The organism is Streptomyces marinisediminis (genome assembly GCF_026262575.1).
Lineage (GTDB): Bacteria > Actinomycetota > Actinomycetes > Streptomycetales > Streptomycetaceae > Streptomyces > Streptomyces marinisediminis.
On sequence record NZ_JAPKFL010000003.1, the window covers coordinates 173,015 to 227,632 of the forward strand.

56 protein-coding genes and 1 tRNA gene (2 of these 57 only partly in view) are annotated in these 54,618 nt (G+C 74.8%); 25 read left to right on the forward strand and 32 right to left on the reverse strand.

Annotation, left to right across the window (positions count from 1 at the left end):
• The 5 genes from OSB71_RS03745 to OSB71_RS03765 all read right to left on the reverse strand — a co-directional run.
• Positions 1–115 carry the beginning of a peptidoglycan D,D-transpeptidase FtsI family protein gene (locus tag OSB71_RS03745; protein ID WP_265944094.1) on the reverse strand. 1,337 nt of this gene lie to the left of the window's left edge, so 115 of the gene's 1,452 nt are visible here — the first part of the coding sequence; its start codon is at positions 113–115; its stop codon lies beyond the left edge, outside the window.
• Positions 112–1,503 carry an FtsW/RodA/SpoVE family cell cycle protein gene (locus OSB71_RS03750; protein WP_265944096.1) on the reverse strand — a complete coding sequence of 464 codons (1,392 nt, stop codon included), beginning with the start codon at positions 1,501–1,503 and terminating at the stop codon, positions 112–114. Before OSB71_RS03750 ends, OSB71_RS03745 begins: the two co-directional genes overlap by 4 nt.
• A gap of 13 nt (positions 1,504–1,516) precedes the next feature.
• The gene (locus OSB71_RS03755; protein WP_265944098.1) at positions 1,517–3,052 is read right to left on the reverse strand and encodes a Stp1/IreP family PP2C-type Ser/Thr phosphatase; all 1,536 of its coding nucleotides are present in this window, start codon (positions 3,050–3,052) and stop codon (positions 1,517–1,519) included.
• A gap of 62 nt (positions 3,053–3,114) precedes the next feature.
• Positions 3,115–3,621, reverse strand: a complete 507-nt coding sequence (locus tag OSB71_RS03760) for an FHA domain-containing protein FhaB/FipA (RefSeq protein ID WP_265944100.1) — start codon at positions 3,619–3,621, stop codon at positions 3,115–3,117.
• A 10-nt stretch (positions 3,622–3,631) separates the two neighbouring features.
• Positions 3,632–4,432, reverse strand: coding sequence for an FHA domain-containing protein (locus OSB71_RS03765; RefSeq protein ID WP_265944102.1), 801 nt, complete (start codon positions 4,430–4,432; stop codon positions 3,632–3,634).
• A 353-nt stretch (positions 4,433–4,785) separates the two neighbouring features.
• On the opposite strand from OSB71_RS03765, the gene OSB71_RS03770 reads away from it, so the two are divergent.
• Positions 4,786–4,869, forward strand: a tRNA-Leu gene (locus OSB71_RS03770).
• 20 nt (positions 4,870–4,889) lie between these two features.
• On the opposite strand, the gene OSB71_RS03775 is transcribed toward OSB71_RS03770, so the two are convergent.
• From OSB71_RS03775 to OSB71_RS03800, 6 genes are all read right to left on the reverse strand, one after another.
• Positions 4,890–5,273: a site-specific integrase gene (locus OSB71_RS03775; RefSeq protein ID WP_265944104.1), complete on the reverse strand. Its 384-nt coding sequence runs from the start codon at positions 5,271–5,273 to the stop codon at positions 4,890–4,892.
• A 400-nt stretch (positions 5,274–5,673) separates the two neighbouring features.
• On the reverse strand, positions 5,674–6,228 hold the full coding sequence (locus tag OSB71_RS03780; RefSeq protein ID WP_265944106.1) for a GNAT family N-acetyltransferase: 555 nt from the start codon (positions 6,226–6,228) through the stop codon (positions 5,674–5,676).
• Positions 6,225–6,917: a lasso peptide biosynthesis B2 protein gene (locus tag OSB71_RS03785; RefSeq protein WP_323055247.1), complete on the reverse strand. Its 693-nt coding sequence runs from the start codon at positions 6,915–6,917 to the stop codon at positions 6,225–6,227. Before OSB71_RS03785 ends, OSB71_RS03780 begins: the two co-directional genes overlap by 4 nt.
• Positions 6,860–8,557: an albusnodin/ikarugamycin family macrolactam cyclase gene (locus OSB71_RS03790; protein WP_265944109.1), complete on the reverse strand. Its 1,698-nt coding sequence runs from the start codon at positions 8,555–8,557 to the stop codon at positions 6,860–6,862. The genes OSB71_RS03785 and OSB71_RS03790 overlap by 58 nt, the downstream gene beginning before the upstream one ends.
• 68 nt (positions 8,558–8,625) lie before the next feature.
• On the reverse strand, positions 8,626–8,754 hold the full coding sequence (locus OSB71_RS03795; RefSeq protein ID WP_265944111.1) for an albusnodin family lasso peptide: 129 nt from the start codon (positions 8,752–8,754) through the stop codon (positions 8,626–8,628).
• Between the two features lie 135 nt (positions 8,755–8,889).
• Entirely contained in the window at positions 8,890–9,123 is a 234-nt protein-coding gene (locus OSB71_RS03800) for a hypothetical protein (RefSeq protein ID WP_265944113.1), read from the reverse strand.
• 153 nt (positions 9,124–9,276) lie between these two features.
• On the opposite strand from OSB71_RS03800, the gene OSB71_RS03805 reads away from it, so the two are divergent.
• The 3 genes from OSB71_RS03805 to OSB71_RS03815 all read left to right on the forward strand — a co-directional run bounded on the left by OSB71_RS03805 (position 9,277) and on the right by OSB71_RS03815 (position 12,257).
• Positions 9,277–10,530: a helix-turn-helix transcriptional regulator gene (locus tag OSB71_RS03805; protein WP_265944114.1), complete on the forward strand. Its 1,254-nt coding sequence runs from the start codon at positions 9,277–9,279 to the stop codon at positions 10,528–10,530.
• Positions 10,531–10,544: 14 nt separating this feature from the next.
• The gene (locus OSB71_RS03810; protein WP_265944116.1) at positions 10,545–10,904 is read left to right on the forward strand and encodes a hypothetical protein; all 360 of its coding nucleotides are present in this window, start codon (positions 10,545–10,547) and stop codon (positions 10,902–10,904) included.
• Positions 10,905–11,516: 612 nt separating this feature from the next.
• A complete protein-coding gene (locus OSB71_RS03815) occupies positions 11,517–12,257 on the forward strand; it encodes a cobalt-precorrin-6A reductase (protein WP_265944118.1) in 741 nt (246 codons plus the stop codon).
• 245 nt (positions 12,258–12,502) lie between these two features.
• On the opposite strand, the gene cobF is transcribed toward OSB71_RS03815, so the two are convergent.
• Complete coding sequence (cobF, locus tag OSB71_RS03820; RefSeq protein ID WP_265944120.1) at positions 12,503–13,288, reverse strand: precorrin-6A synthase (deacetylating); 786 nt, start codon at positions 13,286–13,288, stop codon at positions 12,503–12,505.
• Positions 13,289–13,413: 125 nt separating this feature from the next.
• Here cobF and OSB71_RS03825 point away from each other — a divergent pair, with 125 nt between their 5' ends.
• From OSB71_RS03825 to meaB, 3 genes are read left to right on the forward strand one after another with little or no spacing between them, the layout of a single operon-like run.
• Positions 13,414–15,291 carry a methylmalonyl-CoA mutase subunit beta gene (locus tag OSB71_RS03825; RefSeq protein ID WP_265944122.1) on the forward strand — a complete coding sequence of 626 codons (1,878 nt, stop codon included), beginning with the start codon at positions 13,414–13,416 and terminating at the stop codon, positions 15,289–15,291.
• Positions 15,291–17,498 (forward strand): methylmalonyl-CoA mutase, encoded by a 2,208-nt coding sequence (scpA, locus tag OSB71_RS03830; protein ID WP_265944124.1) that lies wholly within the window; start codon positions 15,291–15,293, stop codon positions 17,496–17,498. The genes OSB71_RS03825 and scpA overlap by 1 nt, the downstream gene beginning before the upstream one ends.
• A gap of 7 nt (positions 17,499–17,505) precedes the next feature.
• A complete protein-coding gene (meaB, locus tag OSB71_RS03835; protein ID WP_265944126.1) occupies positions 17,506–18,492 on the forward strand; it encodes a methylmalonyl Co-A mutase-associated GTPase MeaB in 987 nt (328 codons plus the stop codon).
• A 175-nt stretch (positions 18,493–18,667) separates the two neighbouring features.
• Here the strand turns inward: meaB and OSB71_RS03840 are convergent, their stop codons facing one another.
• Positions 18,668–19,267, reverse strand: coding sequence for an FMN-dependent NADH-azoreductase (locus tag OSB71_RS03840; protein WP_265944128.1), 600 nt, complete (start codon positions 19,265–19,267; stop codon positions 18,668–18,670).
• Positions 19,268–19,397: 130 nt separating this feature from the next.
• Between OSB71_RS03840 and OSB71_RS03845 the strand changes: the two genes are divergently transcribed.
• The 3 genes from OSB71_RS03845 to OSB71_RS03855 all read left to right on the forward strand — a co-directional run bounded on the left by OSB71_RS03845 (position 19,398) and on the right by OSB71_RS03855 (position 21,056).
• Entirely contained in the window at positions 19,398–19,781 is a 384-nt protein-coding gene (locus tag OSB71_RS03845) for a winged helix-turn-helix transcriptional regulator (RefSeq protein WP_265944130.1), read from the forward strand.
• Complete coding sequence (locus OSB71_RS03850; protein WP_416237188.1) at positions 19,721–20,632, forward strand: hypothetical protein; 912 nt, start codon at positions 19,721–19,723, stop codon at positions 20,630–20,632. The genes OSB71_RS03845 and OSB71_RS03850 overlap by 61 nt, the downstream gene beginning before the upstream one ends.
• 85 nt (positions 20,633–20,717) lie before the next feature.
• Complete coding sequence (locus tag OSB71_RS03855) at positions 20,718–21,056, forward strand: rhodanese-like domain-containing protein (protein ID WP_265944134.1); 339 nt, start codon at positions 20,718–20,720, stop codon at positions 21,054–21,056.
• 95 nt (positions 21,057–21,151) lie between these two features.
• On the opposite strand, the gene OSB71_RS03860 is transcribed toward OSB71_RS03855, so the two are convergent.
• From OSB71_RS03860 to paaA, 6 genes are all read right to left on the reverse strand, one after another.
• A complete protein-coding gene (locus tag OSB71_RS03860) occupies positions 21,152–21,508 on the reverse strand; it encodes a DUF8129 domain-containing protein (protein ID WP_265944136.1) in 357 nt (118 codons plus the stop codon).
• A 74-nt stretch (positions 21,509–21,582) separates the two neighbouring features.
• The gene (locus OSB71_RS03865) at positions 21,583–22,665 is read right to left on the reverse strand and encodes a 2Fe-2S iron-sulfur cluster-binding protein (protein WP_265944138.1); all 1,083 of its coding nucleotides are present in this window, start codon (positions 22,663–22,665) and stop codon (positions 21,583–21,585) included.
• The gene (gene paaD, locus OSB71_RS03870) at positions 22,665–23,186 is read right to left on the reverse strand and encodes a 1,2-phenylacetyl-CoA epoxidase subunit PaaD (RefSeq protein WP_265944140.1); all 522 of its coding nucleotides are present in this window, start codon (positions 23,184–23,186) and stop codon (positions 22,665–22,667) included. Before paaD ends, OSB71_RS03865 begins: the two co-directional genes overlap by 1 nt.
• The gene (gene paaC / locus OSB71_RS03875; RefSeq protein WP_265944143.1) at positions 23,183–23,914 is read right to left on the reverse strand and encodes a 1,2-phenylacetyl-CoA epoxidase subunit PaaC; all 732 of its coding nucleotides are present in this window, start codon (positions 23,912–23,914) and stop codon (positions 23,183–23,185) included. Before paaC ends, paaD begins: the two co-directional genes overlap by 4 nt.
• A complete protein-coding gene (gene paaB / locus OSB71_RS03880) occupies positions 23,911–24,204 on the reverse strand; it encodes a 1,2-phenylacetyl-CoA epoxidase subunit PaaB (RefSeq protein ID WP_265944164.1) in 294 nt (97 codons plus the stop codon). The genes paaC and paaB overlap by 4 nt, the downstream gene beginning before the upstream one ends.
• Entirely contained in the window at positions 24,201–25,190 is a 990-nt protein-coding gene (gene paaA / locus OSB71_RS03885) for a 1,2-phenylacetyl-CoA epoxidase subunit PaaA (protein ID WP_265944166.1), read from the reverse strand. Before paaA ends, paaB begins: the two co-directional genes overlap by 4 nt.
• Before the next feature lie 169 nt (positions 25,191–25,359).
• Here paaA and OSB71_RS03890 point away from each other — a divergent pair, with 169 nt between their 5' ends.
• From OSB71_RS03890 to OSB71_RS03905, 4 genes are read left to right on the forward strand one after another with little or no spacing between them, the layout of a single operon-like run.
• The gene (locus OSB71_RS03890; RefSeq protein ID WP_265944169.1) at positions 25,360–26,328 is read left to right on the forward strand and encodes a DUF5819 family protein; all 969 of its coding nucleotides are present in this window, start codon (positions 25,360–25,362) and stop codon (positions 26,326–26,328) included.
• A complete protein-coding gene (locus tag OSB71_RS03895; protein WP_265944171.1) occupies positions 26,325–27,683 on the forward strand; it encodes an HTTM domain-containing protein in 1,359 nt (452 codons plus the stop codon). Before OSB71_RS03890 ends, OSB71_RS03895 begins: the two co-directional genes overlap by 4 nt.
• A 41-nt stretch (positions 27,684–27,724) precedes the next feature.
• Positions 27,725–28,897, forward strand: a complete 1,173-nt coding sequence (locus OSB71_RS03900) for a hypothetical protein (protein WP_265944173.1) — start codon at positions 27,725–27,727, stop codon at positions 28,895–28,897.
• Between the two features lie 27 nt (positions 28,898–28,924).
• Positions 28,925–29,467, forward strand: a complete 543-nt coding sequence (locus OSB71_RS03905; protein ID WP_265944175.1) for a hypothetical protein — start codon at positions 28,925–28,927, stop codon at positions 29,465–29,467.
• On the opposite strand, the gene OSB71_RS03910 is transcribed toward OSB71_RS03905, so the two are convergent.
• From OSB71_RS03910 to OSB71_RS03925, 4 genes are read right to left on the reverse strand one after another with little or no spacing between them, the layout of a single operon-like run.
• Positions 29,425–33,861 carry a tetratricopeptide repeat protein gene (locus tag OSB71_RS03910; protein WP_265944177.1) on the reverse strand — a complete coding sequence of 1,479 codons (4,437 nt, stop codon included), beginning with the start codon at positions 33,859–33,861 and terminating at the stop codon, positions 29,425–29,427. The genes OSB71_RS03905 and OSB71_RS03910 overlap by 43 nt on opposite strands.
• Positions 33,858–34,922: a hypothetical protein gene (locus OSB71_RS03915; RefSeq protein WP_265944179.1), complete on the reverse strand. Its 1,065-nt coding sequence runs from the start codon at positions 34,920–34,922 to the stop codon at positions 33,858–33,860. The genes OSB71_RS03910 and OSB71_RS03915 overlap by 4 nt, the downstream gene beginning before the upstream one ends.
• Before the next feature lie 4 nt (positions 34,923–34,926).
• Positions 34,927–35,958 carry an AAA family ATPase gene (locus tag OSB71_RS03920; protein ID WP_265944181.1) on the reverse strand — a complete coding sequence of 344 codons (1,032 nt, stop codon included), beginning with the start codon at positions 35,956–35,958 and terminating at the stop codon, positions 34,927–34,929.
• Positions 35,955–37,403: a toll/interleukin-1 receptor domain-containing protein gene (locus OSB71_RS03925; RefSeq protein WP_265944183.1), complete on the reverse strand. Its 1,449-nt coding sequence runs from the start codon at positions 37,401–37,403 to the stop codon at positions 35,955–35,957. The genes OSB71_RS03920 and OSB71_RS03925 overlap by 4 nt, the downstream gene beginning before the upstream one ends.
• A gap of 318 nt (positions 37,404–37,721) precedes the next feature.
• On the opposite strand from OSB71_RS03925, the gene OSB71_RS03930 reads away from it, so the two are divergent.
• Positions 37,722–38,558, forward strand: a complete 837-nt coding sequence (locus OSB71_RS03930) for a M23 family metallopeptidase (RefSeq protein WP_265944185.1) — start codon at positions 37,722–37,724, stop codon at positions 38,556–38,558.
• 47 nt (positions 38,559–38,605) lie between these two features.
• Complete coding sequence (locus OSB71_RS03935) at positions 38,606–38,824, forward strand: hypothetical protein (RefSeq protein WP_265944187.1); 219 nt, start codon at positions 38,606–38,608, stop codon at positions 38,822–38,824.
• A gap of 25 nt (positions 38,825–38,849) precedes the next feature.
• On the opposite strand, the gene OSB71_RS03940 is transcribed toward OSB71_RS03935, so the two are convergent.
• On the reverse strand, positions 38,850–39,311 hold the full coding sequence (locus OSB71_RS03940) for an NUDIX domain-containing protein (protein ID WP_265944188.1): 462 nt from the start codon (positions 39,309–39,311) through the stop codon (positions 38,850–38,852).
• 181 nt (positions 39,312–39,492) lie between these two features.
• The gene (locus OSB71_RS03945; RefSeq protein WP_265944190.1) at positions 39,493–39,966 is read right to left on the reverse strand and encodes an RrF2 family transcriptional regulator; all 474 of its coding nucleotides are present in this window, start codon (positions 39,964–39,966) and stop codon (positions 39,493–39,495) included.
• Positions 39,967–40,053: 87 nt separating this feature from the next.
• Here OSB71_RS03945 and OSB71_RS03950 point away from each other — a divergent pair, with 87 nt between their 5' ends.
• Positions 40,054–40,794 carry an SDR family oxidoreductase gene (locus OSB71_RS03950; protein WP_265944192.1) on the forward strand — a complete coding sequence of 247 codons (741 nt, stop codon included), beginning with the start codon at positions 40,054–40,056 and terminating at the stop codon, positions 40,792–40,794.
• Between the two features lie 48 nt (positions 40,795–40,842).
• On the opposite strand, the gene OSB71_RS03955 is transcribed toward OSB71_RS03950, so the two are convergent.
• The 3 genes from OSB71_RS03955 to OSB71_RS03965 form a co-directional block, all read right to left on the reverse strand.
• Complete coding sequence (locus tag OSB71_RS03955; protein ID WP_265944195.1) at positions 40,843–41,121, reverse strand: DUF397 domain-containing protein; 279 nt, start codon at positions 41,119–41,121, stop codon at positions 40,843–40,845.
• Positions 41,122–41,273: 152 nt separating this feature from the next.
• Complete coding sequence (locus tag OSB71_RS03960) at positions 41,274–41,552, reverse strand: DUF397 domain-containing protein (RefSeq protein ID WP_265944197.1); 279 nt, start codon at positions 41,550–41,552, stop codon at positions 41,274–41,276.
• On the reverse strand, positions 41,549–42,376 hold the full coding sequence (locus tag OSB71_RS03965) for a helix-turn-helix domain-containing protein (RefSeq protein ID WP_265944199.1): 828 nt from the start codon (positions 42,374–42,376) through the stop codon (positions 41,549–41,551). The genes OSB71_RS03960 and OSB71_RS03965 overlap by 4 nt, the downstream gene beginning before the upstream one ends.
• A gap of 111 nt (positions 42,377–42,487) precedes the next feature.
• Between OSB71_RS03965 and OSB71_RS03970 the strand changes: the two genes are divergently transcribed.
• Both OSB71_RS03970 and OSB71_RS03975 read left to right on the forward strand, forming a co-directional pair.
• Complete coding sequence (locus OSB71_RS03970) at positions 42,488–42,721, forward strand: hypothetical protein (protein ID WP_265944201.1); 234 nt, start codon at positions 42,488–42,490, stop codon at positions 42,719–42,721.
• A 35-nt stretch (positions 42,722–42,756) separates the two neighbouring features.
• Positions 42,757–42,942 carry a hypothetical protein gene (locus OSB71_RS03975; protein ID WP_265944345.1) on the forward strand — a complete coding sequence of 62 codons (186 nt, stop codon included), beginning with the start codon at positions 42,757–42,759 and terminating at the stop codon, positions 42,940–42,942.
• Positions 42,943–43,226: 284 nt separating this feature from the next.
• Here the strand turns inward: OSB71_RS03975 and OSB71_RS03980 are convergent, their stop codons facing one another.
• The gene (locus tag OSB71_RS03980) at positions 43,227–45,458 is read right to left on the reverse strand and encodes an ATP-binding cassette domain-containing protein (protein ID WP_265944331.1); all 2,232 of its coding nucleotides are present in this window, start codon (positions 45,456–45,458) and stop codon (positions 43,227–43,229) included.
• Between the two features lie 389 nt (positions 45,459–45,847).
• On the opposite strand from OSB71_RS03980, the gene OSB71_RS03985 reads away from it, so the two are divergent.
• The 3 genes from OSB71_RS03985 to OSB71_RS03995 all read left to right on the forward strand — a co-directional run bounded on the left by OSB71_RS03985 (position 45,848) and on the right by OSB71_RS03995 (position 48,603).
• Entirely contained in the window at positions 45,848–47,068 is a 1,221-nt protein-coding gene (locus OSB71_RS03985; protein ID WP_265944204.1) for a cytochrome P450, read from the forward strand.
• 244 nt (positions 47,069–47,312) lie between these two features.
• Positions 47,313–47,747, forward strand: a complete 435-nt coding sequence (locus tag OSB71_RS03990; protein WP_265944206.1) for a hypothetical protein — start codon at positions 47,313–47,315, stop codon at positions 47,745–47,747.
• A gap of 94 nt (positions 47,748–47,841) precedes the next feature.
• Entirely contained in the window at positions 47,842–48,603 is a 762-nt protein-coding gene (locus tag OSB71_RS03995; protein ID WP_265944208.1) for a TrmH family RNA methyltransferase, read from the forward strand.
• A 42-nt stretch (positions 48,604–48,645) separates the two neighbouring features.
• On the opposite strand, the gene paaN is transcribed toward OSB71_RS03995, so the two are convergent.
• Positions 48,646–50,352, reverse strand: a complete 1,707-nt coding sequence (gene paaN, locus OSB71_RS04000) for a phenylacetic acid degradation protein PaaN (protein ID WP_265944209.1) — start codon at positions 50,350–50,352, stop codon at positions 48,646–48,648.
• A gap of 177 nt (positions 50,353–50,529) precedes the next feature.
• Here paaN and OSB71_RS04005 point away from each other — a divergent pair, with 177 nt between their 5' ends.
• Positions 50,530–52,098 carry a 3-hydroxyacyl-CoA dehydrogenase gene (locus OSB71_RS04005; protein WP_265944333.1) on the forward strand — a complete coding sequence of 523 codons (1,569 nt, stop codon included), beginning with the start codon at positions 50,530–50,532 and terminating at the stop codon, positions 52,096–52,098.
• Positions 52,095–52,676, forward strand: a complete 582-nt coding sequence (locus OSB71_RS04010; protein WP_265944210.1) for a TetR/AcrR family transcriptional regulator — start codon at positions 52,095–52,097, stop codon at positions 52,674–52,676. Before OSB71_RS04005 ends, OSB71_RS04010 begins: the two co-directional genes overlap by 4 nt.
• Before the next feature lie 116 nt (positions 52,677–52,792).
• Here OSB71_RS04010 and OSB71_RS04015 read toward each other — a convergent pair whose 3' ends face one another.
• Both OSB71_RS04015 and OSB71_RS04020 read right to left on the reverse strand, forming a co-directional pair.
• Positions 52,793–53,050: a hypothetical protein gene (locus tag OSB71_RS04015; RefSeq protein WP_265944211.1), complete on the reverse strand. Its 258-nt coding sequence runs from the start codon at positions 53,048–53,050 to the stop codon at positions 52,793–52,795.
• 154 nt (positions 53,051–53,204) lie between these two features.
• Positions 53,205–53,696, reverse strand: a complete 492-nt coding sequence (locus tag OSB71_RS04020; protein ID WP_265944212.1) for an Lrp/AsnC family transcriptional regulator — start codon at positions 53,694–53,696, stop codon at positions 53,205–53,207.
• Between the two features lie 186 nt (positions 53,697–53,882).
• Between OSB71_RS04020 and pdhA the strand changes: the two genes are divergently transcribed.
• Positions 53,883–54,618: the 5' portion of a pyruvate dehydrogenase (acetyl-transferring) E1 component subunit alpha gene (pdhA, locus tag OSB71_RS04025; RefSeq protein ID WP_265944213.1), read on the forward strand. 440 nt of this gene lie beyond the right edge of the window; only the first 736 of its 1,176 coding nucleotides appear in the window; it begins with the start codon at positions 53,883–53,885; the stop codon falls past the right edge of the window.

Sequence of the window (54,618 nt, forward strand, 5' to 3'; positions counted from 1 at the left end):
GGTCGTCGCTCTGGAGCTCGTCGGCCTGCACGAACTGCACCCAGTTGACCCGCACCAGCAGGGCCATGATCAGGATGCCGCAGAAGACGGCGATCCTGCGGAGCGGCTTGTTCACGGCCTCACCACCTGGGTCATCTCGACGTCGGGACTGGGCGCGGGGGCCGGCGCCGGGCGGCGCGCGGTGTCGCTGATCCGCAGCAGGATGGCGAACAGCGCCCAGTTGGCGATGACCGAGGAACCGCCCTGCGCGAGGAAGGGCATCGTCATGCCGGTCAGCGGAATGAGTGCGGTGACGCCGCCGGCGACGACGAACACCTGGATCGCGAAGGCGCCGGACAGGCCGACGGCCAGCAGCTTGCCGAACGGGTCCCGGGCGGCCAGCGCCGTGCGGATGCCGCGCTCGATGAGCAGCCCGTACAGCAGCAGGATCGCCATCATGCCGGTCAGGCCCAGCTCCTCGCCGACGGTGGCGAGGATGTAGTCGCTCTTGACGGCGATGCCGCCGATGAAGCGCGAGTAGCCCTCGCCGAGCCCGGAGCCGAACAGGCCGCCGGAGCCGAAGGCGTACATCACCTGCGCGGTCTCGGTCACGTTGCCGTTGACCGTTTCCAGCGGGTTGAGCCAGTTGTGCACGCGGCTGGCGACGTGGCTGTTGAAGGAGGCCACGAACACCGCGCCGGCCGCGGACAGCAGCAGGCCGAACAGGATCCAGCTCGTGCGCTCGGTGGCGACGTAGAGCATCACCACGAACATGCCGAAGAACAGCAGCGAGGTGCCCAGGTCGGTCTCGAAGACCAGGATGAGCAGGCTGAGCGCCCAGATCGCCAGGATCGGGCCCAGGTCGCGTCCGCGCGGCAGGTAGATGCCGAGGAACCGGCGGCTGGCGAGGGCGAGCGCGTCCCGCTTGACCATGAGGTAGCCGGCGAAGAAGACGGTGATGATGATCTTCGCGAACTCGCCGGGCTGGAGCGAGCCGACGCCGGGGATCGTCACCCAGATCTTCGCGCCGTTGACGGCCGGGAAGAACATCGGCAGCGCCAGCAGCACGATGGCCGCGGCCATCGAGATGTAGGTGTAGCGCTGGAGGATGCGGTGGTCCTTGAGGAACACCAGCACCGCCAGGAACAGGGCGACGCCGACGGCCGACCACATGAGCTGGCCGGGTGCCGCGTTCAGCGGTTCCACGCGCGGTTCCTGGTCGAGCCGCCAGATCAGCACCAGGCCGAGCCCGTTGAGCAGGGTGCAGATAGGCAGGATCAGCGGGTCGGCGTAGGGGGCGAACTTGCGCACCAGCAGGTGGGCGACGGCCGCCAGCAGCCCGAGCCCGAGCCCGTACCCGACCATCCCGGCCGGCAGTGAGCCGTTCTTGGCCAGGCCGACGTTTGCGTAGGCGAAGACGGGGATGACGACGGCGAAGGCGAGCAGCGCGAGCTCGGTGTTGCGGCGGGACGGCAGTCCGCCGGCGGAGACCGTGCTCGTGCCTCCGGTGGTGTTGGTGCTCATCGGTTCAGGCCCCTCACGGCGTCCGGCACATCTTGGCGAGCCGCTTCTGCTCGTCGGTCAGCACGGGGCCGGAGTCCGGGTTGCGCGGATCGTTCGGGTCGTCGGCGGGCGGGTCGGCGGGCGTGGCGGCACCGCCGTCCTGGTCCCCCGCGCCCGGCTGGCGCTCGTCGGCCTCCCGGGTGGCCCGGTCGGCTGCCGCCTGCTGGTTCGCGACGATCTCGCACACCTCGGCCTGGTCGCCCAGCTCCTCGATCTTGTCCTGGGCCTGGTCGAGACTGCCCATGGAGATGGTGTCCTTGACCTGGTTGCGCTGGTAGACCGGCAGGTACTTGAGTTCGATCCCGGTGCTCTCCTTGACCTCCCCCAGCTCCAGCGGGCCGAGCTTCTGGTTCAGGCCCTGGTAGAGCGCGACGGTCTCACCCTGCGCACCGACGTAGTACTGCTCCCGCGTCCACTTCCACGTCGCGTACAGCCCCGCGCCGAGCAGGCCGAGCGCCAGGACGACGAGCAGGCCGCGCTTGACCCAGCCGCCGCGCCCGCGGGGCTTGCGGAAGCCCTCGTCCTCCGGCGCGTACGGCTCGCCGGGGCCGGGCCGCCCCGCCTCCGGGGAGCCGGGTCCGCCGGGGGCCGGGCCGCTGCCGGGCGGGCCGAAGCCCTCCGGTCCGCCCGCGCCGGGCTGCTGCTGCGGCACCGAGCGGCTCAGCTCCGCCGCGCGCGAGGCCGGGGTGGTGGGCGCGTCGGCACCGCCGGGCGGGTTCTGCGTCTCGGCGACGGCGCCGACCACGACGGGGGTGTCGTTGAGCTGGCGGGCCAGGGTGTCGTTGCCGTCGACGTGGAGGACGTCCGCGACGATCACCGTGATGTTGTCCGGGCCGCCGCCGCGCAGCGCGAGCTGGATCAGCTCCTCGACCGCCTCGTGCGGGCCCTGGTGGGCGCCGAGCGTCTCCTCCATCGTCTGGTGGCTGACGACGCCGGAGAGGCCGTCGGAGCAGATCAGGTAGCGGTCACCGGAGCGCACCTCGCGGATCGACAGGTCGGGCTCGACCCGGTCGCCGCTGCCCAGGGCCCGCATCAGCAGCGAGCGCTGGGGGTGGGTGGTGGCCTCCTCCTCGGTGATCCGTCCCTCGTCCACCAGCCGCTGCACCCAGGTGTGGTCCTGCGTGATCTGGGACAGGACGCCGTCGCGCAGCAGGTAGGCGCGGCTGTCGCCGACGTGCACCAGGCCCAGGCGCTGGCCCGTCCACAGCAGCGCGGTGAGCGTGGTGCCCATGCCTTCGAGCTGCGGGTCGTCCTCGACCATGGCGCGCAACTGCTCGTTGGCGCGCTGCACGGCCTCGCCGAGCGAGGTGAGGACGTCGGAGCCGGGCACGTCCTCGTCGAGCTGGACGATGGTGGAGATCACCTCGGAGCTGGCGACCTCGCCGGCCGCCTGGCCGCCCATCCCGTCGGCGACCGCCAGCAGGCGGGGACCGGCGTAACCGGAGTCCTCGTTGTGGTCGCGGATCATGCCGTCGTGGCTTCCGGCGGCGAAACGCAGTGCCAGACTCATGCGCACCTCGCCCGTCGGCTCCGGATACATCCGCACGGTGCCCCTCCGGTCGTCATGTTCGTCTACTTCCGCAGCTCGATGACCGTCTTGCCGATGCGGATCGGCGCTCCGGGCGGAATCGGCGTCGGTGTGGTGAGTCGGTTCCGGTCCAGGTAGGTGCCGTTGGTGGAGCCGAGGTCCTCCACGATCCACTGGCCGTCCCGGTCCGGGTAGATCCTGGCATGCCGGCTGGACGCGTAGTCGTCGTCCAGCACGATCGTCGAGTCGTGGGCGCGGCCCAGGGTGATCGTCTGGCCCTGCAGGGCGACCGTCGTGCCGGTGAGCGAGCCCTCGGACACCACGAGTTTGGTCGGGGCGCCCCTGCGGCCGCGGCCGCCCCGGCCCGCGGGGGCCGGCTGCTGCGGCGGGCGGGCCGCCGGACGCTCCGGGCGCCCCGGCCGCGCCGCGGTGCGCTGGGTGACCCGGGTGCCGAACAGGTCGCTGCGGATGACCTGCACGGCCACGATGACGAACAGCCACAGTACGGCGAGAAAACCCAGCCGCATGACCGTCAGGGTCAGCTCTGACATTGCCCCCGCTTCACCCTTCGGCTTGCCGGTAGATGATCGTCGTGCTGCCCACGACGATCCGTGAGCCGTCGCGGAGCGTAGCGTGCGTCGTGCGCTGCCCGTCCACCACGATGCCGTTCGTCGACCCCAGGTCCTGCACCGTGACCGTCGGGCCGGTGCGGATCTCGCAGTGCTTGCGCGAGACGCCCGGGTCGTCGATGCGCACGTCGGCCTCCGTCGAGCGGCCCAGCACGAGGGTGGAGCGGGCGATCTGGTGCCGCGTGCCGTTGATCTCGATCCAGCGCCTGACCTGGTTCGCGGCCATCGGCCCGGGGGCGCCGTCCGGCGGCGGAGGCGCACCGCCCGGACCCCAGGCGGGCGGTGCGGGGCGGGGCGAGCCGCCGGGCATCGGCGGGACGCCGCCGGGCCGGCCGTCGGGCGGCGGGGGCTGGGAGCTGCTCGCGGCCAGCGTGCGGCTGCGCACCCGGTACAGGCCGGTGTCCAGGTCCTCGGCCTTCTCCAGATGCACCTTGACGGAGCCCATGAAGGTGTAGCGCTGCTGCTTGGCGTAGTCGCGCACCATTCCCGACAGCTCGTCGCCGAGCTGGCCCGCGTAGGGGCTGAGCCGCTCGTGGTCGGGGGCGGAGAGTTCCACGACGAAGTCGTTCGGGACGACGGTGCGGTCCCGGTTCCAGATGGTGGCGTTGTTGTCGCACTCGCGCTGGAGGGCGCCGGCGATCTCCACCGGCTGGACCTCGGACTTGAACACCTTGGCGAAGGTGCCGTTGACGAGACCTTCGAGTCGCTGCTCGAAGCGCTTCAGAACTCCCACGGTGCACCTCCTTCCCAACTTACGGTGTCGTAGTGCGCCACTACCCCGCGCAGGGCACAGCGACCGGTACTGCTTACTGATCGTATCCACGCGTCGGCCGGAGAGCTGGTTCCGCTTGCCCGACCGGTGCCCGGGTGTCACCTCTCACAAGCATCGTGCCCGCCGAATCGTTCCCCCGGATCGTAGAGGCGTCTCCCCGTCAGTGTCCCCCAACGGCGGCGGAGCCGGGGCCGCCGTCGGGGATGTGAGAGCACCGCCGGCAGCGTGCTAGTCTTCTGGGTGTCGGCAGGGAGCGGACGCGAACCGCCCGGAGAAACGGGTGAGGGAGCGAACATCCTGACGACAGCACCCATGCGCGGGTGGCGGAATAGGCAGACGCGCTGGATTCAGGTTCCAGTGCCCGAAAGGGCGTGGGGGTTCAACTCCCCCCTCGCGCACTCACAGAGACCCCTGTTGATCAGGGGTTTTTCTGTTTTTCAGGGTCGCGCGTGTCCAACCGCGCGACCAACGCGCCAGCGTCTTGGCTCGTGTCAGAACAGCTCTTGCCCAGCCCGACCCGGCTGGCGTTGTTGGCAGCCAGCTTCCTGGCCCCGTCTGCCCGGCTGTGCCCGTAGCGGGCCATCGTGTATCCGGGCGAGTGGTGGCGAACGTTCGCGGACACCTCGCCGGGATACTGTCCCGCCTCCAGGGCGTTGGTCACATGGCTGTGACACAGGTCATGGATGCGGAAGTCCTCCGGCAGCCGAAGCCGAGTGCGGAGCCTGTGCCAGCGGTCCGACACCTTCTCCGGGTCCTGCGGTCCGCCCGGCCCGGCTGTCCTCGCGAAGCCGGAAGCCGTCACGTGCGAAGACAGGCTCGTGGTCGGTCCACGCGGAACCGAGCCGCTCCGCCTCCGCGTCCAGCCGCTTCTTCTGGTGCTCGAGCGCGTTCGTCAAGGACTGGACGACGTAGATCACCGCGCTGTCGTCGCCGTCCTTGGCAGCGAACTACCACACGGGCCGCTTCTCCCTGGTGTCCGCGCTCAAAGCGGAACTGATCGTGAAGACTCCGGCCAACCGCAATCCCGGCAAGCCATGGACACAGGACGCACCCGTGGTGCAGCCGCCCGAGGCGAGGCCCGGCGCAGCGATCCGCATCGGCTACGCCCGCTGCTCCACGGCCAGCACGCGCCCGCCCCGCCCCAGCCTCAGAGGGAGCGGGAGAGGCCAGCACGGGGGGCGTACCGTGTGCCCCGAGGCGGCTCAGGTACCGGAGGCCGGAGCGGTGAGAGCTTCCTCAGCCAGCGCGTCCATCAGCAGTTCATCGCAGGGGTGGCCCCTCCAGTAGCCGGACTGACGGAGGCGGCCAGCGGGTTTGAACCCGGCCTTCTCGTACGCGGCGATCCCGGTCGCGTTGGGCTCCAGCACCTTCAGCCAGACCATCCGCAGCGCGGCGTACTCGAACGCCCACCGCAGCGTCAGGGCCGTCGCTTCCGTGGCAAGCCCTCTACCCCGCGCTTCGGGGGCGAGCAGGATGACGTACTCAGCGGTCCGGACCGCCGGATCGATCTGGAGAGACGTGAGGCCGACGGGGGTGCGGTCCTCGGTGGTGATCACCTCGAACTGGGGGAAGTCGCGGTTTCGTCCTGCCGCCTCCCAGCCGCCAGCGCGGACTTCCCACGACTGGGGGACCTGCGTACCGTAGCCCAGGATCGTGCCGGGGTCGTTCTCCCACCGGTGGTAGTCGGGCAGGTGGTCGCGGTCCGGCATGGCCAGGCTGACGCGCTTACCCGGGAGCAGGATGTTCGGGTCGGTCATCGGTACCTCTTCGATGTTGGCTCTGGTCCGTTGATGGGCGAGTAGTCACCAGTCTGAGCCGGTTCTTCGATGGGCTGGCCGTGAACGTCACAGATCCATGCGTGCATACGGATCGGGTCGGTCGCGACGCCGTGACGCCAGGCTCCCCCACGCCCGCCGGCCGCCAGCAGGAGCGCGGCTGCCGTGGACTCCTCCAGGCAGGCGACACGGGCAGGGAAGAGGCGCGCGGCCCAGCGAACCGAGCGGACAGCCAGGCTGGCGTGTGCCCGCGTCGGGGGCGGGAGGGCGCTGCCCGCTTCCGCCAGGCGCACCAGCCGACCGAAGCGCGTGCGCCGTGGTCCCAGCCAGCGCGCGGTGAGGGTGCCTGTGAGGAGCACGGTTGCCGCGATGCGCCACGACCACGGGGGCGGGGCGGGAAGATCCAGCCGGACGGATGACTCGCTTGTGCCCCAGGAGATTTCGGAGGCTCGGACCGTGACCGGGGCCGGAGCCTCGCCGCGCTCCAGAGAGCCGAGCCAGCGGGCCAGGGAGTCGCCGGTAAGGACCACGGTCGTTCCGGTCCGGTAGTTGACGACCACGCCCGCCTCTGCGGCCAGAGCGGTACGGGTATGACGACTCGGGGCGGGTACGTTCACGGCTTGTCCTCCCAACGAACCCTCTCGGTCGCGGTGTGGCTGACGCGTAGCCACAGCTCCGTGCCGAGGACTGGCTCGATCAGACCCCAGGGAACATCGACGCCGAGCACCGCCCGCCGGATAAGCGAGCGCAGGACTGCCGGGCGCACCAGCCCGAGGTCCGCCAGGCACCCGTCAGCCAGCTCAAGGACGCACGTCTGGTTGGCCCGTAGCCCGTGGTGGTGGTCCACCGCGAACAGCCCCTTGGAGCCGCGCCGCACTACCTCTCGGGGGAGGAGGTCGGTAACCGCGTCGCTCAGCAGCGGCTTGTACCTGCGGGCCGACCACCGCTCTGACGACGGGACCGACATCACAGCTTCGAGTACCCGGACATCCGTGAACGGGTTGTGCATCTCGATGCCGTACGCGCCGGCAAGTTGGTTCTCCGTCGCGGCCGTACGGCCGACGTACCGCGCTTCGCTGAGAAGGTGGCGATCGGCGTAGCCCAAGCCGTCAGTGTCGGTGTCCGCCGAGACAGCCGCCTTGGCCAGCGTGGTGGCCTGGTGGGTGAGCCAGGGCTTCGGGACCGGCACGCTCCCCAGCCGATCGGGCGCGCTCCAGGCTGCGGCTATGGCGGGCCAGGGGCTTGAACGGTAGAGGCGGCTCCATGCCTGAGCGTCACGCGCCAGCCGGAGAAGGCGACCCGAGTGGGCGAGGTCGGCCAGGTGGACCGGGGGAGGCATGAACAGGGAGTCACCCCCGTCCCCGGTCAGGTGCACCGACGCGCCTTCTTCGGCCAGTAGGGCGAATTGGTGGAAGAGTTGGGCGATGGTCACGGCGGACGGTGCCGGTTCATCGGTCAATATCAGGGCGTCCAGGTCGGTGAACGGCAGATGTTCGCGCCCGAGGGCCATGCATCGATGCCTGATGGACGGGAAGGCACGCGCCACCATCCGCGCATGGTCCACGTCCCCGCCCGACTCCCGGCCCTTAGGGTGGAAGGTGACTCCGACGACCGGTCCGCGCCGCGCGGCGTAGGCCGCCAGGGTGCTGGAGTCCAGGCCGCCGGACAGGTCCGAAGAGACCTCCCGTCCGGTCACCCGGATCAGGACGCCGTCCGACAGATCGAGCCGCAACCGGTTCACCGCCTCTGACCAGGCGGAGGAACCTGGACGCCAGTACAGCGAAGAGAACGGTGTCCCGTCTCGCGGAGCCGTCCACCGATGCCCCGGCTTGACCTGGGCGATGCCGGTCCAGGCCGACCGCCCCGGTGTCCAGGCCGTTGGGTCCGCGAGGTGAGCGGCCAACCAAACCGTGTCCGGACGACTCCCCAGCAGGGACGCGAGTGCGAGAGAGCTGGACGCCCAGACGGGTATGCCGGCGCTCGCGGCCACGTAGAGAGGGCACGAGCCTGCCGGGTCGGCCCACAGGGTGAACGAGCCCGCACCGTCGTCCAGAGCGAGGGCGTACGAGCCAGCCCAGGCCGTAGCCGCAGTGTCGAACTCCCGCAGGTCCGTACACCCGGCCAACCGTTGTAGCTCCGTATCCGTCGCGCCGCACGGGCCGAACACGGCCAGCCTCCGCCCACCGTCGCTCTCCGCCTGCCGCACCGTCGTTCCAACCGACCAGGCGTCTGGCTTCCGCCACAGGACACGAGCGCCCACGGGGCTCGGAGCCGGATGGGAAGGGGCGAGAGCCCCGCCAAACCAACGCATGCAGTCACCTCCTTTGACGAGAGGGAAGGGACGCGGCGGCACCTTCGCAGAGATGCCGCCGCCGGACGCTAGGCCCCGTAGGGCGAGCGCTTGTTCTCCACGCTGGAGTTGGTGTTGCCCTTCGTCAGAAGCGCCGCGTCCTCCAGGCTCACGACCTCCTCCACCGGCTCGGTGTCGAGCGCGGACCGGTCTTCCATGGTTCTCACCTCCATTCGGATCAGCAGGGCGTGGAGGGCGGGCTTCCCCGCCACGGTGGTACGACCTCCCCGGGTGTAGGCTGCGCGGCCCGGGAGGGGCTCGGGGCGGATCGCTTGGTGATCCGGCATGGTCTCTCAGGCAGTCGTTTCCTGGTCCGGCGCTGACCGCTCCACCGGGGGCGACGCGCGGGCGTCCTCCCTGATGTGCTGAGTCGCCGTGGTGCCGAGGAGGAACAGGGCCAGGGCGTTGCCCAGCAGCCAGGTCCCGGTCAGGGCCGTCCCCGAGAGATTCTGTCGTTCCCTGCGGTGGCGACCGACAGCCCTTCCTGCCGCGTGACCAGCGCCGTCCGTGCGGTCCTTCGCTGCCACGTCTGCGGCCTCCTTCCGTTCACTTCGGTGCCGCTGTGCGGTAGCTCCAAGAAAAGCGTCGAAAGGCCGCTCATCCCACGGCATCGATGCGGCAGTCTTGATGCACTTCCGTGCGTGAGGGCATGGCTGTGCGGGCCACGGGAAGGGGCGGCTATGGGCATGGCAGAACGGCGCAGGTCTCTCGGCTACAGTCAGGAGCAACTGGCTGAGTTGCTCGAAGTGGACCGCACGACAGTCGGGCGCTGGGAGAGCGGCAGAAGCACCCCTCAGCCGCCGCAGCGACCGGGCCTGGCGGACGCCCTCGACCTCACCCTGGACGAGCTTGACGCCCTTCTGGCGAAGCCGCAGGGAGCCAGCCCGGAGCGCGTGAGGCGAGTGCCCAGTGACCACCCGAGCGCGGGAGACCCCGACGAGATGATCCGCCGCGAATTCCTCCGTATCCTCACCGTCAGTGGAGCCCTCACGGCCTTGTCCGTGGACGAGGCCGAAGCCCTCGTGGATGGAGTGCGCCGGGGTGCGCCCGCCGACTTCACGCGCATGAACGACCACCTCTGGCAGGTCTACCAGCTCGCCCGCTCCAAAGGTTCCGTCTATCCCGTCGTCCGCGATCAGCTCTCGTCACTGGGCGAAGCCCTGGCGGACACCCGAGGCAACTCCCGACCGCTCCTGAACGCGGCAGCGGACCTCTTCCAACTGGCCGGAGAAGTCGCCTTCGACGCCAACCGGTACACCGACGCGGCAGCCTCGTACTCGATGGCCGCGTCCGTCAGCAAGGATGCCGGAGCCTTCGACCTGTGGGCCTGTGCCCTCGTGCGCCACGCCTACGTGGACGTGTCCGAGCATCGGTACCGGCAGGCGGCACAGATCCTTGGAGCGGCGGAGAGGCTGGCCACAAGGGGGGACAGCGCTCTCGCGACCCGTCACTGGGTCGCGGCTGTCCAGGCCGAGGCGTACGCGGGTATGGGAAACCTGGCCGCGTGTGAGCGCGCGCTGGACCAGGCCGAGCGGGTGATGGAGCTGACGACGGGCAGCCCCAACGGGGGCTGGTTGCGCTTCGACGGCACTCGGCTGGCCGAGGAGCGGGGAGCCCGTTACGTGCAGCTCGGCCGCCTCGACCTGGGGGAAGAGGCTTTGAAGAAGGCGCTGAACCAGACCGCGCTCGCCTTCGGGCAGTCGTACCGGCGCAGGGGCGCTGTCCTGGCTGACCTTGCCGCCGTCGGGGCGAAGCGGAGCGATCCCGAACAAGTCGTCGAGTACGGCCGCGAGGCCATCCGGTTGGCCCGAGCGTCATCATCGGGGTACGTCGCCCGTAGACTCCAAGCCCTGTGCGGGGAGTTCGGCCCCCTGAGCAGGGACCGCCGGGTCGCGGAGCTGGGGGCGGAGATCGCCACGCTGAGCACGCCGTGACGAGAGGGGTTGGCATGTCGCAGGTCGAAGGCGCACGAGTGTTTCGGGAAGCCTGGATCGAGGGAGTGCACCGCCACTACCCGGGGGAGCCCAAGCCCGGGTACGTCACCCCTTGGGAGGACACGCCACAGTGGGAGCGTGAGGCCGCAGGCGCCGTCTACGAACAGGTCCGCCAGTTCATAGAGACCAGCGGCGGCCACACCGCCAGGCTGTCCCGCGAGCAGAAGGGCCGGTTCGTGGCCGTGTGCTGGACGGCGCAGATGTTCAAGCACTTCGAGGACCCGAAGCCCGGGTACGTCGCTGACTGGCCCGACCTCCCGCCGTGGCAGCAGGAGACTGACGCCGACATCTTCGAGGTCATCGAGAAGTCCTGACCAGGAGCGGTGCCAGAAGGCTGGCCATGCGACCAACGCATGACCAACAGCCGGCCGAGACCGCCGGAAACAGCCGGCAAGAAGCGGAGAAACATCCGCCGACGTACCGCCTGTCGACGAGCGTTACCCCAGGTCAGAGCCGCCTTCCTGGTGGTGCGAGGCGAGAGTTCAACTCCGCACTCGCGCACACAGGACACCTCGGGTGTCCACCGCACCGACGGAAACGGGCGGCATCGTGATCACGATGCCGCCCGTTTCGTTGTGCCCGGACCTCGGCGCGCGGACGCCCGGCGCCCTCCGGGTCGCGCGCGGCCCGGTCGTCGGTGACCGGCACCGCAGCCCATGCGGGCGCCCTGCGACGGGGCATGGGGGTGGGCCCCGCGGAGCCGCACCCGCCGGGGTCCGCTGCCGTGGGCGGACCGGGTCGACGCGGTCGGCGCTTGGCTGTGCCGCGCGCCCCGGACTCCTCCGCGCGCGCCGGGGCGCACGAGGGCGGACTCGCCGTTGCGCGGAGCGGCGACGAGGTGGTGCACACCCTCGGCCCCGGCTGTGGCCGGTGGCGGCTGTCGCGGTCGGTGGGGCGGGGTGGCGGTGGGCTGGGATACTCGGCGGGTGCATGTGCTGGTGCTGGGGGGGACGGAGGAGGGGCGGCGGCTGGCCGGGGAGCTGGGGGCGGTGCCCGGGGTGCGGGTGACGTCGTCGCTGGCCGGGCGGGTGGCCGGGGGCGCGGTGCCGCCGGGTGCCGTGCGGGTCGGCGGGTTCGGCGGAGCGGCGGGGCTGGCGGTGTGGCTGGACGCGCACCGGGTGGACGCCGTGGTGGACGCCACGCACCCCTTCGCCGCGGAGATCAGCGGCAACGCGGTGCGCGCCGCACGGGAGGCCGGGGTGCCGCTGCTGGCGGTGCGCCGGCCGGGATGGCGGGCCGGGCCCGGGGACACCTGGGTGGACACGGACTCCCACGAGCACGCCGCGGCCGTGGTGCCGTCGCTCGGGGCGCGGGTGTTCCTCAGCGTGGGGCGGCAGCCGCTGGCGGCGTTCGCCGGGGTGGACGCGTGCTGGTTCCTGGTGCGGGCGGTGACGCCGCCGTCCCCGCCGCTGCCCCGGCACCGGGAGGTGGTGCTGGCGCGGGGCCCGTTCACGGTGGCGGGCGAGCGCGAGCTGCTGGCGCGCTGGGGCGTGCGGGTGGTCGTCACCAAGGACAGCGGTGGGGCGGCGACGGCGGCGAAGCTGACGGCGGCGCGGGAACTGGGGCTGCCGGTGGTCGTGGTGCGGCGGCCGCCGCTGCCGTCGGGGGTGCGCGCCGTCCCCGACGTCCCGGCCGCGGTGGCGTGGCTGCGCGGGCTGCCGCGCTGAGTGGGCGCTCGGCCCGCGCCCTGCGGTGCGGTGCGGTGCTGGGCGGGTGCTCCGCTCGGCGCGGGGGCACGTGCGGTGCGGCGTCGTGTCGAGCCGGGCGCCCGGTGGGTGTTCGTCCGCCGCGCGGGTGTGTGCCGGGCGGGCGCTCGGTGCGGTGCTCGGCGGGCCGGGCGGTGCGCCGGGTGGTCGCCCGGACGCCCCGCGTCGAGCGGGTGTGCGGGGGCGGTGCTCCGCACGGGGCGCGGTCACTCGCGAGGCGTGCGGCGCAGGAGGTAGGTGTCCATGATCCAGCCCTTGCGGGCGCGTGCCTCCTCGCGGCGGGCGGCGATGCGGGGCGCCGCCTGGGCCAGCGGGCCGGAGTCCAGCAGCTCGTCGGGCGTGCCGAGGTAGGCGCCCCAGTAGATGTGCAGGTCCGGGTCGTCGGCGTACCGGCGGAAGGTCTGGTGGGCGTCGAGCATGACGACCACGTCGTCGGCCTCCTCCGGCAGCCCCGCGGCCAGGCGGCGTCCGGTGGTGACCTGCACGGCGCCGCCGACCCGGTTCAGCCCCGTGCGGTGCCGGGCGGCGAGCGCGGAGACGGCGCTGATGCCGGGGATCACCTCGTGCTCGAAGGCGACCGTGCCGCGCGCCAGGACGTCGGCCAGGATGGCCAGGGTGGAGTCGTACAGCGCCGGGTCGCCCCACACCAGGAAGGCGCCGCACTCGCCGTCGGCCAGTTCGTCGCGGATGAGGCGTTCGTAGATGTCGGCGCGGGCCTGCCGCCAGTCGTCCACGCCCTGGGTGTAGGCGCCGGAGCGGTCGGCGGTGGGGGTGGTGCGGTCGCGCTGGGGGTCGCGGTCCTCGACGACGCGGTAGTCCGCGCGCGTCACGTGGCGCCGCAGGATCTCCTCGCGCAGCGCGATGAGGTCGCGTTTGGCGCGCCCCTTGTCGACGAGGAAGAACGCGTCGGCCTCGTTGAGCGCGCGCACCGCCTGCAGGGTGAGCTGTTCGGGATCGCCGGCTCCGATGCCGATCACCAGGATTCGTCGCACGGGAGGAGTCTGCCGCAGCCGCCGCACCGGGTGGCAGGGCGGGGCCGTGCTCGAACTGACCGGCGAGTCCAACGTCACAGCGGTGCTCCGCTGCGCCGCGAGCGGGCAGGCCCTAGCCTGCGGCTATGACGGTCCAGCCTGACGACGGGCTTCCCCTGGCCGCCGAGTTCCCCGATGTCACGCGCGAGCAGTGGCAGCGCCTCGTCGAGAACGTGCTGCGCAAGTCCGGCGCGAGCGAGGCCACGGGGGCGGAGGCCGAGGAGGCGCTGTCCACCGCGCTTGAGGACGGGCTTCGCACCCGCCCCCTGTACACCGCCGCCGACGCCCCCGGGGGCCCCACCGGCTTCCCCGGCTTCGCGCCCTACGTGCGCGGCGCCACCCCGAAGGGCAACGCGCCCGCCGGCTGGGACGTGCGCCAGCAGCACCGCGGCGCGGACGCCGCCGGCACCAACGAGGCCGTGCTGGCCGACCTGGAGAACGGGGCCGGCTCGGTGTGGCTGGTGCTGGGGCGCGCGGGCCTGCCGGTGTCCGCGCTGGGCGCCGCGCTGGAGGGCGTCTACCTGGACCTGGCCCCGGTGGTGCTGGACGCGGGCGAGGAGTTCGACGCCGCCGCGACCGCGCTGTTCCAGGTGCACGCCGACCGCGCGGTGCCGCCGTCGGAGGTGGCCGGGAACCTGGGCGCCGACCCGCTGGGCCTGCTGGCCCGCACCGGTGACGCCGGGCCGACGGCCGGGCTGCTGGGCGCCGCGGCCGACTGGGCGCACCGCGTCGCCCGCGACCGGCCGCGCCTGCGCACCCTCACCGTGGACGCGCTGCCCTACCACGAGGCGGGCGGCTCCCCGGCCGAGGAGCTGGGCTGTTCGCTGGCCACCGCGGTGGCCTACCTGCGCCGGCTCACCGAGGCGGGGCTGAGCGCGGAGGACGCCTGCCGCCAGCTCGAGTTCCGGTACGCGGCGACGGCCGACCAGTTCGTGACGATCGCCAAGCTGCGGGCGGCGCGCAGGCTGTGGGCGCGGGTCGCCGAGGCGTGCGGCGTCACCTCCGGCGCGGCGGCGCAGCGGCAGCACGCGGTGACGTCCCCGGTGATGATGGCGCGGCGCGACCCGTGGGTGAACATGCTGCGCACCACGGTCGCCACGCTCGCGGCCGGGGCGGGCGGCGCGGACGCGGTGACCGTGCTCCCGTTCGACCACGCCGCGGGACTGCCGGACGCGTTCGCGCGCCGCATCGCGCGCAACACCTCCACCATCGTCATCGAGGAGGCGCACGTCGCCCGGGTCATCGACCCGGCGGGCGGCTCCTGGTACGTCGAGCGGCTGACGGAGGAGCTGGCGCACGCGGCGTGGGCGTGGTTCCAGGAGATCGAGCGCGCGGGCGGCCAGGAGGCGGCGCTGCGCGACGGCACGGTGCGCGAGCGGCTGGCCGCGACGTGGGCGCGGCGCGCGGAGGACCTGGCGCACCGCCGCGAGCCGGTGACGGGCGTGAGCGAGTTCCCGCTGCTCACCGAGGAGCCGGTGCGGCGCGAGCCGGTGCCTGGGGAGCTGTCCGGCGGCCTGCCGCGGGTGCGGCGCGACGAGGCCTACGAGGAGCTGCGGGCCCGCTCCGACGCCCACCTGGCGGCCACCGGCGAGCGGCCGAAGGCGGTGCTCGCGGCGCTGGGCGGCCCGGCGGCCCACACCGCGCGGGCCACGTTCGCCGCGAACTTGTTCCAGGCGGGCGGCGTCGAGCCGGTGCTGACCCCGGTGGACGCCGGCACCGCGGCCGACGCGGTGCGGGGCGCGGCCGTGGTGTGCCTGTGCTCCAGCGACCGGGTCTACGCCGAGCAGGCGGAGGCCGTGGCCCGGGCGGTGCGGGGCGCCGGGGCGCGCCGGGTCCTGCTGGCCGGGCGCCCGGGCGAGCTGCGCGGGAGCCTGGAGGCGGCCGGGGTGGACGGGTACGTCGTCGCGGGCGGCGACGCGGTGGCGCTGCTGACCGGCGTCCTGGACGAGCTGGGAGTGAAGTGATGAGCGCGATCCCCGACTTCACCGGTGTCGAGCTGGGCGAGCCGGCCGTGCGGGCCGACGCGGACGCCTGGCGCGCGGGCATCGAGGCCGAGGCGGGCAGGGACCTGGCGGACCTGGTGTGGGAGACGCCCGAGGGCATCGGGGTCAAGCCGCTCTACACCGGCGAGGACCTCGCGGGCCTGGACCACCTGGCCACCTACCCGGGCGCCGCGCCCTACCTGCGCGGCCCGTACCCGACGATGTACGTCAACCAGCCGTGGACGATCCGCCAGTACGCGGGCTTCTCCACGGCCGAGGAGTCCAACGCCTTCTACCGGCGGAACCTGGCGGCGGGCCAGAAGGGCCTGTCCGTCGCGTTCGACCTGCCCACCCACCGCGGCTACGACTCCGACCACCCGCGGGTGACCGGCGACGTCGGCATGGCGGGCGTGGCGATCGACTCCATCTACGACATGCGGCAGCTCTTCGACGGCATCCCGCTGGACCGGATGTCGGTGTCGATGACGATGAACGGCGCGGTGCTGCCGGTGCTGGCGCTCTACATCGTCGCCGCCGAGGAGCAGGGCGTACCGCCCGAGAAGCTGGCCGGAACGATTCAGAACGACATTCTGAAGGAGTTCATGGTCCGCAACACCTACATCTACCCGCCGCAGCCGTCGATGCGGATCATCTCCGACATCTTCGCGTACACCTCGCGGAAGATGCCGCGCTACAACTCGATCTCCATCTCCGGTTACCACATCCAGGAGGCCGGGGCGACGGCCGACCTGGAGCTGGCCTACACCCTGGCCGACGGCGTGGAGTACCTGCGCGCGGGGCTCGGCGCCGGCCTGGCGGTGGACGCGTTCGCGCCGCGGCTGTCGTTCTTCTGGGCGATCGGCATGAACTTCTTCATGGAGGTCGCCAAGTTGCGCGCGGCGCGGCTGCTGTGGGCGAAGCTGGTGCGGGGCTTCGGGCCGGAGAACCCCAAGTCGCTGTCGCTGCGCACGCACTCGCAGACCTCGGGGTGGTCGCTGACCGCGCAGGACGTGTTCAACAACGTCACCCGTACGTGTGTGGAGGCGATGGCCGCGACGCAGGGCCACACCCAGTCGCTGCACACCAACGCGCTGGACGAGGCGCTGGCGCTGCCCACCGACTTCTCCGCGCGCATCGCCCGCAACACCCAGCTCCTGCTCCAGCAGGAGTCGGGCACCTGCCGCGTCATCGACCCGTGGGGCGGCAGCGCCTACGTCGAGCGGCTGACGTACGACCTGGCGCGGCGGGCCTGGCAGCACATCCAGGAGGTCGAGGAGGCCGGCGGCATGGCGAAGGCCATCGACGCGGGCATTCCCAAGCTGCGCGTGGAAGAGGCCGCGGCCCGCACGCAGGCCCGGATCGACTCCGGGCGGCAGCCGGTCATCGGCGTCAACAAGTACCGCGTGGCCAGCGACGAGCAGATCGAGGTGCTGAAGGTCGACAACTCCTCGGTGCGGGCGCAGCAGGTGGAGAAGTTGCGGCGGCTGCGCGCGGAGCGGGACGAGGCGGTCTGCCAGGACGCGCTGCGGGCGCTGACCGGCGCCGCCGAGGCCGGGCACGTGGACGGCGGTTCGCTGGACGGCAACCTGCTGCACCTGGCGGTCGACGCGGCGCGCGCCAAGGCGACCGTCGGTGAGATCTCCGACGCACTGGAGAAGGTGTACGGACGCCACGCGGGCCAGATCCGTACGATCTCCGGTGTGTACCGAGAGGAAGCGGGGCAGTCCTCCGCGCTGGCGGCGACGCGCGCCCTGGTGAGCGACTTCGAGGCCGCCGAGGGCCGCCGCCCGCGCCTGCTGGTGGCGAAGATGGGGCAGGACGGGCACGACCGGGGCCAGAAGGTCATCGCCACGGCCTTCGCCGACCTGGGCTTCGACGTCGACGTGGGCCCGCTGTTCCAGACGCCGCAGGAGGTGGCGCGGCAGGCCGTCGAGGCGGACGTGCACATCGTCGGCGTCTCCTCGCTGGCTGCCGGGCACCTCACGCTCGTCCCGGCGCTGCGGGAGGAGCTGAGCGCGCAGGGACGCGAGGACATCATGGTGGTGGTGGGCGGCGTCATCCCGCCGGGCGACGTGCAGCCGCTGCGCGACATGGGCGCCGCCGCGGTCTTCCTGCCCGGCACGGTGATCCCGGAGGCCGCGCACGACCTGGTGCGCTCGCTGGCGGCCGGCCTCGGCCACGAGCTGTAGGCCGGTCATGGCCGCACCCGACCTGGACCGTTACGTCAGTGGCGTACGCGCGGGCGCGCGGGCGTGGATCGCGCGGGCGATCACGCTGGTGGAGTCCACCCGCGCCGACCACCGCGAGCTCGCGCAGCGCCTCCTGGTGGAGCTGCTGCCGCACACCGGGACGGCGCGGCGCATCGGCGTCAGCGGGGTGCCGGGCGTGGGCAAGTCGACGTTCATCGACGCGCTCGGCACGCTGCTGACCGCGCGCGGCCACCGGGTCGCGGTGCTCGCCGTGGACCCGTCGTCGGGGCGCACCGGAGGCTCGATCCTCGGCGACAAGACGCGGATGGCCCGGCTCGCGGTGGACCCGCACGCGTTCGTGCGGCCCTCGCCGACCTCCGGGACGCTGGGCGGCGTGGCGCGGGCGACGCGCGAGTCCATGGTGGTCATGGAGGCCGCCGGGTACGACGTCGTGCTGGTGGAGACCGTCGGCGTCGGGCAGTCGGAGACGACGGTGGCGGAGATGACCGACACCTTCCTGCTGCTGACCCTGGCGCGCACTGGGGACCAGCTCCAGGGCATCAAGAAGGGCGTGCTGGAGCTGGCGGACGTGGTGGCCGTCAACAAGGCCGACGGCCCGCACGCGCGCGACGCGAAGGCCGCGGCGCGGGAGCTGGCCGGGGCGCTGCGGCTGCTCCAGCCGCCCGACGCGCCGTGGACGCCGCCGGTGCTGACCTGCTCGGCGACCGAGGGCACCGGGCTCGACGGCGTCTGGGAACGGCTGGAGGCCCACCGGGAGCTGCTGTCCGGCACGGGGGCGCTGGCCGCGCGCCGCGCCGAACAGCAGGTGGAGTGGGTCTGGGCCATGGTGCGCGACCAGCTCCTGGACCGGCTGCACGGCGATCCCGCGGTGCGGGAGCTGGCGCCGTCGGTGGAGGCGGACGTCCGCGCGGGGAGGCTGACGGCGACGCTGGCGGCGGAGCGCATCCTCGCCGCGTTCCGCGTCCGCCCCTGAACCCGCCCCGGCCGTCCGCCCCGGGCCTTCGTCGCCCGGCCCCGGCCTCGGCCGTCCGCCCCGGGCCTTCGCCGCCCGGCCCCGGCCGCCCCCTCCCCGGGGCCGGCTCCACGGCCCGTGCCCTCCGGCGGCGGACGGCCCGCCCCGGTGGCCCGGGGCGGGCGCGGAACGCCGGTTACGCGGTGCGGGCGGCGAGGGCCTTCGCGTGGGCCTCGGCGGCCGCGTGGGCCTCGGCGCGGGACTGCTCGAAGAGCGGGATCAGCTCGGCCATGGCGGGCACCGTGGGGGCGAGGGTCAGCTCCGGCACGATGAACGTCGGGTCGAGGGCGAGCACGGTGCCGAGTACGTACCGCAGGTAGTTCTGCACGTGGTCGTTGCCCTCCTGGGGCGTGCCGGGGCCGTAGGCCCCGCCCCGGCTGGCGACGACCGCCACCGGCGTGCCCGCCGCCGTGGGCCGCTCCGCGAGGGCCGTGCGGCCCTGCACGATCACGTGGTCCAGCCACGCCTTGAGGGTGGAGGGGATCGCGTAGTTGTACATCGGCGCGCCGATGAGCACGGCGTCCGCCTCCTCCAGCTCCCGCACCAGCGTCTCGCGCAGCCCGGAGTGGAGCCCGGCGGCGTCCAGGTGCGGCACGGGGTCGGCGGCGAGGTCGCGGTGGATCACGCGTCCTCCGGGGTGCTCGCGTTCCCAGGTGGTGCGGAAGACGGCCGTCACCGCGCGGGAGGCGGAGTGGTCGCCGTTCAGGGACGAGTCGAGGTGCAGCAGCGTGGCCATGACGGCGCTCCTTGGCATGGGGGGTACAGGGAGACAGGAAGTAAGTGGGTGCACTTGCGTGCGTCACTATTGATAACACATGTAGCTTACTTTTCTAAAGCACCTTGCGTCGGTGCAGTACGCTGGGGCCATGGCCCGGACACGTGAGGAAGCAGCGAGCGGGACGGCGGGCTGTGCCGCGCCCGAGCACGGCATCACGCGCGTCTTCGAGCTGCTGGGCAAGCGCTGGACGGGCATGGTCATCGCCGCGCTCATGCACGGCCCCGGGCACTTCACCGAGGTGCGCCGCGCCGTCCCGGGGATCAGCGAGCGCATGCTCTCCGACCGCCTGGCGGAGCTGGCCGGGCTCGGGCTGGTGCTGCGCACCGTCGACGAGGGTCCGCCGCTGCGCGTCAGCTACCGGTTGACGGACGCCGGACTGGCCCTGCGGCCCGCCATGGTGGAGCTGACCCGCTGGGCCGACGCCCATCTGCCCGAGGGCGGGGCCGCCTGCCCCCAGGAGTTCAAGCCCTGAGTGCCGCCGGGCGCGGGGCGGGTGCCCGCGCGGCGCGTAGGGTGGCCCGGGTGAGTACAGAGCAGCAGCCCCAGCCGTCGACGGAGCGGCTCGAACGGGCGGTCCGCGCGGCGGAGACGGCGCTGATCGAGTACGAGATCGCGGTGGAGACGTTCCGCATCGAGGTGGAGAACTTCTCCCGGCTCCACCAGCAGCGCCTGGGCCCGGTCTACCAGCGGCTGGACGAACTCGACGCCGAGATCGCCGAAGCCGTCGCGGCGCGCAGCGGCGACGCCGCCGACCTGCGGCGGGCCCGGCAGGCGCGCGCCGCCGTCGCGCCGATGCCCGGGGTGGACGAACTGCTGGGCGGCTGGGTGCAGTCCGAGGGCATGTCGCCGGAGGCGCAGGCCATGCTCACCGGCGCCTCCGTGCGTCCCCCGGAGCGCGTCCGGCCCAGCGAGGAGGCCCGCCGCCGCTACCGCGAGCTGATGCGCAAGGCGCACCCGGACCTGGTGACCGACGAGCGCGAGCGCGCCCGGCGCGAGGAGTTCGTCGTCCGGGTGAACCGCGCCTACGCCGACGGCGACGAGGCGGCGCTCGCCGCGCTGGCCGAGGAGTGGGCGGCCGGGCCGCGCCCGGAGCCGGACGCGCTCACCCGCGGCGAGGAGCTGTACGCCCGGCTGGAGTGGCTGGCGCAGCGCAAGGAGTGGCTGGGCCGGGTCGTCGCCGACCTGGAGGCCAGCGCCATCGGCTCCATGCTGAAACTGGCCGAAGACGACCCGGACGGGCTGCTGGCGCAGATCGCCGAGCAGCTCGCCGAACAGGTCCGCGAGCGCGAGGCGCGCCTGGCGGAGCTGCTGGCCGGGCGCTGATCCGCGTCCGCACCCGGAAAGTCCGCACCCCGTGTCTCCACCCCGTGTCCGTACCCCCGAGCGAGCCCGCGAGAGGAACCCCGCGATGAACGTGGCCCCCGTCCCCACCGTGACCGCCGCCGACGTACCGGCCGACGGCTTCCTGCTGGACGTCCGCGAACCCGACGAGTGGGCGGCCGGCCGCGCCGAGGGCGCCCTGCACGTGCCCATGGGGCAGGTCGTCGAGCGGGCCGGGGAGGTGACCGAGCGCGCCGGCGACGGGCGGGTCTACGTCTTCTGCCGGGTGGGCGGCCGGTCGGCCCAGGTGACGCAGTACCTCGTCGCGCAGGGCGTCGACGCCGTCAACGTCGACGGCGGCATGCTGAGCTGGGCCGCCGCGGGCCGTCCCCTCACCGGGGACACGGACGAGCCCTACGTGCTCTGACCCCCACCGCGCCGGGGGCCGCGCCCGACCCGTGAGCCGTCTCGGCCGGGTCGGCGCGGCCCCCGGGACCGGGGGCGCCGCCCCCGTGGCCCGGGCTACGGGCGGCGGTCGCCCTTGGGCTTGCCGCGCTGGTCGAGGGTGCCGTGCGGCGGCGGGTGGGTGGGCTCGGGCGTGGTCGCCGGGGACACCGGGGAGCCGGCGGCCGGCGGGGGCGCCTGCTCGGGACGGGGGCCGTCCTGGTCGCCGCCGGACGGGACGCTGCCGCTCGCGAGCTGGTCCAGGCGCGCCGTGAGGACCTGCACGACCTGCGCGCGGTCCGCGTGGCCGCGTTCGTAGGCCAGCAGCTCCTCCACCTGCGCGGCGGTCAGGGAGCGGATGCGGTGCTCCAGGGAGCCGGCGGGCAGGTGGTCGTAGTCGGCGAGCGGCAACTCGTCGTGGCGGGGCGTGCTCATCGAGCCTCCTCGGTCGAACGCGTGCGCTGGCGAACGCCCGACGGGTTCCCCGGGCGGGCGTGCGCCAATCCCGCTCAGCCGTCGAAGTCGACCGTCACCGCCGGCGTCACCGGGTGGGACTGGCAGGCCAGCACGTAGCCGTCGGCCAGTTCGTCGTCCTCCAGCGCGTAGTTGGTGTCCATGCGCACCTCGCCGTCCAGCAGGCGGACGCGGCAGGTGCCGCAGACGCCGCCCTTGCAGGCGTAGGGCGCGTCGGCGCGGTGGCGCAGGACCGTCTCCAGCACGCTCTCGCCGCTACGGGCGGGCCAGGTGCCGCCGCGCCCGGCGAGCGTGGCCGTCACGGAGGCGGACGCGGCGTCGGACGCGGCGTCGGGCGCGGTGTCCGGCGCGGTGACGGCCGCGGACGCGGACGCGGCCGGTGCGGCGGTGACGTGGAAGACCTCCTGGTGCACCCGCTCCCGGGGCACGTCTAGGGCGCGCAGCGCGGCCTCGGCGCTCTGGACCAGCCCGAGCGGGCCGCACAGGTACCACCCGGCGACGTCCGCCACGGGCAGGAGGGCCGGCAGCAGGCCGGTGAGCCGGTCGGCGTCGAGGCGGCCGGTGGGCAGGCCGGTGTGCCGCTCCTCGCGGGAGAGGGTGTGGACGAGCTGGAGCCGGTCGGGGAAGCGGTCCTTCAACTCGGCCGTCTCGTCCAGGAACATCGCGGAGGCGGCGGTGCGGTCGCTGCGCACGAGGCAGAACCGCGCGGTGGGCTCGCGCTCCAGCAGCGTCGCGGCGATGGACAGCACGGGGGTGATGCCGCTGCCGCCGACGACCGCCGCGAAGTGGCCGGGGCGCGGCTCCAGCACGAAGCGGCCGGTGGGCGGCATGACGTCGACCGTGTCACCGACCGCCAGCTCCTTCAGCGCGTAGGAGGAGAAGGCCCCGGCCTCCACGTGCCGGATGCCGACCCGCAGCCCGGCGTCGGAGCCGGCCGGTCCGCAGATCGAGTACGTCCGCCGCACCTCGGCGCCGTCGACCGTGCGGCGCAGCGTGACGTGCTGGCCGGGCCGGTGCCGGAAGGTCTCGCGCAGCTCGGGCGGGACGGCGAAGGTGACGGCCACGGCGTCGTCGGTCAGCCGGTCGAGCCGGGCGACGCGGAGCGCATGGAAGGGCACTACAGCTCCTTGAAGTGGTCGAACGGCTCGCGGCAGGACGCGCAGCGGCGCAGTGCCTTGCAGGCGGTGGAGGAGAACCGGCTCAGCAGCGCGGTGTCGGCGGAGCCGCAGTTCGGGCAGCGGATGCCCAGCTCCAGCGGCACCGGGCCGTCGGCGCCGCGCCCCGGGCGCGGCGGTGCGATGCCCGCCTCGGCCAGCTTGCGGCGTCCCTCGGCGGTGATGTCGTCGGTGGACCAGGGCGGCGCGAGGACGGTGCGCACGGCGACCTCCGCGACGCCGCCGCGCTCGCGCAGCACGCGCACCACGTCCTCGGCCATCGTCTCGATCGCCGGGCAGCCGGTGTACGTCGGCGTCAGCTCGACCTCGACGCGGTCCGGGCCCGTCGCCCGCACGGTGCGCAGCACGCCCAGCTCGGCGAGGCTGACCTGGGGCAGCTCCGGGTCGGGCACGGAGCCGGCCAGCGCGCGCAGCTCGGCCTCGCGCGCCGCAGCGCCGGTGGGGTGCGCGGGGCGCGCGCTCACCACGACGCCCCGGGGTGGCTGCGGTGCAGGTGCTGCATCTCCGCGAGCAGGCGCCCGAACGGCTCGGTGTGCACGCCCTGCCGCCCCGCGCCGGCCGCCCACGGCGAGGACTGCGGGCCCTCGGGCACACCGAGCGTGGCCCGGGTGACGACGCCGGTGACACCGGCGCGCCACGCGCTCTCCAGGGCGTCCCAGTCGACGTCCAGGCCCTCCACCGGCTGCCACAGCTCGCCGGTGTAGCGCCACAGGGCGTCCAGCGCCGCCTGCATGCGCCGGTGGCTCTCCTCGGTGCCGTCGCCCAGGCGCAGCGTCCACTGCTCGGCGTGGTCGCGGTGGTAGGCGCACTCCTTGACCGCCTTGGCGGCGAGCGCGGCGATCGGCCCGGTGCCGCCCGCGAGCCGCCCGTACAGCAGCTCCTGCCAGGTGGAGAAGTAGAGCTGGCGGGCGATGGTGTGCGCGAAGTCCCCGTTCGGCCGCTCGACGAGCTGGACGTTGCGGAAGGCGCGCTCCTCGCGGCGGAACGCCAGCTCGTCCTCGTCCCCGCACAGGGACAGCAGGGCGCGGGCCTGGCCCAGCAGGTCGAGCGCGATGTTGGCGAGCGCGACCTCCTCCTCCAGCTCCGGGGCGTGCCCGGACCACTCGCCCAGCCGCTGGGCCAGGATCAGGGCGTCGTCGCCGAGCGCGAGGGCCGCGTGGTGCCCCGGGTTTCCCGGGCGGGCGCCGCTCACAGGTTCTGCACCCCCTCGGGGACCTCGTAGAACGTCGGGTGCCGGTAGGGCTTGTCGGCGGCGGGCTCGAAGAACGGGTCCTTCTCGTCCGGCGAGGAGGCGGTGATCTGGGTGGAGGGCACGACCCACAGCGAGACGCCCTCGCCGCGCCGGGTGTAGAGGTCCCGCGCGTTGCGCAGGGCCATGGTGGCGTCCGGGGCGTGCAGGCTCCCGGCGTGGGTGTGCGACAGGCCGCGGCGGCCGCGCACGAAGACCTCCCACAGTGGCCAGTCCGTCCGGCTCTCGCTCACGCCGCCGCTCCGTTCCGCTCCGCGCCCTGGTGGGCGGTGTGCTTGTCCGCGTACGCCGATGCCGCCGCGCGCACCCAGGCGCCCTCCTCGTGGGCGCGGCGCCGCTGGCCGATCCGCTGCTCGTTGCACGGGCCGTTGCCCTGGAGCACCTGCTTGAACTCGGCCCAGTCGATCGGGCCGTGGTCGTAGTGGCCGCGCTCGGCGTTCCAGCGCAGCTCCGGGTCCGGCAGCGTCAGGCCCAGGGACTCGGCCTGCGGGACGCAGATGTCCACGAAGCGCTGGCGCAGCTCGTCGTTGGAGTGCCGCTTGATCTTCCACGCCATGGACTGCGCCGAGTGCGCGGACTCGTCGTCCGGCGGGCCGAACATCATCAGCGACGGCCACCACCAGCGGTCCACCGCGTCCTGCGCCATCGCGCGCTGGGCCGGGGTGCCGCGCGTCAGGGCGAGCAGCAGCTCGTAGCCCTGGCGCTGGTGGAAGGACTCCTCCTTGCAGACGCGGACCATCGCGCGCGCGTACGGCCCGTAGGAGCACCGGCACAGCGGGACCTGGTTGGTGATCGCCGCGCCGTCCACCAGCCAGCCGATCGCGCCCACGTCGGCCCAGGTGAGGGTCGGGTAGTTGAAGATCGACGAGTACTTCTGGCGCCCGGTGTGCAGCTTGTCCAGCAGCTCGTCCCGGCTGGCGCCCAGCGTCTCGGCGGCGCTGTAGAGGTAGAGGCCGTGGCCCGCCTCGTCCTGCACCTTCGCCAGCAGGATCGCCTTGCGCCGCAGCGAGGGCGCGCGGGAGATCCAGTTCGCCTCGGGCTGCATGCCGATGATCTCGGAGTGCGCGTGCTGGGCGATCTGCCGCACGAGGGTGGCGCGGTAGGCGTCGGGCATCCAGTCCCGCGGCTCGATGCGCTCCTCGGCGGCGACGGCCGCGTCGAAGGCGGCCGCGCGGGCGTCGTCGTGGGCGGCGTCCCGCTCCGGCAGCGTTGTCGTCATCCGTGAACCCCTCCGTGGGAGTGGCGTGGGAGTGGCGTGGACCTGCCCCGACCACCCGACCGACCGATCGTTCGGTTCAATGGTGTCCGGACCGCAACCGGGTGTCAAGGCGGGGCGCGGGGCGGACGCCTTAACCTCTTGGGGAGCGAGCTGAGGGAACGGGGACGGCATGCAGTCGAACGAACCGCCGGCGCCGCGGACGCCGTCGGCTCCGCCGCCGGGTGCGGAGCGCGCGGACGCGCACGGGGCGCCGGACGGGCCGGAGGCCCCCGACGGCCCCCGTCCCCCGGCCGACCGCCCCGCCCCGACCGGCCCGCCCGCCCCGCGCGCCGGCGGCACCGCGGACGCTCCGGCCCGCCCGGCCCCCGGCGGCGCCGGGCGGGCCGGGCACGGCGGGCACGGTGAGGACGCCGCAGACGCCGGAGACGGCAGGCACGCCGGGCACGCCGGGCACGCCGGGCACGGTGAGGAGGACGGGGGCGAGGTCGGGGCGGCGCGGGTGCTGGCGCTGCCGACCGGGGCCAAGGTGGTGCTGGTGGGGGTGGCGGCCGCCGTGGCGGTGGCCGTCGCCGCGCACCTGGGCGCCGTCTTCCTGCACGTCGCGCCGTCCAACACCGTCAGCCGCCAGTACGACGAGCAGATAGACGACTACATCTATCCGGAGTTCGAGCAGAACTGGAAGCTGTTCGCCCCCAACCCGCTGCAGCAGAACGTCGCCGTCCACGCCCGGGCCGAGGTCCGCGCGGAGGACGGCGGCGTCCGGCAGACGGGCTGGGTGAACCTCACGGCCGTGGACGTCGAGCACATCCGCGGCAACCCCTTCCCCAGCCACATCGCCCAGAACGGGCTGCGCCGCGCCTGGGACCTCTACCTCGGCTCGCACGACGACGACGAGCGGCCGACCGGCTACCGGGGCGAGCTGTCCGAGTCCTACCTCAAGCGCATCGCGCTGCCGCGCCTGCGGCCCGAGCTGGCGGACCCGGGCACCGAGCGGGTGGTCCGCGTCCAGTTCCGGTCGGTCCGCCGGACCGTCGAGCCGCCGCCGTGGAGCAACGAGAGCGCCGACACCGAACCCCGCTACCGGGTGCTGCCCTGGTGGCCGGTGGACGAAGCGGACACCCCGGAGGCCGCCCGATGACGCCCGCACCCGTCCGCGCGCCCCGGGCCCCGGCCCGCGCCCGGCTCACCGCCCGCCTCGACCGGGCGCTCGTGCGGGGCTTCCTGCGCGTCACCGGCTCCGCGCTCGGCCCGTACCAGACGGCGGTCGTGCGCATCGGCTTCGCCGCGACCTGGCTGTTCTTCCTGCTCCGCGAGTTCCCGCACCGGCACGAGCTGTACGGTCCCGACTCGCCCTGGCACTTCACGCTCGCCGAGCGGCTGATCGACGGGAACGACGCGTTCACCGTGCTGATGTGGTCGGGCAGCGCGCTGTGGTTCGAGTTCGTCTACGCCTTCGCCGCGCTGGCCGCGTTCGGCCTGCTGGTGGGCTGGCGCACGCGCACCCTGTCGGTGTTCTTCCTGATCGGCGTGTTGTCGTTGCAGAACCGCAGCGTCTTCATGGGCGACGGCGGCGACAACGTCATCCACCTGATGGCGCTCTACCTCGTGCTGACCCGGTGCGGCCGGGTGTGGTCGCTGGACGCGCGCCGGGAGCGCCGGGAGCGCCGTGCGGGCGCGCCGGGCGCGGACGCCACCGGTGTGGTGCTGGCCGCCGCCACCGGCCTCGCCCTCGTGGCCACCGCCGCCCTCGGCCTGCTGTCGCCGGGCTGGACCGCGTTCTTCGCCGCGCTGTGGCTCGGGCACGCGGCGTGGTGGGCGGTGCGCCGCTTCGGCGGGGCGTCCTGGCGCACGGCGCTGGCCGCCCTGGGCAACCTGCTGCACAACGGCACGCTGCTGGTGATCATGGCCGAGGTGTGCCTGATCTACGCCACCGCCGGGTGGTACAAGGTGCAGGGCTCGCGCTGGCAGGACGGCACGGCCGTTTACTACCCGCTGCACCTGGACTACTTCACGCCCTGGCCCGCGCTCTCGGAGCTGCTGGGCGGCAGCGGCGTGCTGGTCATGCTGATCACCTACGCCACGGTGATCACCCAGGTGGCGTTCCCGTTCACCGTCTTCAACCGCCGCATCAAGAACGTCCTGCTCGTGGTGATGATGCTGGAGCACGCCTCCATCGCCGTCGTCCTCGGCCTGCCGTTCTTCTCGCTCGCCATGATCGCCGCCGACGCGGTCTTCCTGCCCACGGCCTTCCTGCTCTGGCTCGGCGCCCGCTTCCGGCGACGGCCCCGCACCCCGGCGGCCGAGCGGCCGGCCGGGTCGCCCGCCACGACGGCTCCCGGGGCGCTCTCGGGGCCGCCCGCCGGAACGGACGCCGAGCGGCCCGCCGGGACACCCGCCGGGCCGCCCGCCGTGCCCGGGCAGCGCCCGGCCGCGGAGCCCCGGCCGGGCGAGCCCGCGCGCCCCGCCCCACCCGGGGGCAACTCTCCGCGCTGAGCGGGGACTTGCCCGGTGGTGCGCGGCTAGACTGCGCCGCCATGACCTCCTCGCAGCGAGCCCGGCCGCTCATCGCGGTCGTGGGCAGCGTCCACACCGGCCGCACGTACGCGCCGCCGCTGCGGGACGCCGCCCGCGGTCCGGAGGCGTGCCGCCTGCTGGGGCGGGAGCTGGCCCGTGCGGGCTGCGACCTCGCGGTGTTCTCCAGCAAGCCGACCTACATCGAGGCCGACGTCGTCGCCGGGTACGCCGAGGGCGCCGGGGCGGGATCCCCGGGGCGGGTCGTCGCGTTCCCGCCCCGGCACCGCTCGGTGCGGTTCGCGGTGCCCGAGGGCGCCCACGTCGCCTTCGAGACGCGGCGCGACACCAGTGGCGAGTGGGAGGTGGCCTTCTACCGCACGCTGCTGGAGTGCGACGGTGTGCTGCTGGTCGGCGGCGGCCAGTCCACCCGGGTCGCGGGCATCGTCGCGCTCGCGCAGCGCATCCCGGTGCTGCCCGTGGCCGCCTTCGGCGGGGGCGCGAGCCAGGTGTGGATCAATCTCGACAGGGTGCGCAACGACACCGGCGACGCGGACATCGCGCTGCTGGGCGACGACTGGTCGTCCGCCGCCGCGCCCGAGCTGGTCGGCTGCCTGCTCGCGCAGCGCGAGCGCCGGGCGCTCAAGGAGCGCGCGGCGGAGCGGACGGCGCGCGCGGGGGCCCGGTGGGCGGCGACCGGGCTGGCGGTGGCGGTGGCGTGCCTGGTCGCGGGGGTGGTGGCGCTGGTCACCGCGGGCGGCCCCGGGCCCGCTTCGGCCTCCGGTCTCACGGTGCTGGTCGGGGCCCCGCTGCTGGCGGCGGTGGCGGGCGCGATCATCCGGCACTCCTTCGAGCCGGAGTCCCGCTGGGGGCAGGCGGCGATCCGGGGGCTGGGGGCCGGGCTCGTCACCGTCCTGCTGTACTTCGCCTCCCAGCTCCTGACCGTGCCGACCCTGCTGGACGCCCTGGACGTGCGCAGGCTGCTGTTCTTCACCCTGCCGCTCGGGTTCAGCGCCGGGTTCACCTTCGACCTGGTGTTCGAGCGCCTGCGCGCGGGAGCCGTCGTCGTCCCGGCACCCGGTGCCGAGCCGCAGCAGCCCGCCGCCTCCGGCGCGCCGCCGGGGGAGGCCGGTGCGCCCGGCGGCGTCCCCGCGCCCGCATCCTCCGCCGACCAGCCCAGCGGAACACCACGCTGATGTGCGCGGCGACGCTACGCTCGGCCGATGAGCGGGTATGCACTCACCGGGGGAGCGCACGACGGGGGCGGGGTCCGTGCCGTCGCTCGGCACGGGCGTGAGGAGGGGGTGTGGCCCATGGTCTCGGTCGCGTTGCTCGTGCAGGCCGCCATCGACGCCGCCGAGGGTGACGAGGAGCGCTGGGAGCGGCTCCTGGCCGTGGCGCACCTCCCCGACGCCGTCGCGCTCGCCTCGGGGGCGGCGCTTCCCGGCGGCGTGGCCGAACTGCTCCGGCTGGGCGAGGACCCGTACGACCTGACCCGCGCCGAGGAGGCGTTCGCCCGGCTGGCCGAGCGGGCCGTGGCCGATCCGGCGTTCGGTGGGCGGCTGGCCCAGTGGTCCGCCGACGCCCGCGCCCGGCCCGGCGTCGAGCCGCGCGGTCCGGCCCGGGACGGCGGCCCCGAGGCGCGCGGAGCCGTCTTCGCCAACAGCGTGTTCAGCGGCGGCGTCGTCCAGGGCGGGCTGCACGTCGGCGTCGGGTTCACCGTCTACAACTCGCCCGCCTCCCCGCGGGCGGGCGGCGCGGACTGACCTCCCGGGCCCGCGCGGTCGCCCGCGGGGCCCGCCCCGGTGTGCCCGCCGGCCTCCGTGCCGGTGTCGGCGCCGTCGTCCTCCAGCGCCGTGCCCGTGGCCTCGCCCGTGCTCTCGCCCGCGTCCTCGCCGTCGTCCTCCAGAGCCGCGCCGGTGTCCACGTCGTGGCCCCGGCGGGCCCGCAGCGCCTCCCGCAGCGTCTGCCGCGCCCGCGCCTCGCGGCCCAGCGTGGAGAGGACGTCGCTGAGCAGCAGCAGCGCCCCGGCCAGCCCGGACCGGTTCTGCACGAGCTGGAACGCCCGGACGCTGGCCCGCAGGGCCGTCAGCGCGGCGGGCCCGTCGTCGGAGGACAGCCGGGCCTTGGCCAGCGCGTAGAGCGCCTGCGCGCGCTGGGCGGTGTTGCCCAGTTCGGCGTGGCGCTCGGCGCTCTCGCGCAGCAGCGGTACGGCCAGGGCGTGCTCGCCGCGGGCCAGCCGGGCCAGCCCCAGGTTGTGCACCGCCTGCGCGTGCGCCGCGGCGTCGCCCGCCTCGGCGAGCTGCGGCACGGCGGTCTCCAGGACGGCGACGACGTCGTCCCAGCGGGCCAGGCGGCGCAGCGCGTTGCCGAGGTTGCTGCGCGACTGGGCGGCGGCGTGCGGGTCGCCGCTCTGGGCGTGGAGCTGCTGGGCGGCCTCGAACACCACCGTGGCCTCCTCGTCCGCCCCGGCCTCCAGCAGTGCCACCCCGTGGTCGTTGAACGCCTGCGCGGCCTCCCGTTCCATCCCCAGCCCCTGGTACAGCCGCGCGGCGGTGTCCAGGTGGGCGGCGGCCTCCGCGAACTGCGAGCGGGCCATGTGCGCCAGCGCGACGCTCCGGCGGACGTCGGCCTCGCCGCGCGCGTCGCCGTCGGCACGGTAGCCGGTGAGCGCCCGGTCCAGGGCGGCCAGCGCGTCGTCGGTGCGGCCGGTCTCCAGGAGCACGGTGCCCAGGTTCTGTTCGTGCCGGGCGCGTTCGCGGCCGCCGGTGTCGGTGACGCGCGCGGTGCGCACCGCCTCCTGGAGCTTCTCGACCGCCTCCTCCCGGCGCCCCAGCCGGTACAGGGCGGCGCCCAGGTTGCTGAGCACCTGCACGGCGGTGACGGTGCGGTGCCGGCCCACGTCGCGCAGCCGGGTGTCGGCCTCGGCGAGCACGGTGGCGGCCTCCTCGGCGCGGTCGGCGACGAGCAGGGTCGCGCCGAGGTTGCCGAGCATCTGCGCGTAGGCGGGGTCGTCGCCCTGCTGGATGTGCAGGGTGGCCGCGTCGTCGAGCGCGGCGAGCGCGGCGGCGAAGTCCCCGGTGCGGGCCATGGCCACGGCGAAGTTGTGCAGCGCCGCGACGCGGGTGAGCTGGTCGTCGTTCTCCTCGGCCCAGGCGAGCACGGGGCGCATGACCCGCAGCAGGTCGGTGAAGCAGCGCCGTTCGGTGAGGAACTCGGCCAGCGCGAGTGCGATCCGGTTGGCGGCCTCGGCCTCGCCGGCGGCCAGCAGCGCGGGCACCGTGTCCACCAGGCACACCCGTTCCTCGGCCAGCCACGCCGCCGCCTCGACGGCGGAGGCGAAGGGGGCCCCGGGCTCCCCGGGGCGGCCGCGCAGCAGCTCGTCGGCCTGCGTGACGCGGCCTTGGAGGTAGCGCGCCAGCCGCCGCAGCGCGGCGTCGCGGCCGTCCTCGCCGACGTGGTCCTGGCCGACCGCGTCCGCGTAGAGCCGCTCCACGGGGTGGAGCCGCCAGCGCTCGGGCGCGGCGCCCGGCCCCAGGAGGTGGACGGTGGCCAGCGCGCGCAGCGTGCGGGCGGTGGTGCGCGGGGTCTCGCCGAGCACGACGGCGGCGGTGGCCACGGAGAAGTCCGGGCCCGGCAGCAGGGAGAGCAGCCGGAAGGCCCGCGCCTGGGCCGCGCCGAGCCCGCGGTACACCGGCTCCAGCGTCCGGCGCAGGTGGCGCAGGGGCGTACCGGAGCGCTCGTACCGCTCGGCCAGTGCGCCGGGGGAGGTCTCCGGCTCGTCGGCCAGGGCGCCGGCCGCCAGCAGCAGGAGCGTGGGGGTCTGGCCGCAGGCGTGGGCCAGCCGCCGCGCCCCGGCCGCGTCCCGCGCGATGCGCTGGTCGTCCGGGCGGAGCGCCGCGAGGGCCGAGGCGAGGGCCGCCACCGCCGCCTCCTCCGCCAGCGGGCCGAGCGTCACCGTCGCCCCGGTGGCCGGGGCCCGGCGCCGGGTGGCGAGGACCGCCACGCCCGGTCCGGCACCGCGCGCCGCCTGTCCCCGGCGCCCCGCCTCGTCCACCAGGAGCAGCACGCGGCGGCGGCCGTGGCCGGTGGCGCGCAGCATCAGGGACAGGTACAGCTCCTCCCGCGCCCCCTCCTCGGCGGGGTGCCGGTCGGCCGGTACGCCCAGCGCCGTGAGCAGGCCGGGCCAGGGGGACGGCGCCCGGTCGGGCCGGACGTAGAGGACGCCGCCGGGGAACAGGCCGCGCCGGCGCGCGGCGTGGGCCACGTCCACCGCGAGCGCGGTCTTCCCCGAGCCGGGCAGGCCGGTGATGGTCGCGTGCGGTTCGTCGGCGCGCCGGAGCGCCTCCAGCAGCGCCTCGCGCTCCGCCTCGCGTCCGGCGAAGTGCGGCTGCCGCCGCGGGAGTCCGCTGCGGACGACCGCCTTGTGCCGGGGCGTGCCCGCCATCAGGCGCTGGACGTGCCGGTCCGCCCGGTCCGGGCCGAACCCGGTGGGCTGGCCCAGGTGGGTCGCGCGGCCGAGCAGGTCCGCGGCCCAGAAGCGGGGGGCCCGGGTGAGGGCCTCGGCGGTGGCCAGCAGCAGCACCGGGGCCCGGGTGACGTCGGTGAGCAGCTCCACCAGGGACCGGGCGGTGTCCTCGCCCGCCCGCTCGTCGTCCAGCAGCAGGTGCAGGTCGTCCAGCCACACGACGGTCTGCGAGCCGATCCGGTCCTGGGCGACGGCGTCGTGGACGGCCTCGGCCCGGTCGACGAGCGGCGGGCACCACACCCACCAGTCGGTGAGGGAGCCGCGCAGGGCCTCCCAGGCGGTGCGCGTGCAGCCGGTGGACGGCTCGCGGGCGTGCAGCACGACCAGGCGGCTGGCGTACCGGGCGGCGCGCACCTCGGCCCGCAGCGCGTCGTCGACCGACTGGGGCCGGTAGGGCGCCAGTTCGGTGTCGAGGCGGCGGTGGGGGCCGCCCACCGCGGGTCCGGTGCCGCCCGTCGCCGGGCCGGTGTCGTCCGCGGCGGGGTCGGTGCCGCCCGTCGCCGGGCCGGAGCCGGCCGCCGCGGTGCCGGAGCCGCCCTTCGCGGCCGCCGCGGGCGGTGCGCCGCGGGGCCGGACGGGCGGGGCGACGCCGAAGCCGAACGCGTCGCCGTCGGCCAGCTCCGCGACGCGCACGCCCAGCAGCGCCCGCGCCGGCCCCGGCTCCGGGCGCTGGGCCGCGGGCTCCCCGACGGCGCCCCCGTCCGGCGGACCCACCCGGTAGACGGCGCCGCGCGCGGTGCGCAGGTACACCGGGACGTGCCACACCGGCAGGGACATGCGCGCGCCGCGCGGCACCCGGAACCGCTGGGCGGCCTCCCACCGGTCGGGGTTGTCGGCGACGTCGAGGATGCGCGGCTGGGTGTCGGGGACGAGGATGCCGGACGCGGGCCAGGCGGCGTCCCCCACGGTCAGCACGGCCCCGTCGTGGCGCACCGGGAGCACGGCGTCGGGCACGCTGTCCGGCAGCGGCGGGGCGGCCCCGTGCAGCGGCCCGTACGCGGAGCCGCCCAGCACCTCGGCCAGCTCCAGCGCGGCCGGTGTGCGACGCACGCGTTCGGGGAAGCGCTCCCACGCTCCGGTGAACCAGCGCCGCAGGCCGCCGCGGCGCTCCGGGCTTTCCAGGGCCGCGCGCAGCGCCGGTTCCAGGAGGCGGTCGACGTCGGCGCCGCCGGCGTCGGCCAGCCCGGCGTCGGCGAGCAGCGCGGCCCAGGTCACGCGCTCCTCCAGCGCGAGCGCGGGGGCCAGCCGGGTGTGGGCGGCGGCGACGACCGCGCCCGCGCGGCGCACCGCGTCGCGCGGGCCGCTCTCGCTCAGCTCCCGGCACAGCAGGGCGCGCAGCGACGGCAGCAGCGCCGGGCGCAGCGCCAGGTAGGCGCCACCGCTGCGCGCGGACCAGGGCCCGAACCACAGGTCGGCCTCGACGCCGACGTCCAGGGTGGGCCGCACGGTGACGCGCATGGCGCGCAGCAGCTCCGGCTCGATCCGGGTGGCCGTGCTCAGCGCGACGGCGAGGCGGCGCACCGCCTTGGGCAGCGCGCTCGCGTCCGTCGGCGGGGCGTCGGCGGGCGGCCCGTCGGGCGGCCCGCCGGGCGTGGGCGGCGCGGTGGGCGGCGGCGCGCCGCCCGGGGTCACCACAGCACCGCCCGGGCCTGGGTGGCGGTGGTGCCGCGGTCCCACACCAGGACGGGCATGAGCGCCGTCAGCCAGCCGGGCAGCCGCTCGGCGGGCACCGGGGCGAGGGCGGTGAGCGGGCAGCCGTGCCGGTGCAGCCCGGCGGCGAACTCCCGCCAGTCCTCGACGCGCGAGGGGGCGCCGTGCGGCGCGGCGTGCACGCCGAAGTCGGACAGCACGAGCACCCGCGTCCCCGTGGCGGGCGGCCGGTAGGGCTGCCACGTCCAGCCCGGGCCGGGGCCGCTGCGGCGCAGGGGGCAGTCGGCGAAGTAGCGGACCTGGCACGCGTGCCGCCCGGCGACGGCCGCGATGCGGCGCCGGATCTCCTCCTGGTCGCGGTGGAAGGGCTGCATGCCCGGGCCCAGGTCGATCAGCACCTGCACGCCGAACCGCAGGGTGCGCACGGGCTGCCGGGGCAGCGCGGCGGGCGCGGTGCCGCGCGCCAGCTCCTCCAGCAGCCGGTCGACGTCCACCGGGCCCTCGGGGACGACGCGGGCGCAGAGCGTGTGCAGGATCGCCGCCTCCGAGCGCGGGGGCAGCAGCGGTCGGTAGCGGGCGGCGGGGGCGGGCGCGCCGCCGCCCAGCGGCCGCCCCGGGCCGCCGACCGGGGGCACCGGTCCGGGGCTGCCGCCCGCCGGGCCGCCGCCGGGTGCCGTGGCGCTCTCCTGCCCGGCGAGCGCGGGCCCGCTCCAGGCCCGCTTGCCCGGCGCGGGGCCGCGGACGCGCACCGGGTCGAGCAGCGGCAGCCCCGGGCCGGCGCCCTCGGCCGGGGGGCGGGGCGCGCGCGGGGGGCCGGGCGGGGGCGCGGCGCGCGGCGGGGACGCGGTGGACGGCACGGCCGCGTGGCCGGACGGGGCCGGGGTGGCGGCCGGGCCCCCGCCCGGCCGCTCGGCGCGCTCCAGGCCGAGCATGCCCGCGACCCGGTCGAGCGTGGCCCCGTCCACGGCGTCCGGGCCCAGGACGTGGACGGCGCGCGCGAGGTCGGCGAGCCAGTTGACGCCGCCGGCGCCTGCGGTCTCCACCGGGTCAGTCCTTGAGCTGCTGCGGTTTGACCAGCGTCATGTCGCACAGCGCCTTCCAGCGGGGGTCCGCGTCGCTCACGGTGATGCCCAGCGTGCGGCAGGCCCACAGGGCGTCCAGGTACTCGGCCGTGCTGGGCGGGCGGATGCCGTCCCGGCGCGCCCGCTCGCGCACGTCCGCGAGCTGCTTGGCGAGCGCGGTGGCCAGGGTGATGTCGGCCTCGGTGGCCTCCCCGAAGCGCCGTTCGAGGTGGCGCTGGGCGATGAGGGCCAGTTCGTCCACGGTGGCCGGGGGACGCAGCCGCGCCACCACGCAGCGCCGCAGGAACGCCTGCGGCAGCTCGCGCTCCTCGTTGGTGGTGATGACGATGAGGTGGCGCGCGGTCGCGTCCGCGCCCGCGGGGGCGCCGGCCCGGGGCTCCTCCACCCGCACCCGCTCGCCCGTCTCGGCGACCACGAAGCTGCGGGAGGCAAGCGGCACGAGCAGGCCGTTGGGCACGTCCGGGTCGGCCTTGTCGATCTCGTCGATGAGCACGACGGCGTAGTCCGGGTGGCGCCCCTTGTTGTCGGCCTCGAAGGGGTGCTCCCAGGAGTCCCGGGGGCGCCCGGCGCCTGCCCGGATCGTCGCCCGCGCCCGCCGGGTGGCGGTCCGGGGGGCGAACGCCCACCACAGCGGCCCGGGGTCGACGTAGGCGTCGTGCGTGGTGCCGACGCGGTCGCGCGGGCCCGGTCCGCGCCGTGCCGGGCGGTACCGCAGCGCCTGCGCGTCGGCCAGCCGGCGCACGGCGTCGAAGCTCCACTGGAGGTCGCGGGCGCGGGTCTGCGAGGTGACGACGAACTCGTAGTAGCGCCAGCCGTGCTGCTCGGCGTACCAGGGGGCCATCGAGGACTTGCCCGAGCCCGGTTCGCCGCGCAGCAGCAGGGGGCGCCCGGTGGCCAGCGCCACCTGGACGGCCAGGTCGAGGTCGTCGGGCATCACGTAGACGAGGCCGGGCTCCCCGTTCGGCGTCGCGGCCGCGGTGGCCTGGGGCGTGGTCATGGGTTCACCTTCACGGAGTCGGACGTGGTGACCGCCCCGGCCAGGCTGCGCCCCAGCCGGTAGGCGGTGAGTTCGCTCTCGGGGGTCGGCGCCGGCCGGACGGGCACGGCGTGCGCGAGGCCGTGGCGGTGCAGCTCCGCCGGTTCCGGCAGGCCGCCGGGCAGCAGCACGACGACGAGCAGCCAGGGGAAGTCGCCGTGCAGCTCCCGGGTGACGGTGGCGATCTCCCCGAGCGTGTACGGGCCGGCGCTGAGCACCAGGTACTCGTGGACGGCCCGGGGCCGCACGGTGGTGGTGTCCAGCGGGGCCCACGGGGGGACGTCGAACACCTCGCGCAGCTCCGTCCGGCAGGCCGCGCGCAGCGCCTCCGTGCCGGTGCTCTCGTCGGCGGGCAGCTCGGCGGCCAGGCCCAGGTGCCGCAGGCGGTAGCTGTCCGGCGCCATGTACACCGCGCGGCGCACGTGCTGCTCGGCGGTCCAGGGGTCGCGCGCGGTGAAGAGCAGCACCGGGCCCTGGCCGCCGGTGCCGGGGCCGGTGGGGGCGTCGGCCGGGTCGGCGTCCTCCGGCTGCGGACCGGCCTCCGGCCGCTCCCCGGCGCCCGGCTCGGCGGGCTCGTGCGCCGCGTAGGCGTCGGGCGGCTTGCGGTCCGGGGCGTCGGGCGGCAGGAAGCAGCGGGCGGCGTCCGGGTCCACCCACACGGGCAGCACCTCGTCGGCGAGCTGACCCAGCCGCCCCGGGTCCAGGCCCGGACGCAGCCGGGCGACGGCGTCGGGTAAGCGCTCGGCCGTGTCGGCGCGCAGCAGCCGGTGGGCGAGGTAGACCTCGGCGCCGATCCTGGCCCGCAGCAGCACCCGCTCGGAGTCGTCCATGCCCAGGGCCACGGCGGCGTCCATGAGCGCGTCCGGGCTCTCCCGGCGCGCCGTCTCCAGGTAGCGGGCCACGCGCAGCGTCCAGTCGTGGAACCGCCTGGCGGTGCCCCCGGGCGCGGTGACCGGGGCGAACTCCCCGAGGATCCACTCCACGACCCGGGCGACGCCGTCGTCCTCGGGCAGCGGCTGGTGGGCGCGGTGGCTGAGCGCGGCGTGCACCTTCACCAGCGAGCCGAAGCCGCGCTCACGGGCGGTGTGGGTCCTCACCCCGCCGAGGAAGCCGGGCAGCACGGCGTGCAGGCTGCGCACGAAGTACCGCGACATCAGGACCTCGGCCTCGCGGCGCACCCAGTCAGACTCGGCGACCGTGTTGGGCCCCAGCAGCACCACGGCGGCGTCGCACAGGTACATCTCGTGGAAGAGCTGGGGGTGCCACTCGTCCCCGGCACGCAGCGAGTCCACGTCCCGGAACACGTCGTAGTCGCGGGCGTCGAGAGCCGTCACGATCAGGTCCAGGGCCTCCCGCACGCATGCGTCCTTGCCCGCCCCGTGGCTGATGAAGACCTTCGGCCGCATGGTTCTCCCGCGTGTGCTGCCCGCCCGTCACTCTCTGCTGCGACGCCAGTTGATTGTTCCCGAGTTCCGCGCCCGGCGCAGGGGGTTCGGCAAGCCACGCCGGACGCCTGACGGATGTCACGGGGAACCCGCCCGGCGGGCGGTTAGCGTGGGGGTACGCGCGGCCCGGGGCGGACGGGGAGCCGGAGACGGACGGGAATCCCGGGACGGACATGGCCCCGGGGCGGACGGGCGGCCCGGGACGGATGTGAGGCCGCGCCGGACGTGGCGCACGGAGCGCCCCGGCGGCGGGGCGGGCGAGGGAAGGAGGGCGCGCCGGTGGTGCGCAGGTGGCGGAACGTGTGCTTCTACCTCGGCGCGGCCGGGGTCCTGGTGGGGGCCGGGGCCTCGCTGGCGGTGTGGTCCGCGGGCGTGGTGCTGCTGGCCGTGTCGGCGGTGGGCCACGGGCTGTTCCACCGCGCCCGGGTCCGGACGCAGGCGGGTCTTGGGCCGCGCGCGGTGGCGGTGCCGGTCGCGGGGCGGTGGCGGGCGATGAACAGCCCGGCCGACCGGGTGCCGAGCCACGGCGTGCACACCTGCGCGCAGACGTACGCGGTCGACGTCGTGCACGAGCCGGAGGACGGCGCCCGGCGGCCCGGGTTCGGGTGGTGGCCCCTGATGCGGCGGCCGGAGGAGTTCCCGGCGTTCGGGGTGCCGGTGCGCGCGTCCGCCGAGGGCGTCGTCGTCCGGGTGGGCGACGGTCAGCGCGACCACCTGAGCCGGACGTCCTGGCCCGTGCTGCCGTACCTGTTCGCCGAGGGCCTGGTGCGGCAGGCGCTCGGGGGGCGCTTCCTGGTCGGCAACCACGTCGTCGTGGACCTCGGTGACGGGGTGTACGCGCTGGCCGCGCACCTGAGGCGCGGCTCGGCCGCCGTGGCCGTGGGCGACCGGGTGGGCGTGGGCGACGTGCTCGGGCGGTGCGGGAACTCCGGCAACTCCTCGGAGCCGCACGTCCACTTCCAGCTCATGACCGGGCCGGACTTCCGGCACGCGTTCGGTCACCCCTTCGCGTGGACCTACCGGGCCGGGGGCGAGACGCGCACCGGCGTCCCGGCGGGCGGTGAGCTGTTCACCGCGTCCGGACCGCACGGTGTGGCCGAGCGCACGTCCGGGTAGCGCGCCGCCGGGATGCGCGCGGTGGGACGGCGTCGCACGCTGGACGCATGGCAGCCATCACCGTGCACCGGCCGGGCCGGACGGGCGGCCGCCGGGTGACCGCGCGCTCCGGCGGCGTGGAGACGATCCTCGGCACCGCCTACCGCGACGCGGACCTGATCGAGTTCCTGCGCCGGGCCGGGGCCCCGGACCCGGAGGGCGCGGCCGACGACCCGGAGTGGGTCGAGTGGCGCGGCGGGCGCCCGCACGAGTGGACGGCCGCCTGACCCCGCGCCGGGGGCGGCCCGCCGCTCAGCCGGGTTCGGGCGAGCGGTGGATGAGCGCCCGGTGCGCGGGCTGGAGCTGGTCGGGCAGCGCGTCGGGGGAGAACCAGCCGGCGTCGAGGATCTCGAACGGGTCCAGCCGCAGGGCGCCGCCGAGGAGTTCTGCCTCGTAGGCGACCTCCAGCCGGAGCCGGAACCCGCTCTTCAGGCGCACCAGTTCCCCGGCGCGCACGTCGAGGTCCGTCTCCTCCTTCACCTCGCGCTCGACGGTGCGGGAGAACTCTTCGCCGCGCACGGCGAACCCGGACGGCAGGCCCCACTGCCGGTCGGCCGACCACATGCGGTGCCGCAGCAGCAGCACGCGGCCCTCCGCGTCGCGGACGACGCCGGTGACGCCGACCATGAACGTGGCGTTGGTCAGCCACAGCAGGCGCCACTGGGCCGTGCCGCGCAGCGCGTGCCACACCCGCGCCGCGAGCCGTTTCAGCATGGTGGGGCTCCCTCGGGTCGCGGGGTCGCGGCTCGCGCGGGCGGGCCGTCGGGCGGGTACGGGGCACGCGGCACGCGGCCCGCCCGCCACCGCACGACGGCCGCGGCGGCAGCGCCGCGGGGCGACGCCGGGACGCCACGATAGCCGTTCACCCCGGTGGCCGAACCCGCCCCGCGCGGGGTCAGCCCGGGCCGGTCAGGAGGCGGCGGGTGCGGGCGGGCGCGGAGGCGGGGATGGCGGCGAGGACACCGGCCAGGGTGGTCGCGGCCAGGCTGGCGCGCCAGGCGTCGTGCGCCTCGGCCATCTTCGCGGCGAGCACGCACGTGTGCCGGCACTGCTCCGGCGGCAGCGCGCCCCGCCCCTGCTGGCGGATCTCGCGGCACTCGTAGGGGGAGGACGCGCCGTCGACCGCCTCGACGATCTGGAGCAGCGTGATCTCCCCGGCCGCCCGCGCGAGCCGGAAGCCGCCGCGCGGGCCGGTGGACGCGGTCAGCACCCCGGCGCGGACGAGGGCCTTGAGCTGCTTGGCGAGGTAGGGCGCCGGGAGGTCGAAGTACCGGGCGAGCTGCGCGGTGGACGCGGCGGCCCCCGGTTCGAGCTGCGCCAGCGTCGTGGCGCAGTGCAGGACCCATTCCGTACTCGCAGGCAGCTTCACGAGTACCGAGTGTATCGAAGACATGGTGGACCTGTTTAGTCCGTGATACGTTCCGGCGCACAGGACGGAACGACGAGGGGGAACGTCATGCGCATCGCTGTCGCCGGGGCCACGGGCAACATCGGCAGGCTCACCGTCACCGCGCTGGAGCGCGCGGGGCACGAGGTCGCACGGATCAGCCGCTCACTCGGGGCCGACGTCCTCACCGGTGCCGGGCTCGACGCCGCGCTGGCGGGCGCCGAGGCGGTCGTCGACGCCACCAACTGCACCGCCACCGAGCACGCGGAGGCGGTGGCCTGGTTCGGCACCGCCACGCGGAACCTGCTGGACGCCGGGGAGCGCGCCGGGGTCCGCCACCACGTGCTGCTCTCGATCGCCGGGATGGACCGCGTCGAGGGCAACGCCCACTACGCCGGCAAGCGGGAGCAGGAACGCCTGGTCGCCGGCGGCCCGGTGCCGTGGACGATCCTCCCGGCGACCCAGTTCCACGACTTCGCGGAGATGGTCTCCGGCTGGACCGAGCACGACGGGGTGGCCGCCGTTCCGCCGCTGCTCGTGCAGCCGGTGGCCCCGGCGGACGTGGCCGACGTGCTCGCCGAGCTCGCCGTGGGCCCGCCCCGGGGGCGGTACGCCGAACTGGCCGGGCCCGAGCCGCACGACCTGGTGGAGCTGGCCCGCCGCACCCACGCGGCACGCGGCCGCACGGTGCGCGTCGAACCGCGCTGGGCGGTGTTCGGCCCCCAGACCCCACGCGACGCCCTGCTACCCGCCAAAACCGCCCGCATCGCCCCCACCCCGTTCACCACCTGGCTCGCACAGCAGCGCTAGGACGTTGCAGGCCACGCGTGGCCCGTGGCCGGAGGTGTGCGGGGTGCGCTACGCGCGGACGTTGGCGATGAAGGTCGTCCAGGCGGTTGCGGGGAAGACGAGGGTGCCGCCGTGGGGCTGCTTGCTGTCTCGGACGGGTACGACGCCGTCGATGCCGTCGGCGACTTCGAGGCAGTCCCCGCCGGTGCCGTTGCTGTGGGTGGACTTGCGCCACTGCGCGGCGCCGGGGAAGTCGCGTGCCACCTCTACGCAGTTGCCGCCGGTGTTGTTGCTGTGGGTGGACTTGGACCAGGTGGCAGTGGTCAAATCGAGTGTTCCGTGCGTCATGGGTGTGGCTCCTTCGTCGTGACCGGGATCAGGTGTCCTGGGTTGCCGGTGTGAGGCGGGAACCCACGGCAGGTCGCAGGCACGGGGCGCGTCGGGTGACGTGGCCCGTGCCTGACCGTCTTCTGGTGTGGTGACGAGGCGCAAAGGGCGTGTTACGCGCGGACGTTGGCGATGAAGGTCGCCCAGGCGGTTGCGGGGAAGACGAGGGTGCCGCCGTGGGGCTGCTTGCTGTCTCGGACGGGTACGACGCCGTCGATGCCGTCGGCGACTTCGAGGCAGTTCCCGCCGGTGTTGTCGCTGTGGGTGGACTTGCGCCACTGGGCGGCGCCGGGGAAGTCGCGTGCCACCTCTACACAGTCGCCACCGGTGTTGTTGCTGTGGCTGGACTTGCCCCAGGTTGCAGCACTCAGATCGGGCGTCCTGTGCGTCATGGGTATAGCTCCTTCATCGTGTCCCGGATCAGGCGTTCCGAGGCCGCCGGGGTGAGGGCGTGAACCTGCAACACGTCGTAGGCATGAGCGTATCGGGTGACGCGCTCTGGGGCCTCCACCAGTTCACCGCTGTTGTAGCCCTCCAGGTAGGCCACGTCCGGTCCGTCCGGGAGCGACAGGAGCGTGAGCGATCCGCCGGTGATGGGGTGGCGCTCGGCTTCAAAGGGCAGCACTTGGAGCGTGATGTGCGGGCGCTTGGTGGCCGTCAGCAGATAGCCGAGCTGCTCGTGCATGGTGCTCTTCTCACCCACTCGGCGCCGCAGCGCCGTCTCGTCCAGAACCGCCCAGAGAAAGGGTGGTTCCTCTTTCTCAAGTAGCAGGCATCGGCTGACACGGGCCTCCACCTGCCGGTCGAGCTCCTCTTCGCTGAGGTGGGGCAGCCCTTCCCGCAGCGACGCCCGCGCGTACGCGGGGGTCTGGAGCAGGCCGGGAACGGACTGGGCCGTGTACTCCAGCATCTTGACGGCACGGGCCTGCTTCTCCATGAACTCGCGTGCCCAGTCCACGTACGACTCGCGGGTCATGTGCCACCACAGGTCCTTGATCTCGCCGTCGGCCTCCAGGGCGAGGTCGAGGGACTCGGCCAGGGCCATCGGGGGCGGGTCGGTCGCCAGCTCGATCTGCGCGATGCGGTTGTGCGAGACGTGGACGTGGCAGCCGAGCTGCTTCTGCGTCCAGCCCAGGGCCTCGCGGCGCTTGCGGACGCGGGAACCGAGGTAGTCGGCCATCGATGCACGGGGGTCAAGGTCTTTGGGAGCAGGCATCGTTGCCTCTTTTCAGCCTTCTGGTCCTGAAGGGCTTGACACTCCCCATCGTAGGCTTCACCGGCCACGCTGTGTACCAAACGGGGATACCCAACGTGAAAGGCGAGACGCATGGCAATGACCGAGGGGCGACGGTTGGCTCTTGAGCGGTTGCGGAGAGCCGAGGAGGCGGTGAACGACCTCCGCGACGAGCTGGGGCGCGCGGGGCTGGTGCTGCCCTCGCTGCGCATCGACCCCGTGTCGGCGGCCGGAAACGAACCCTCACCGCTGATCGACCTGGGCCGGTGCAACGTCGAGACGGCGCGGCGGCTCGCTGCGGTGCTGCGGCACCGGAAGCAGACGTGACGCCGCCGTCGCCGCCGCCGCGCGGAGCCTGCGTCGTGGACCAGCGCTCCGGACGTGTCGGCGAGGTGATGGACCACCAGGGCCGGTACGTCCAGCTCCGCCCGCTGCTGGGCGGGCGCGAGTGGGACTGCCCGCCGGAGGACGTGCGGCTCGCGACGCCGGAGGAGCGGTTGGGCGCCAAGCTGACGGAGCTGAACCGGCGCAGCCGCGCGCTGCCCTGACCGGCGGGCGGCTCCGCGTGCGCGAGCGGTCGGCGCGCGGTGTGCGGGGCGCCGCGTCGGCGGGGTCAAGTGGGTGGGCGCCCCTACCGAGTGAACTCCGGCGGGGTCTCCGCGCCGCCGGGCACGTCCTCGGTGCGCGGCGCCGACGCCTCCGCCCGCGCCGACGCCTCCGCCCGCGCCGACGCCTCCGCCCGCGCCGACGCCTCTGCCCGCGCCGACGCCTCCGCCCGCGACCGGTGCCGGCGCCCCCGCGCGGGGCACCGGCACCGGCCCCGGCGAGCGGTTCAGCGGGCGACGTACTCGCGCAGGTGGCGGGCCGTCAGCGTGTCGGCGTTTGCGACGAGGTCGGCGGGGGTGCCGGTGAAGACGACGCGGCCGCCGTCGTGGCCCGCGCCGGGGCCCAGGTCCACGATCCAGTCCGCGTGGGCCATGACCGCCTGGTGGTGCTCGATGACGACCACCGTGTTGCCCGCGTCCACCAGCCGGTCCAGCAGCGCGAGGAGCTGGTCGACGTCGGCCAGGTGCAGGCCGGTCGTCGGCTCGTCCAGGATGTAGGTGGCCGCCTTCTCCGCCATGTGGATGGCCAGCTTCAGCCGTTGCCGCTCGCCGCCGGAGAGCGTGGTGAGCGGCTGGCCCAGGCGCAGGTAGCCCAGGCCCACGTCGGTCAGCCGGGACAGGACGGTGTGCGCCTGGCCGGTGGGGAAGAACGCGTGGGCCTCGGCGACGGACATGCCGAGCACCTCGCTGATGTTCTTGCCGCGCAGGGTGTAGGTCAGCACCTCGGGCGTGAAGCGCCGGCCCTCGCACTGCTCGCACACCGAGGCGACCCCGGCCATCATCGCCAGGTCGGTGTAGATCACTCCCAGGCCGTTGCACTTCGGGCAGGCGCCCGCGGAGTTGGCGCTGAAGAGGGCGGCCTTGACGCCGTTGGCCTTGGCGAACGCGGTGCGGATCGGACCGAGCAGGCCGGTGTAGGTGGCCGGGTTGCTGCGCCGGGAGCCGCGGATGGGCGACTGGTCGGCGACGACGACGCCCTCCCGGCCGGGCAGCGAGCCGTGGACGAGGGAGGACTTGCCCGACCCGGCCACGCCGGTGACGACGGTGAGCACGCCGAGCGGGAGGTCCACGCTCACGTCGCGCAGGTTGTGCAGGCTGGCCCCGGTGATGGGCAGGCGGCCACGCGGCGTGCGCACGGACTCCTTCAGCCGCGCCCGGTGCCCGAGGTGGCGCCCGGTGAGCGTGTCGGACGCGGCGAGTCCGGCGACGTCGCCGGTGTAGCGGATCTCGCCGCCCTCCGTGCCCGCGCCGGGGCCCAGGTCCACCACGTGGTCCGCGATGGCGATGACCTCCGGCTTGTGCTCGACCACCAGCACCGTGTTGCCCTTGTCGCGCAGCCGCAGCAGCAGGTCGTTCATGCGCGCGATGTCGTGCGGGTGCAGGCCGGTCGTCGGCTCGTCGAACACGTACGTCACGTCGGTGAGGCTGGAGCCGAGGTGGCGGACCATCTTCACCCGCTGCGACTCGCCGCCGGAGAGGGTGGAGGTGGGCCGGTCCAGGCTCAGGTAGCCCAGGCCGATCTCGACCAGGCCGTCCAGCAGGTCCAGCAGGTTGTGCAGCAGCGGGCCGACGGACGCGCCGTCCACGCGGCGCAGGAACGCGGCCAGGTCGTCGATCTGCATCGCGGCGCACTCGGCGATGTTGACGCCGTCGATGCGGGAGGCCAGGGCGGCGGCGTTCAGCCGGGCGCCCCCGCAGGCGGGGCAGTCGGCGAAGACGACGGCGCGGTCGACGAAGGCCCGGATGTGCGGCTGCATCGCCTCCCGGTCCTTGGCCAGATACACCCGCTGGATCTTGGGGAGCAGGCCCTCGTACGTGACGTTGTGCGTGCCGACCTTCAGCTTGGTGGCGGGCTTGTGGAGGAAGTCCTCCCACTGCTCGGGGGTGTAGTCCTTCAGCGGCAGCGCGGGGTCGAAGAGCCCGGAGTGGGCGATGACCTGCCAGTACCAGGAGTCGACGGAGAAGCCCGGCGCGGTGATGGCGCCCTTGTCGAGGGACAGCTCGCGGTCGACGAGCTGGTCGACGTCCACGGTGGAGCGCTGGCCCAGGCCCTCGCACTCCGGACACATGCCCTCGGCCTGGTTGAAGCTGAACGCGCCGGAGGAGCCCACGTGCGGCGTGCCCAGGCGGCTGTAGACGATCCGCAGCATCGTGAACGCGTCGGTGGCCGTGCCGACGGTGGAGCGCGCGTTGGCCCCCATCCGCTCCTGGTCGACGACGATGGCGGCGCTCAGGTTGTGCAGCCCGTCCACGTCCGGGCGGCTCGGGCTGCCCATGAACGACTGGAGGAACGCGGTGTAGGTCTCGTTGATCAGACGCTGCGACTCGGCGGCGATCGTGCCGAAGACGAGCGAGGACTTCCCGGAGCCGGAGACGCCGGTGAAGACGGTCAGCCGGCGCTTGGGCAGGTCGAGGTCCACGTCGCGCAGGTTGTTCACCCGCGCGCCGCGCACCTGGATGGTGGTGTGCGCGTCGGCGGGCTGGAGCGCGGCGGGGTGTGCGGTGTGCTGCGCGGTGGACGGGGTGGCGGGCTGTGCGGTGTGCTGCGCGGCGGTCGGAGCGGCGGACGGTTCGGAGTGCACGCGGTGGTCCCCCTGCGTCGAAGACGGTTCTGCGTACAGCGTACGCGGTAGCGGAAGTGCGGCGCGACCGCTTTTCCACCCCGCACCGGCCCCCTCCTCGGCGCGGGGCGGGCGGCGCGACGCCCCGCGGGCGCGCCCGGTGCGCCCGGCGCCCGCCCGCCGTCGCGCCGCCCGCCCGGAACCCGAAGGCTCACCCGGCCCGGCCCTGCCCGGCACGGTGGGGCCGGGGGCGGTTTCCCACGCCCGCCCCGGGGCACCCCGCGGCCATGGACAGCACGCTCGCGCTCGCCACCGAAGGTTACGCCTGGCTCCCCGACCTGTGGCGCCGACGGCAGGGCCCGCTCGTCCGCACCCGGCTGCTGGGACGCCGCGCGGTCGCGCTGCGCGGCGTCGACGCGGTGCGCTTCTTCTACGACGAGCGGCACGTCCAGCGGCGCACGGCGCTGCCGGAGCCGGTCGTCGCCACCCTGTTCGGGCACGGCGCCGTGCACACCCTCGACGGCACCGCGCACCGGACGCGCAAGGCCCTCTTCACCCACCTGCTCAGCGACGCCGACGACGTCTCCGCGCTCACCGACGAGGTCACGGCGGCCTGGGACGCGGCCGTGCCCGCGTGGGCCGACCGCGCGGAGGTGGTTCTCTTCGACGAGGCGAGCGTGGTGCTCACGCGCGCCGTCACCCGCTGGGCGGGCGTCCCCCAGGGCGACGAGGCCGCAACGCGGGCGCTGGCGGCCGACCTCGTCGCCATGGTGGACGGGTTCGCGACCCTGGGCCCCCGGCACTGGCGCGCCCGGCGCGCCCGCGCCCGGCAGGAGGCGCGGCTCGCCGAGCTCGTCGAGGCCGTGCGCGCTCGGGACGCCGCCGCGCCCGAGGGCTCCGCGCTCGCCGCCGTCGCCGCCCACCGGGACGCCGACGGTGTGCCGCTGTCCGCCCGGGTGGCCGCCGTCGAACTGCTCAACGTGCTGCGGCCCACGGTCGCGGTGACCTGGTTCGCCGCCTTCGCCGCCCACGCCCTGCACCGCTGGCCCGAACACCGCGCGGAGCTGGCCGACCCCGCCTACGCCCACGCCTTCGCCGACGAGGTGCGGCGCTTCTACCCCTTCGCGCCCTTCGTCGCGGGCCACGCCGTGGACGACCTGACCTGGCGCGGCGAACCGATCGCCGCCGGCACCCTGGTGCTGCTCGACCTCTACGGCCAGAACCACGACCCCGCGCTGTGGGACGAGCCCTACACCTTCCGCCCCGCCCGCTTCACCGGCCGCGCCACCGACCCGGACGCGCTCGTCCCGCAGGGCGGCGGCGACCCCGCCACCGGCCACCGCTGCCCCGGCGAACCCGTCACCCGCGCCCTGCTGGCCACCCTCGCCGACCGGCTCGCCGCGCTCCCGTACGAACTGCCCGACCAGGACCTCACCATCCCCCTGACCCGCATCCCCACCCGCCCCCACGACGCCATCCGCCTCCACATCCCGAAGCCGCCAGCCTGAACCCCACCACCGGCCCCGCCGGGACGGTGACAGGTGGGCTCACCGAACAGTCAGAGCGGCCGGTTACCTGCCACGTATGGCGGAAAACCCCCTGGAGCCGAGTGGGGCGGCCCCCTTGGATGGCCTGTGCGGCTCGGCAACGCTTTGCTCGCTCCCGGCCCCAAGGCGAGACCGGAGTACCGGTGTCCCGCATGGGCGCCGGTGCCGTGGCCGGGCCGTCCCGACACGTGTCACGGAGACCACTGTGAAGCGCACCTCCCGCGTCCTTGCCGCTCTCTCACTCGGCGCCGCCCTGGCTGCCGGAGGGGCCGCATGCAGCGCGGCGGACACCGCAGAAGCCGACAAGCTGGGCATCGTGCAGAAGCTGCCGGAGGACACGGACGCGGCCCAGTCGAAACGGAACGCCGAGGAGTTCCGGTCCTGGGTGGAGCAGAACGGAACCGGTGGGCAGAAGGAAGCGACCGCACGCGTGGACCGCGTCATCGGCGAGTGGAACGAGAAGACGGGGAACGCGTACGTCTCCACGGACATCAACGGCGGGGAGACGCCGGTGCACGACCCGGAGGCCACGGCCACCGCCGTCGCCGAGGCGTTCGCCGCCTGGCAGGACTCCGAACAGGGTTTCGTATCGGTCTACGACGTGTTCGGCAACGCCATGATCACCAACCACAGGTACTGATCCGCTGCCGCGGGGCCGGAAGCAGCCTTCGAGGCGCTCGTGCCCGGCCCCGCCCCCGCCCCGCCGGCGTCGGGCTTGCGGCTAGCCTGGGGCGGTGAGCAGCGAGGAGGCGGTTCGGGAGGTGTTGCGCGGGTGGCGGGCGGCCGCCCCCGGGGCGGTGCTGCTGGACGGCTTCCACGCCGTGAAGCACGCCCTGCGCTTCGGCGCCGACGTCTTTCACGTGCTGACCCGCGAGCGGACGGCGCTGCGCGCGCTGGCCGACGCGCTCGCGCCCGACCTGGCGGCGGAGCTGGACGCCCGCGCGGTCGAGGTCGGTGACGCCGCGCTGCGCTCCCTGGCGCCGCGCCCGCACCCCACCGGCGTCGCCGCGCTCGCCGCGCGCCGGGACCGCGCCGCCAACCTCGCCGCGCTCACCGCCCTGCCGCGCCGCGCGCCCGTCGTCGTCCTGGAGGACCCGCGCAACCTCGGCAACGTCGGCGCCGTCGTCCGGCTGGCCGCCGGGCTGGGCGCGACCGGCGTCGTGACCACCGGCACCGCCGACCCCTGGCACCCGGGCGCCGTGCGCGGCGGCGCCGGGCTGCACTACGCCACCGCCGTCGAACGCCTGCCCCCGGACGCCCTGCCCCCCGGCCCCCTCTACGTGCTGGACCCCGACGGCACCGACCTGCGCGCCGCCGCGCTTTCCGACGACGCGGTGCTGGCCTTCGGCACCGAGCGCCACGGCGTCTCCGCCGCCCTGCGCTCCCGCGCCGACCACGCCCTGGCCCTTCCCATGCGCCCCCACGTCTCCAGCTACAACCTCGCCACCAGCACCGCCATGACCCTGTACCACTGGGCCCTCACCCGCGCACCGTGACCGCTGTTCCGGGGGCGCCGCCCCCGGAACAGCGCGGGCGGGTCAGGCCTGGCGCCGGACCTCGATGGTGCGGAAGCGCGGGGTGACGAAGGCGGCGTCGCACAGCGCGGCGTTGGCCGAGGGGTTGCCGCCGGAGCCGTGGAAGTCGGAGAACGCGGCCGTCTGGTTGACGTAGACCCCGCCGGTGAGGTTGAGGGAGAGCTGCGCGCACTCCTCCAGGCAGGCGTCCTCGACGCGGCGCTCGACCTCCGGGTCGGTGGTGTAGGCGCCGACCGTCATCGCGCCCCGGGTGCGCAGGGTGTGGCGCAGCAGGTCGACGGCGTCGGCCGTGGAGTCGACGGCGACGGCGAAGGAGACCGGGCCGAAGCACTCGTTGAGGTACGGCGGCTCTTGGGCGGCGTCGGGGCGTGCCTGGGCGGTGTCGAGCTTGACCAGCGCGGGGGTGCGCACCGTCGCCCCGGGGAAGTCGGGGTGCTCGACGGCGCGGGAGGCCAGCGCCACCTCGCCGAGCGCGGGGGCCGTGTCCAGGCGGGCGGCCACGTCGGTGTTGACGATCGCGCCGAGCAGTGCTGTGGCGCGGGCGTCGTCCCCCAGCAGCTTGTCCACCGCGCCCGCGAGGTCGGCCGCCACCTCGTCGTAGGTCTTGCGCCCGGCGTCGGTGTCGATGCCGTCGCGCGGGATCAGCAGGTTCTGCGGCGTGGTGCACATCTGGCCGCTGTAGAGGGACAGCGAGAAGGCGACGTTGGCCAGCATGCCCCGGTAGTCGTCCGTGGAGTCGATGACGATCGTGTTGACGCCCGCCTTCTCGGTGAACACCTGCGCCTGGCGCGCGTGGGCCTCCAGCCAGTCGCCGAACGCCGTGGAGCCGGTGTAGTCGATGACGCGGATCTCCTCGCGCACCGCGAGCGTCTTGGCGATGCCCTCGCCCTCCCGCTCGGCGGCGAGGGCGACCAGGTCGGCGTCGAACCCGGCCTCGGCCAGCGTCTCGCGGGCGATGCGCACCGTCAGCGCCAGCGGCAGCACCGCGCGCGGATGCGGCTTGACCAGCACCGCGTTGCCGGTGGCCAGCGAGGCGAACAGGCCCGGGTAGCCGTTCCAGGTGGGGAAGGTGTTGCAGCCGATGACCAGGGCGACGCCGCGTGGCACGGCGGTGAACTCCTTCGTCAGCTCCAGCGGGTTCCGCTTGCCCTGCGGCTTGCTCCAGTGGACGGCGGCGGCCGGCGTGCGCGTCTGCTCCGCGTAGGCGTAGGCGACGGCCTCCAGCCCGCGGTCCTGCGCGTGCGGGCCGCCCGCCTGCAGCGCCATCAGGTACGCCTGCCCGCTGGTGTGCATGACGGCCTGCGCGAACTCGTGCGTGCGCGCGTTGATCCGGGCCAGGATCTCCAGGCAGACGGCGGCGCGCGCGGCCGGACCGGCGTCCCGCCAGGCGGCCATGGCCGCGCGCATGGCGGGCAGCAGCACGTCCGGGTCGGCGTGCGGGTACTCGATGCCCAGTGCGAAGCCGTACGGGGAGACCTCGCCGCCCGCCCAGCCGTCCGTGCCCGGCTGGTCGAGGTCGAACCGGGTGCCGCGCAGCGCGTCGAACGCGGCCTGTCCCGCGGCGGCGTCCAGCGAGCCGTCCTGGCCGTACGCCTTCGGGTGCTCGGGGTGGGGGGACCAGTACTCGCGGGTACGGACGGCCTCCAGCGCCCGGTCGAGTGTGGGACGGTGCTTGTCGATCAACTGCTTGGCGGTGAGCGCGGGCGTCATCGGGGACCAACTCCTCGTCGAGCTGCTTCGAGCTGGGCGCGGGCTTGCGGACACGGCTAGAGTAACCGAACGATCGGTCGGGACAAGGGGGCTGAAATGGCCAGCGTGGAGAGCACTCCGGACGGCGGAACGGCGCCGGGCGGCGGCGCGGTGCCCGGCGGCGGGCCCGGCGGCGCGATGCCCGGCGGCGGGGCGCCCGGGGGCGCCGAGCCCGGTGGCGCGCCGGGCACCGTCGCCGTCGTCGGCACCGGGACGATGGGGCAGGGCATCGCCCAGGTCGCCCTCGTCGCCGGGCACCGGGTGCGGCTGCACGACGTGGCGCCGGGCGGCGCCGAACGGGCCGCGGTGGCGATCGCCGGGCGGCTGACGCGGCTGGTGGACAAGGGGCGCATGACGGCCGGGGCGCGCGAGGCCGCGCTCGCCCGCCTGCACCCGGCCGCGGAGCTGGGCGAGCTGGCCGACGCCGCCGTGGTGGTGGAGGCCGTGCTGGAGGAGCTGGGCGCCAAGCAACTGCTCTTCGAGGCGCTGGAGTCCGTGGTGGGCCCGGACTGCCTGCTGGCGACGAACACCTCGTCCCTGTCGGTCACCGCCATCGCGGGCGCGCTGCGCCACCCGGGCCGGTTCCTCGGGCTGCACTTCTTCAACCCCGCGCCGCTGCTGCCCCTGGTGGAAGTGGTCCGCGGCCACGCCACCGCCGAGGCCACCGTCGACCGGGCGCACGAGCTGGCCGTCTCCTGGGGCAAGACCCCGGTGCGCTGCGCCGACACGCCCGGCTTCATCGTCAACCGGGTGGCGCGTCCGTTCTACGCTGAATCGTTCCGGCTGTACGAGGAGCGGGCCGCCTCCCCGGCCACCATCGACGCCGTCCTGCGCGAGTGCGGCGGCTTCCGCATGGGCGCGTTCGAGCTGACCGACCTCATCGGCCAGGACGTGAACGAGGCCGTCACCCGCAGCGTGTGGGAGGCGTTCTTCCACGACCCCAAGTTCACCCCCTCGCTCGCCCAGCAGCGCCTGGTGCAGTCCGGCCGGCTCGGGCGCAAGGCGGGCCGGGGCTGGTACGCGTACGGCGACGGCGGCGCGGGCGGCGGCACCGGCGGGGGCGCGGGCGCCCCGGCCGACCGGCCGCACACCGCGCCGCCGCACCCCGCGCCCCGCCAGGTCACCGTGCACGGCGGACTCGGCCCGGCCGAGACGGTCGCCACCCTGCTCGCCGAGGCGGGCGTGACCGTCCGGCGCGCGGACGGCCCCGCCGAGCGCGGCGGCCACCTCGACCTGCCCGGCGGGGCCCGGCTGCTGCTGGCGGACGGCCGCGCGCCCGCCGCCGGGGAGGTCCACTTCGACCTCGCGCTGGACTACCGCACCGCCACCCGCGTCGCCCTGGCCTGCGCCGACGACGTGCCCGAGACCGACCGGGCGGCGGCCGCCGGACTCTTCCAGGCGCTCGGCAAGCAGGTCAGCGTCATCGAGCCGGTGCCGGGCCTGATCGTCGCCCGCACCGTCGCGATGCTGGCCGACGTGGCCGCGGACGCCGTGGGGCGCGGCGTCGCCACCGAGGCGGACGTGGACACCGCCATGCGGCTCGGCGTGAACTACCCGCGCGGCCCCCTGGAGTGGTGCTGCGAGGTACTGGGCCCCGGCTGGGCCGTGGGCGTGCTGCGCGCCCTGCACGCCGCCTACCCCACCGGCCGGTACGCGCCCTCCCCGGCCCTGGTGCGCCGCTGCGGGCACGCCAGTGGACAATCGTGACCATGACCCGGCGCGACACCTACACCCGCGACACGCTGCTCGCGGTCGCCGTGCGGGTGTTCAACGAGCGCGGCTACGACGGCACCTCGATGGAGCACTTGTCCAAGGCGGCCGGCATCTCCAAGTCGTCCATCTACCACCACGTGCGCGGCAAGGAGGAGCTGCTGCACCGGGCGGTCAGCCGGGCGCTGGAGGGCCTGTTCGGCATCCTCGCCGAGCCCGCCGCCCGCGAGGGGCGCGCCGTGGACCGGCTGGAGCACGTCGTCCGGCGCACGGCCGAGGTGCTGATGGCCGAGCTGCCGTACGTGACGCTGCTGCTGCGGGTGCACGGCAACACCGACACCGAGCGCTGGGCGCTGGACCGGCGCCGGGAGTTCGACCAGCAGGTCGCGGACCTGCTCACCCGGGCCGCGGCCGAGGGCGACCTGCGCCCGGACATCGACGTGCGGCTGGCCACGCGACTGCTGTTCGGGATGGTCAACTCCATCGCCGAGTGGTACCGGCCCGAGCGCGGCGACAGCTCCGAGGCCGTCGCGCACGCCGTCGTCCAGCTCGCCTTCGCCGGGCTGCGGGTGTAGCGCAGGCGGGACGCCCGCGGCGTGCGACGAGCGCCCGCGCCCCGGGGGCGGACGCGGCGCGGGGCCGTCCGGAAGCGGCTGCTCCCGGACGGCCCCGTGCGTCAGCGCGCGACCTGTCAGTCGAAGCTGATGCAGACCGGACCGCCGAAGTTGGCGTTCAGGCCGCCGACCTGCGTGACGACGGTGTTGCAGTTGCCCTCCTGCTTGAGGATGTGGTTCTCCTCGTACTCCCACTCGAACTCGGCGTTGACGTCCACCTTGTCGCCGTACTTGTCGCCGATGTGCTTGGCGCACGCGGACGCGGTACCCGCGGAGCCGACGACGCCGATACCGGCGATGGCGAGAGCGGCGACGGCCGTACGGATACGGAACATGATCTCCTCCTGGGGGTAGGAAAAAGGTCGATCATGTGAAGTTCAACCCGGTATCGGACGCCGCGCATCTCGGGAGGGCCCTTCGGGGTCCATCCGTGAAGTGCTGTACTCCGGAAGAGGGCTGTCGGCCCGTCGCCTGCGCCTGCGCCTGCGCCTACGGTTCCGGGTCGAGGTCGGTTTCCTCGAAGACGAGGAGGGTGCGCGTGCTCAGTACCTCCGGGATGGCCTGGATGCGGGTGAGGACCAGCTCCCGCAGGGCGCGGTTGTCCTCGGTGTGGACCAGCAGCAGCACGTCGAAGTCGCCGCTGACCAGGGCCATGTGCACCGCCCCCGGCAGCCGCCGCAGCTCCTCCTTCACCGTCCGCCAGGTGTTCTGCACGATCTTCAGCGTCACGTACGCCGAGGCGCCCTGGCCGGCGCGCTCGTGGTCCACCCGGGCGCTGAAGCCCCGGATGACGCCGTCGTCCACCAGCCGGGCCACGCGGGCGTAGGCGTTCGCCCGGGAGATGTGCACCTGCTCGGCCACCGCCCGGATGGAGGCGCGCCCGTCCGCGCGCAGGATGCGCAGGATCGTGCGGTCCACCTCGTCCAGCGGGCGCGCGGGCGGTGCCGGACGCCCCGGGGTGGCCATCTGTTCATCCGCCATGCCGTGCGGCCACCTCCCGTTGGACGTTCAGCTCTCGCACCGCCGCCTCCGCGACCGATCGTCCACAGGTTATCCGGCCGCGCGTCCCACCTGTAGCCAGAACGCGGTGCAGACCGAACAATCGGTTGGGAGGCCACCCCTCGCCGTAAGCCTGCCCGCCGCCACCCACCCGGAGGTGTGCCCGACATGACGGTCCTCGCGCAGTCCGGCGCCTACCGCCCCGCTCCGCCCCCCGCCTGGCGCCCGCGCACCGACGCCGCGCCGCTGCTGCCGGACGAGGAGCCGTACCGCCTGCTGGGCACCGGCGCCGAGCTGGACCCGGAGCTGCTCACCACGCTGTACTCCCAGCTCGTGCTGGGCCGCCGCTACAACCAGCAGGCCACCGCCCTCACCAAGCAGGGCCGCCTCGCGGTGTACCCCTCCTCCACCGGCCAGGAGGCGTGCGAGGTCGCCGCCGCGCTGGCGCTCACGGAGCGGGACTGGCTCTTCCCCAGCTACCGCGACACGCTCGCCGCCGTCGCCCGGGGGATGGACCCGGTGGAGGCCCTCACCCTCCTGCGCGGGGACTGGCACTGCGGGTACGACCCGCGCGCCACCCGTGTCGCGCCGCTGTCCACGCCGCTGGCCACCCAGCTCCCGCACGCCGTCGGCCTCGCCCACGCCGCCCGGCTGCGCGGGGACGACGTGGTGGCCCTCGCCCTGGTCGGCGACGGCGGCACCAGCGAGGGGGACTTCCACGAGGCGCTCAACTTCGCCGCCGTCTGGCGGGCGCCCGCCGTCTTCCTCGTCCAGAACAACGGCTTCGCCATCTCCGTGCCGCTCGCCAAGCAGACGGCCGCGCCGACGCTCGCCCACAAGGCCGTCGGCTACGGGATGCCGGGCCGCCTGGTCGACGGCAACGACGCGCCGGCGGTGCACGCCG

Bases quoted from the DNA above. Each gene is read 5' to 3' on its own strand.
- paaA (WP_265944166.1), bottom strand. From the start codon at position 25,190: ATGACGACAACGCTGCCGGAGCGGGACGCCGCCCACGACGACGCCCGC.
- OSB71_RS03965 (WP_265944199.1), bottom strand. From the start codon at position 42,376: ATGCCTGCTCCCAAAGACCTTGACCCCCGTGCATCGATGGCCGACTAC.
- OSB71_RS03825 (WP_265944122.1), top strand. From the start codon at position 13,414: ATGACGGTCCAGCCTGACGACGGGCTTCCCCTGGCCGCCGAGTTCCCC.
- OSB71_RS03890 (WP_265944169.1), top strand. From the start codon at position 25,360: ATGCAGTCGAACGAACCGCCGGCGCCGCGGACGCCGTCGGCTCCGCCG.
- OSB71_RS03860 (WP_265944136.1), bottom strand. From the start codon at position 21,508: ATGAGCACGCCCCGCCACGACGAGTTGCCGCTCGCCGACTACGACCAC.
- OSB71_RS03935 (WP_265944187.1), top strand. From the start codon at position 38,606: ATGGCAGCCATCACCGTGCACCGGCCGGGCCGGACGGGCGGCCGCCGG.
- OSB71_RS04015 (WP_265944211.1), bottom strand. From the start codon at position 53,050: ATGTTCCGTATCCGTACGGCCGTCGCCGCTCTCGCCATCGCCGGTATC.
- OSB71_RS03955 (WP_265944195.1), bottom strand. From the start codon at position 41,121: ATGACGCACGGAACACTCGATTTGACCACTGCCACCTGGTCCAAGTCC.
- OSB71_RS03940 (WP_265944188.1), bottom strand. From the start codon at position 39,311: ATGCTGAAACGGCTCGCGGCGCGGGTGTGGCACGCGCTGCGCGGCACG.
- OSB71_RS04005 (WP_265944333.1), top strand. From the start codon at position 50,530: ATGCCCGGCGGCGGGGCGCCCGGGGGCGCCGAGCCCGGTGGCGCGCCG.
- OSB71_RS03985 (WP_265944204.1), top strand. From the start codon at position 45,848: ATGGACAGCACGCTCGCGCTCGCCACCGAAGGTTACGCCTGGCTCCCC.
- OSB71_RS03920 (WP_265944181.1), bottom strand. From the start codon at position 35,958: ATGACCACGCCCCAGGCCACCGCGGCCGCGACGCCGAACGGGGAGCCC.
- OSB71_RS03840 (WP_265944128.1), bottom strand. From the start codon at position 19,267: ATGGCCACGCTGCTGCACCTCGACTCGTCCCTGAACGGCGACCACTCC.
- OSB71_RS03900 (WP_265944173.1), top strand. From the start codon at position 27,725: ATGACCTCCTCGCAGCGAGCCCGGCCGCTCATCGCGGTCGTGGGCAGC.
- OSB71_RS03925 (WP_265944183.1), bottom strand. From the start codon at position 37,403: ATGCGGCCGAAGGTCTTCATCAGCCACGGGGCGGGCAAGGACGCATGC.
- OSB71_RS03845 (WP_265944130.1), top strand. From the start codon at position 19,398: ATGGCCCGGACACGTGAGGAAGCAGCGAGCGGGACGGCGGGCTGTGCC.
- meaB (WP_265944126.1), top strand. From the start codon at position 17,506: ATGGCCGCACCCGACCTGGACCGTTACGTCAGTGGCGTACGCGCGGGC.
- OSB71_RS03950 (WP_265944192.1), top strand. From the start codon at position 40,054: ATGCGCATCGCTGTCGCCGGGGCCACGGGCAACATCGGCAGGCTCACC.
- OSB71_RS03760 (WP_265944100.1), bottom strand. From the start codon at position 3,621: ATGTCAGAGCTGACCCTGACGGTCATGCGGCTGGGTTTTCTCGCCGTA.
- OSB71_RS03970 (WP_265944201.1), top strand. From the start codon at position 42,488: ATGGCAATGACCGAGGGGCGACGGTTGGCTCTTGAGCGGTTGCGGAGA.
- scpA (WP_265944124.1), top strand. From the start codon at position 15,291: ATGAGCGCGATCCCCGACTTCACCGGTGTCGAGCTGGGCGAGCCGGCC.
- OSB71_RS03905 (WP_265944175.1), top strand. From the start codon at position 28,925: ATGAGCGGGTATGCACTCACCGGGGGAGCGCACGACGGGGGCGGGGTC.
- OSB71_RS03960 (WP_265944197.1), bottom strand. From the start codon at position 41,552: ATGACGCACAGGACGCCCGATCTGAGTGCTGCAACCTGGGGCAAGTCC.
- OSB71_RS03895 (WP_265944171.1), top strand. From the start codon at position 26,325: ATGACGCCCGCACCCGTCCGCGCGCCCCGGGCCCCGGCCCGCGCCCGG.
- OSB71_RS03755 (WP_265944098.1), bottom strand. From the start codon at position 3,052: ATGAGTCTGGCACTGCGTTTCGCCGCCGGAAGCCACGACGGCATGATC.
- OSB71_RS03750 (WP_265944096.1), bottom strand. From the start codon at position 1,503: ATGAGCACCAACACCACCGGAGGCACGAGCACGGTCTCCGCCGGCGGA.
- OSB71_RS03805 (WP_265944114.1), top strand. From the start codon at position 9,277: ATGGGCATGGCAGAACGGCGCAGGTCTCTCGGCTACAGTCAGGAGCAA.
- OSB71_RS03790 (WP_265944109.1), bottom strand. From the start codon at position 8,557: ATGCGTTGGTTTGGCGGGGCTCTCGCCCCTTCCCATCCGGCTCCGAGC.
- OSB71_RS03780 (WP_265944106.1), bottom strand. From the start codon at position 6,228: ATGACCGACCCGAACATCCTGCTCCCGGGTAAGCGCGTCAGCCTGGCC.
- OSB71_RS03795 (WP_265944111.1), bottom strand. From the start codon at position 8,754: ATGGAAGACCGGTCCGCGCTCGACACCGAGCCGGTGGAGGAGGTCGTG.
- OSB71_RS03810 (WP_265944116.1), top strand. From the start codon at position 10,545: ATGTCGCAGGTCGAAGGCGCACGAGTGTTTCGGGAAGCCTGGATCGAG.
- paaN (WP_265944209.1), bottom strand. From the start codon at position 50,352: ATGACGCCCGCGCTCACCGCCAAGCAGTTGATCGACAAGCACCGTCCC.
- OSB71_RS04020 (WP_265944212.1), bottom strand. From the start codon at position 53,696: ATGGCGGATGAACAGATGGCCACCCCGGGGCGTCCGGCACCGCCCGCG.
- OSB71_RS03855 (WP_265944134.1), top strand. From the start codon at position 20,718: ATGAACGTGGCCCCCGTCCCCACCGTGACCGCCGCCGACGTACCGGCC.